The organism is Shewanella sp. 10N.286.48.B5 (assembly GCF_002874355.2).
Lineage (GTDB): Bacteria > Pseudomonadota > Gammaproteobacteria > Enterobacterales > Shewanellaceae > Shewanella.
In genome coordinates, this window is sequence record NZ_MCVG02000001.1 from 2,710,560 (window position 1) to 2,768,230 (window position 57,671).

54 protein-coding genes (2 of these 54 cut by a window edge) are annotated in these 57,671 nt (G+C 41.7%); 27 read left to right on the forward strand and 27 right to left on the reverse strand.

Annotated elements, in window-relative coordinates; translation table 11 throughout:
- Positions 1 to 364: the start of an LPS export ABC transporter permease LptG gene (lptG, locus tag BCU57_RS11635; protein ID WP_102438797.1), read on the reverse strand. 695 nt of this gene lie to the left of the window's left edge; only the first 364 of its 1,059 coding nucleotides appear in the window; the start codon lies at positions 362 to 364; its stop codon lies beyond the left edge, outside the window.
- Positions 361 to 1,473, reverse strand: coding sequence for an LPS export ABC transporter permease LptF (lptF, locus tag BCU57_RS11640; RefSeq protein WP_102438799.1), 1,113 nt, complete (start codon positions 1,471 to 1,473; stop codon positions 361 to 363). The genes lptG and lptF overlap by 4 nt, the downstream gene beginning before the upstream one ends.
- A 256-nt stretch (positions 1,474 to 1,729) precedes the next feature.
- Between lptF and pepA the strand changes: the two genes are divergently transcribed.
- The 5 genes from pepA (at position 1,730) to BCU57_RS11665 (ending at position 9,407) form a co-directional block, all read left to right on the forward strand.
- Entirely contained in the window at positions 1,730 to 3,238 is a 1,509-nt protein-coding gene (gene pepA / locus BCU57_RS11645) for a leucyl aminopeptidase (RefSeq protein ID WP_102438801.1), read from the forward strand.
- Between the two features lie 313 nt (positions 3,239 to 3,551).
- Entirely contained in the window at positions 3,552 to 4,004 is a 453-nt protein-coding gene (locus BCU57_RS11650; RefSeq protein WP_102438803.1) for a DNA polymerase III subunit chi, read from the forward strand.
- Positions 4,005 to 4,062: 58 nt separating this feature from the next.
- A complete protein-coding gene (locus BCU57_RS11655; RefSeq protein ID WP_102438805.1) occupies positions 4,063 to 6,978 on the forward strand; it encodes a valine--tRNA ligase in 2,916 nt (971 codons plus the stop codon).
- A 389-nt stretch (positions 6,979 to 7,367) separates the two neighbouring features.
- Positions 7,368 to 7,703: a PBPRA1643 family SWIM/SEC-C metal-binding motif protein gene (locus BCU57_RS11660; RefSeq protein WP_102438807.1), complete on the forward strand. Its 336-nt coding sequence runs from the start codon at positions 7,368 to 7,370 to the stop codon at positions 7,701 to 7,703.
- 177 nt (positions 7,704 to 7,880) lie between these two features.
- Entirely contained in the window at positions 7,881 to 9,407 is a 1,527-nt protein-coding gene (locus BCU57_RS11665) for an MFS transporter (protein ID WP_102438809.1), read from the forward strand.
- Positions 9,408 to 10,006: 599 nt separating this feature from the next.
- Here the strand turns inward: BCU57_RS11665 and BCU57_RS11670 are convergent.
- From BCU57_RS11670 to BCU57_RS11685, 4 genes are all read right to left on the reverse strand, one after another.
- Positions 10,007 to 10,633: an acetate uptake transporter gene (locus BCU57_RS11670; RefSeq protein WP_102438811.1), complete on the reverse strand. Its 627-nt coding sequence runs from the start codon at positions 10,631 to 10,633 to the stop codon at positions 10,007 to 10,009.
- Between the two features lie 497 nt (positions 10,634 to 11,130).
- Positions 11,131 to 13,431 (reverse strand): OmcA/MtrC family decaheme c-type cytochrome, encoded by a 2,301-nt coding sequence (locus BCU57_RS11675; RefSeq protein ID WP_102438813.1) that lies wholly within the window; start codon positions 13,429 to 13,431, stop codon positions 11,131 to 11,133.
- A 368-nt stretch (positions 13,432 to 13,799) separates the two neighbouring features.
- Positions 13,800 to 14,759 (reverse strand): LysR family transcriptional regulator, encoded by a 960-nt coding sequence (locus BCU57_RS11680; protein ID WP_102438815.1) that lies wholly within the window; start codon positions 14,757 to 14,759, stop codon positions 13,800 to 13,802.
- A 121-nt stretch (positions 14,760 to 14,880) separates the two neighbouring features.
- Positions 14,881 to 15,585: a 16S rRNA pseudouridine(516) synthase gene (locus BCU57_RS11685; RefSeq protein WP_102438817.1), complete on the reverse strand. Its 705-nt coding sequence runs from the start codon at positions 15,583 to 15,585 to the stop codon at positions 14,881 to 14,883.
- A 139-nt stretch (positions 15,586 to 15,724) separates the two neighbouring features.
- Here BCU57_RS11685 and glnD point away from each other — a divergent pair, with 139 nt between their 5' ends.
- The 7 genes from glnD to BCU57_RS11720 all read left to right on the forward strand — a co-directional run bounded on the left by glnD (position 15,725) and on the right by BCU57_RS11720 (position 22,664).
- A complete protein-coding gene (gene glnD / locus BCU57_RS11690; protein ID WP_102438819.1) occupies positions 15,725 to 18,370 on the forward strand; it encodes a [protein-PII] uridylyltransferase in 2,646 nt (881 codons plus the stop codon).
- Positions 18,371 to 18,402: 32 nt separating this feature from the next.
- Positions 18,403 to 18,894, forward strand: coding sequence for a YcxB family protein (locus BCU57_RS11695; protein ID WP_102438820.1), 492 nt, complete (start codon positions 18,403 to 18,405; stop codon positions 18,892 to 18,894).
- A gap of 41 nt (positions 18,895 to 18,935) precedes the next feature.
- The gene (locus tag BCU57_RS11700) at positions 18,936 to 19,217 is read left to right on the forward strand and encodes a hypothetical protein (RefSeq protein ID WP_102438822.1); all 282 of its coding nucleotides are present in this window, start codon (positions 18,936 to 18,938) and stop codon (positions 19,215 to 19,217) included.
- Positions 19,218 to 19,367: 150 nt separating this feature from the next.
- Entirely contained in the window at positions 19,368 to 20,243 is an 876-nt protein-coding gene (locus BCU57_RS11705; protein ID WP_102438824.1) for a MipA/OmpV family protein, read from the forward strand.
- A 2-nt stretch (positions 20,244 to 20,245) separates the two neighbouring features.
- Positions 20,246 to 20,668, forward strand: a complete 423-nt coding sequence (locus tag BCU57_RS11710) for a DUF3019 domain-containing protein (RefSeq protein WP_157936437.1) — start codon at positions 20,246 to 20,248, stop codon at positions 20,666 to 20,668.
- Positions 20,668 to 21,381, forward strand: coding sequence for a winged helix-turn-helix domain-containing protein (locus tag BCU57_RS11715; RefSeq protein ID WP_102438828.1), 714 nt, complete (start codon positions 20,668 to 20,670; stop codon positions 21,379 to 21,381). The genes BCU57_RS11710 and BCU57_RS11715 overlap by 1 nt, the downstream gene beginning before the upstream one ends.
- Positions 21,382 to 21,398: 17 nt before the next feature.
- Entirely contained in the window at positions 21,399 to 22,664 is a 1,266-nt protein-coding gene (locus tag BCU57_RS11720; RefSeq protein WP_102438830.1) for an ATP-binding protein, read from the forward strand.
- Between the two features lie 166 nt (positions 22,665 to 22,830).
- On the opposite strand, the gene BCU57_RS11725 is transcribed toward BCU57_RS11720, so the two are convergent.
- Positions 22,831 to 23,139 (reverse strand): DUF1289 domain-containing protein, encoded by a 309-nt coding sequence (locus BCU57_RS11725; protein WP_102438832.1) that lies wholly within the window; start codon positions 23,137 to 23,139, stop codon positions 22,831 to 22,833.
- A 210-nt stretch (positions 23,140 to 23,349) separates the two neighbouring features.
- Between BCU57_RS11725 and BCU57_RS11730 the strand changes: the two genes are divergently transcribed.
- Positions 23,350 to 23,937: a DUF4136 domain-containing protein gene (locus BCU57_RS11730; RefSeq protein ID WP_102438834.1), complete on the forward strand. Its 588-nt coding sequence runs from the start codon at positions 23,350 to 23,352 to the stop codon at positions 23,935 to 23,937.
- Between the two features lie 83 nt (positions 23,938 to 24,020).
- On the opposite strand, the gene BCU57_RS11735 is transcribed toward BCU57_RS11730, so the two are convergent.
- Together BCU57_RS11735 and BCU57_RS11740 are read right to left on the reverse strand one after the other, a co-directional pair.
- Entirely contained in the window at positions 24,021 to 25,166 is a 1,146-nt protein-coding gene (locus tag BCU57_RS11735) for an HlyD family secretion protein (protein ID WP_102438836.1), read from the reverse strand.
- 2 nt (positions 25,167 to 25,168) lie between these two features.
- Entirely contained in the window at positions 25,169 to 25,564 is a 396-nt protein-coding gene (locus BCU57_RS11740) for a DUF3302 domain-containing protein (RefSeq protein WP_241900959.1), read from the reverse strand.
- A 232-nt stretch (positions 25,565 to 25,796) separates the two neighbouring features.
- Here BCU57_RS11740 and purT point away from each other — a divergent pair, with 232 nt between their 5' ends.
- Positions 25,797 to 26,993: a formate-dependent phosphoribosylglycinamide formyltransferase gene (gene purT, locus BCU57_RS11745; RefSeq protein WP_102438838.1), complete on the forward strand. Its 1,197-nt coding sequence runs from the start codon at positions 25,797 to 25,799 to the stop codon at positions 26,991 to 26,993.
- A gap of 179 nt (positions 26,994 to 27,172) precedes the next feature.
- On the opposite strand, the gene BCU57_RS11750 is transcribed toward purT, so the two are convergent.
- From BCU57_RS11750 to BCU57_RS11775, 6 genes are all read right to left on the reverse strand, one after another.
- Positions 27,173 to 27,631, reverse strand: a complete 459-nt coding sequence (locus tag BCU57_RS11750) for a hypothetical protein (protein WP_102438840.1) — start codon at positions 27,629 to 27,631, stop codon at positions 27,173 to 27,175.
- A 31-nt stretch (positions 27,632 to 27,662) separates the two neighbouring features.
- Positions 27,663 to 28,613, reverse strand: a complete 951-nt coding sequence (locus BCU57_RS11755) for a D-2-hydroxyacid dehydrogenase (protein WP_102438842.1) — start codon at positions 28,611 to 28,613, stop codon at positions 27,663 to 27,665.
- Between the two features lie 14 nt (positions 28,614 to 28,627).
- Positions 28,628 to 29,242, reverse strand: a complete 615-nt coding sequence (locus BCU57_RS11760) for an outer membrane beta-barrel protein (protein ID WP_102438844.1) — start codon at positions 29,240 to 29,242, stop codon at positions 28,628 to 28,630.
- 59 nt (positions 29,243 to 29,301) lie between these two features.
- Entirely contained in the window at positions 29,302 to 30,078 is a 777-nt protein-coding gene (djlA, locus tag BCU57_RS11765) for a co-chaperone DjlA (RefSeq protein WP_076541194.1), read from the reverse strand.
- 107 nt (positions 30,079 to 30,185) lie between these two features.
- Positions 30,186 to 30,884 carry an N-acetylmuramate alpha-1-phosphate uridylyltransferase MurU gene (gene murU / locus BCU57_RS11770; protein ID WP_102438846.1) on the reverse strand — a complete coding sequence of 233 codons (699 nt, stop codon included), beginning with the start codon at positions 30,882 to 30,884 and terminating at the stop codon, positions 30,186 to 30,188.
- Between the two features lie 58 nt (positions 30,885 to 30,942).
- Complete coding sequence (locus tag BCU57_RS11775; protein WP_198589940.1) at positions 30,943 to 31,956, reverse strand: aminoglycoside phosphotransferase family protein; 1,014 nt, start codon at positions 31,954 to 31,956, stop codon at positions 30,943 to 30,945.
- A gap of 135 nt (positions 31,957 to 32,091) precedes the next feature.
- Here BCU57_RS11775 and lptD point away from each other — a divergent pair, with 135 nt between their 5' ends.
- The 7 genes from lptD to BCU57_RS11810 all read left to right on the forward strand — a co-directional run bounded on the left by lptD (position 32,092) and on the right by BCU57_RS11810 (position 41,021).
- A complete protein-coding gene (gene lptD / locus BCU57_RS11780; RefSeq protein WP_102438848.1) occupies positions 32,092 to 34,389 on the forward strand; it encodes an LPS assembly protein LptD in 2,298 nt (765 codons plus the stop codon).
- 122 nt (positions 34,390 to 34,511) lie between these two features.
- On the forward strand, positions 34,512 to 35,816 hold the full coding sequence (gene surA, locus BCU57_RS11785; protein WP_102438850.1) for a peptidylprolyl isomerase SurA: 1,305 nt from the start codon (positions 34,512 to 34,514) through the stop codon (positions 35,814 to 35,816).
- Positions 35,817 to 35,825: 9 nt separating this feature from the next.
- A complete protein-coding gene (gene pdxA / locus BCU57_RS11790; protein WP_102438852.1) occupies positions 35,826 to 36,812 on the forward strand; it encodes a 4-hydroxythreonine-4-phosphate dehydrogenase PdxA in 987 nt (328 codons plus the stop codon).
- Positions 36,813 to 36,818: 6 nt separating this feature from the next.
- Complete coding sequence (rsmA, locus tag BCU57_RS11795) at positions 36,819 to 37,625, forward strand: 16S rRNA (adenine(1518)-N(6)/adenine(1519)-N(6))-dimethyltransferase RsmA (protein ID WP_076541204.1); 807 nt, start codon at positions 36,819 to 36,821, stop codon at positions 37,623 to 37,625.
- A gap of 50 nt (positions 37,626 to 37,675) precedes the next feature.
- On the forward strand, positions 37,676 to 38,056 hold the full coding sequence (apaG, locus tag BCU57_RS11800) for a Co2+/Mg2+ efflux protein ApaG (RefSeq protein ID WP_102438854.1): 381 nt from the start codon (positions 37,676 to 37,678) through the stop codon (positions 38,054 to 38,056).
- Positions 38,057 to 38,060: 4 nt separating this feature from the next.
- Positions 38,061 to 38,879 carry a symmetrical bis(5'-nucleosyl)-tetraphosphatase gene (locus tag BCU57_RS11805; RefSeq protein ID WP_102438856.1) on the forward strand — a complete coding sequence of 273 codons (819 nt, stop codon included), beginning with the start codon at positions 38,061 to 38,063 and terminating at the stop codon, positions 38,877 to 38,879.
- Between the two features lie 120 nt (positions 38,880 to 38,999).
- Positions 39,000 to 41,021, forward strand: a complete 2,022-nt coding sequence (locus BCU57_RS11810; RefSeq protein WP_102438857.1) for a methyl-accepting chemotaxis protein — start codon at positions 39,000 to 39,002, stop codon at positions 41,019 to 41,021.
- Between the two features lie 210 nt (positions 41,022 to 41,231).
- On the opposite strand, the gene BCU57_RS11815 is transcribed toward BCU57_RS11810, so the two are convergent.
- The 7 genes from BCU57_RS11815 to rplU form a co-directional block, all read right to left on the reverse strand.
- Positions 41,232 to 41,624 (reverse strand): DUF3718 domain-containing protein, encoded by a 393-nt coding sequence (locus BCU57_RS11815; RefSeq protein ID WP_102438859.1) that lies wholly within the window; start codon positions 41,622 to 41,624, stop codon positions 41,232 to 41,234.
- A gap of 80 nt (positions 41,625 to 41,704) precedes the next feature.
- Positions 41,705 to 42,187 carry a type 3 dihydrofolate reductase gene (gene folA / locus BCU57_RS11820; protein ID WP_102438861.1) on the reverse strand — a complete coding sequence of 161 codons (483 nt, stop codon included), beginning with the start codon at positions 42,185 to 42,187 and terminating at the stop codon, positions 41,705 to 41,707.
- 32 nt (positions 42,188 to 42,219) lie between these two features.
- Positions 42,220 to 42,687: a threonine/serine exporter family protein gene (locus tag BCU57_RS11825; protein WP_102438863.1), complete on the reverse strand. Its 468-nt coding sequence runs from the start codon at positions 42,685 to 42,687 to the stop codon at positions 42,220 to 42,222.
- Positions 42,684 to 43,448, reverse strand: coding sequence for a threonine/serine ThrE exporter family protein (locus BCU57_RS11830; protein WP_102438865.1), 765 nt, complete (start codon positions 43,446 to 43,448; stop codon positions 42,684 to 42,686). The genes BCU57_RS11825 and BCU57_RS11830 overlap by 4 nt, the downstream gene beginning before the upstream one ends.
- A gap of 14 nt (positions 43,449 to 43,462) precedes the next feature.
- Positions 43,463 to 44,629: an Obg family GTPase CgtA gene (cgtA, locus tag BCU57_RS11835; RefSeq protein ID WP_076541219.1), complete on the reverse strand. Its 1,167-nt coding sequence runs from the start codon at positions 44,627 to 44,629 to the stop codon at positions 43,463 to 43,465.
- Positions 44,630 to 44,891: 262 nt separating this feature from the next.
- On the reverse strand, positions 44,892 to 45,146 hold the full coding sequence (gene rpmA, locus BCU57_RS11840; RefSeq protein WP_055024328.1) for a 50S ribosomal protein L27: 255 nt from the start codon (positions 45,144 to 45,146) through the stop codon (positions 44,892 to 44,894).
- Positions 45,147 to 45,162: 16 nt separating this feature from the next.
- Positions 45,163 to 45,474, reverse strand: coding sequence for a 50S ribosomal protein L21 (gene rplU / locus BCU57_RS11845; RefSeq protein ID WP_102438867.1), 312 nt, complete (start codon positions 45,472 to 45,474; stop codon positions 45,163 to 45,165).
- A 280-nt stretch (positions 45,475 to 45,754) separates the two neighbouring features.
- On the opposite strand from rplU, the gene ispB reads away from it, so the two are divergent.
- Positions 45,755 to 46,726, forward strand: a complete 972-nt coding sequence (gene ispB / locus BCU57_RS11850; RefSeq protein WP_102438869.1) for an octaprenyl diphosphate synthase — start codon at positions 45,755 to 45,757, stop codon at positions 46,724 to 46,726.
- A 76-nt stretch (positions 46,727 to 46,802) separates the two neighbouring features.
- Here the strand turns inward: ispB and ung are convergent, their stop codons facing one another.
- A complete protein-coding gene (gene ung, locus BCU57_RS11855; RefSeq protein ID WP_102438871.1) occupies positions 46,803 to 47,468 on the reverse strand; it encodes a uracil-DNA glycosylase in 666 nt (221 codons plus the stop codon).
- Positions 47,469 to 47,536: 68 nt separating this feature from the next.
- On the opposite strand from ung, the gene BCU57_RS11860 reads away from it, so the two are divergent.
- On the forward strand, positions 47,537 to 48,082 hold the full coding sequence (locus BCU57_RS11860) for a prepilin-type N-terminal cleavage/methylation domain-containing protein (protein ID WP_102438873.1): 546 nt from the start codon (positions 47,537 to 47,539) through the stop codon (positions 48,080 to 48,082).
- Positions 48,083 to 48,201: 119 nt separating this feature from the next.
- The gene (locus BCU57_RS11865) at positions 48,202 to 48,534 is read left to right on the forward strand and encodes a DUF3144 domain-containing protein (protein ID WP_102438875.1); all 333 of its coding nucleotides are present in this window, start codon (positions 48,202 to 48,204) and stop codon (positions 48,532 to 48,534) included.
- Positions 48,535 to 48,604: 70 nt separating this feature from the next.
- Here BCU57_RS11865 and BCU57_RS11870 read toward each other — a convergent pair whose 3' ends face one another.
- Positions 48,605 to 49,222 carry a LysE family translocator gene (locus BCU57_RS11870; RefSeq protein ID WP_102438877.1) on the reverse strand — a complete coding sequence of 206 codons (618 nt, stop codon included), beginning with the start codon at positions 49,220 to 49,222 and terminating at the stop codon, positions 48,605 to 48,607.
- Positions 49,223 to 49,418: 196 nt separating this feature from the next.
- Here BCU57_RS11870 and BCU57_RS11875 point away from each other — a divergent pair, with 196 nt between their 5' ends.
- Positions 49,419 to 49,949 (forward strand): thioredoxin family protein, encoded by a 531-nt coding sequence (locus BCU57_RS11875; protein WP_102438879.1) that lies wholly within the window; start codon positions 49,419 to 49,421, stop codon positions 49,947 to 49,949.
- An 87-nt stretch (positions 49,950 to 50,036) separates the two neighbouring features.
- Here BCU57_RS11875 and BCU57_RS11880 read toward each other — a convergent pair whose 3' ends face one another.
- Entirely contained in the window at positions 50,037 to 52,604 is a 2,568-nt protein-coding gene (locus BCU57_RS11880; protein ID WP_102438881.1) for a TonB-dependent receptor plug domain-containing protein, read from the reverse strand.
- Positions 52,605 to 53,079: 475 nt separating this feature from the next.
- Between BCU57_RS11880 and BCU57_RS11885 the strand changes: the two genes are divergently transcribed.
- Positions 53,080 to 54,678 carry an AMP-binding protein gene (locus tag BCU57_RS11885; protein WP_102438883.1) on the forward strand — a complete coding sequence of 533 codons (1,599 nt, stop codon included), beginning with the start codon at positions 53,080 to 53,082 and terminating at the stop codon, positions 54,676 to 54,678.
- A gap of 102 nt (positions 54,679 to 54,780) precedes the next feature.
- Here BCU57_RS11885 and BCU57_RS11890 read toward each other — a convergent pair whose 3' ends face one another.
- Both BCU57_RS11890 and BCU57_RS11895 read right to left on the reverse strand, forming a co-directional pair.
- On the reverse strand, positions 54,781 to 56,598 hold the full coding sequence (locus BCU57_RS11890; RefSeq protein WP_413211431.1) for an ABC transporter transmembrane domain-containing protein: 1,818 nt from the start codon (positions 56,596 to 56,598) through the stop codon (positions 54,781 to 54,783).
- Positions 56,599 to 56,761: 163 nt separating this feature from the next.
- Complete coding sequence (locus tag BCU57_RS11895; protein ID WP_102438885.1) at positions 56,762 to 57,169, reverse strand: hypothetical protein; 408 nt, start codon at positions 57,167 to 57,169, stop codon at positions 56,762 to 56,764.
- Positions 57,170 to 57,443: 274 nt separating this feature from the next.
- On the opposite strand from BCU57_RS11895, the gene BCU57_RS11900 reads away from it, so the two are divergent.
- Positions 57,444 to 57,671, forward strand: the 5' portion of a protein-coding gene (locus BCU57_RS11900; RefSeq protein WP_102438887.1) for a methyltransferase. The gene runs 924 nt beyond the window's last position; only the first 228 of its 1,152 coding nucleotides appear in the window; the start codon lies at positions 57,444 to 57,446; its stop codon lies beyond the right edge, outside the window.

Below are 57,671 nucleotides of genomic sequence, written 5' to 3' on the forward strand. Positions count from 1 at the left end.
CACCCCACTCGCCTAAGGCCATTACAATGATCATCAATGGAATGGCAGTTTTCATCGCTGAAATCGTAATTTGCAACCGAGACATACCGGACGCCTGCATTACTACTAATTCAGAGTTCGATGCCAACATTCCCATACCAATCAGCGCCCCAAGTAATACTGCAATGGGGAAAAACAACTCAATATCACGGGGGATTAAGTAAATAACATAGATAATCGCATCAAACATAGTGTAAGCACCGCGGCCAACTACACGTAGCTGATCAACCCACTTAATGATGCCCGACAAGCCAGTTAAAATAAGTAAACATAACGCCGATGTGCCAATAATCACTCGGGCAATATAGAGATCGAGTATCTTCATACTGCCACCTTCTTACGTTTAAGTAATTGCAGTAACTTAGCACCACTTGGACGCTCTTTACCCAGTAAGAGTATACCGATAATAAATGCGGAGCCATGGATCCACCACATGCCTAATACTTGTGGGATGACTTCATCCTCAAGCGCTTTACGGCCGGCAACCATTAAGCCGAAATAGCCTAAATAAAGTAAAATCGCTGGGAACATTTTGGCAAACTTACCTTGCCTTACATTCACCCGAGCCAGTGGCACTGCAATTAAGGTCATGAGTGGAATCGCTAAAGGCAGCGCTAAACGCCAATGGAATTCTGCTGCTGCTTCAGGGCCTGGCGTAGCAAGTAACTGATCAACCGGTAAAGCTGAAAGCTTACGACGACGTTCATCCACTTCTTGCTCTTTAATTTCCATCTTATAACCACCAAACTCAATCATTTGATAGTCAAGATTATTCGGGCTACCTTGATAACGGGTACCATTATCAAGTTGTAATTGCTGGCTACCAAACTTATCTTCCACTACGCGGCCATTTTCTGAAACCACAATATTAGTTAAGCCTTTTTCGTCTTCAGGATCAGGTAACTGAGCCACAAACACTTTTTGTAATTCGTTAGATTTAGTGATTTTTTCAACAAACAACACAGCTCGGCCATTAGGGCTAGCTTGAAAGCGGCCTTGGGTAATTGCTGCTAAACCGGCTTCTGACTGTGCCTGTTCTAGCACTTGATTTTGTCTTTCTTCCGCCCATGGACCTACATAAACCGATAAAATACCAGTAAACACTAAATTTGCTACCGCCAAAAGCAAGGTCACACGGGTGACATACCATTCACTAATGCCAACACCATGGAGCACGACCATTTCATTCTCGGCATACATTCGCCCATGGGCAAGTAATATCCCTAAGAAAAAACTCAGCGGCAGTACCAAAACGGTCAATTGCGGTAAATTTAGCCCTAGCAATGTGAGAACTAAAGACGCAGGAAAGTCGCCATCTGAGGCATCTCCGAGCACTCGCACAAATTGCTGGCTAATAAAAATAGTTAACAACACCAAAAGTATCGCAAATTGGGCTTTTAAAACTTCAACGATCAAGTATCTAAATACAATCACAGGTAGGATCCACAGTCTAAAACTTGTCTTTTTGCTGGTATCAGAGTAACTTCACTATTAAATGTCTGCTTTTAGCAGTTATTGATAGTTTTCTGACCAGCGCGTGAGCTTCTTTAAGTGTAATTCATTTAGCTGATATAGCAGAAAATTACCAAGGATTTATTTCCTTAAAGGTTTGTAAATATGGCCTAACAGGCCGAATTAAAACATTATCTAATAAATATAAAAATTTGTCTTTAATAATCTAGGAGTGCTCATGGAGTTTAGCGTAAAGAGCGGCAGCCCCGAGAAACAACGTTCAGCTTGTATCGTTGTCGGTGTATACGAACCACGTCGTTTGTCAGGTATCGCAGAGCAGTTGGATAAAATCAGTGAAGGTTACATCAGTAACTTGCTTCGACGCGGTGATTTAGAAGGCAAACCTGGACAGATGTTATTATTGCATCATGTTCCCAATGTGCTCAGTGAGCGTGTTTTGTTAGTCGGTTGTGGCAAAGAGCGTGAACTTGATGAGCGCCAATACAAACAAATTATCACAAAGACTATCAATACCTTAAATGAAACGGGTTCAATGGAAGCAGTTTGCTTCTTAACTGAATTACACGTTAAAGGCCGCGATACTTATTGGAAAGTACGCCAAGCAGTTGAAACCACTTATAACAGTTTATATAGCTTTGATGCTCTGAAAACCCGTAAAGGCGAAACCCGTCGTCCGTTACGTAAAATGGTATTCAATGTCCCGACTCGTCGCGAGTTAACTCTTGGTGAACGCGCTATCGACCATGGAATGGCAGTATCATCAGGTATGCACTTATGCCGTGATGTTGCCAACATGCCGCCAAACATTTGTAACCCTGCATACTTAGCCTCTCAAGCACGTCAAATTGCTGAAGTTCATGACAGCCTTACGGTTTCAACTGTGGGCGAAGAGCAAATGGCAAAACTCGGTATGCATTCATACCTTGCTGTAGGGCGTGCTAGTGCCAATGAATCTATCATGACAGTAATGGAATATAAGGGCGCAGTTGATGAGACTCAAAAGCCAATCGTCCTTGTTGGTAAAGGCCTTACCTTCGATTCTGGTGGTATTTCATTAAAGCCGGGCGAGGCCATGGATGAGATGAAATACGACATGGGCGGCGCTGCCGGTGTTATTGGCGCCATGAAAGCCTTATGTGAAATGAAGCTGCCAATTAACGTTATCGGTATTCTTGCAGGTTGTGAAAACATGGTTGCGGGTAATGCTTATCGCCCTGGTGACATCTTAACCACTATGTCAGGTCAAACTGTTGAAGTGCTTAATACTGATGCCGAAGGCCGCTTAGTATTATGTGACGTGCTGACTTATGTTGAGCGTTTTGACCCAGAATTAGTGATTGATACTGCCACATTAACTGGTGCTTGTGTCATTGCTCTGGGCAAACATGCTTCAGGTTTATTCTCATCTCATAATCCACTTGCCCATGAAATACTCAATGCCGGTGAGCAATCAGGTGATCGCGCATGGCGCATGCCGATTTGGGATGAGTATCAAGAAATGCTTGAAAGCCCGTTTGCTGATATGACTAACCTAGGTGGTCGTCCAGCAGGGTCAATCACTGCAGCTTGTTTCTTAGCGCGCTTTGCTAAAAAATATAACTGGGCACATCTTGATGTTGCCGGTACAGCTTGGAACAGTGGCGCTAATAAAGGCTCTACAGGTCGTCCAGTACCAATATTAAGCCAGTTCTTATTGAACCGCGCAGGAGTTGAGCAAGGCGAGTAATTGACTTTTGTTGCAAATAGTTTGTTGCTAATAGTTTACTGTAAATAACAGGCAGTAACCTAATAAAAGGCGAAGTAGTTACTTCGCCTTTTTTATCCCTCTTGTTCGAAGGTTTACATATTTTAAAACCGCAAAAACAGCTCCCTTTGAGTAGCAAGCAAACCGATAAGCCTGACAAATAAATGCGAACACAAGGATTGCTAAAATTTCAGCAGATTTCTATTCAATTAAGCAAAATTAACTCTCCTGCACCCTAGCCCCAATCGATGCTTTTAGTGTAAAATTCGCCTTTACTTCATCAAAATTTAAAATAATGTCAAAGACTCTGTTTTACTTAATGCCAGCAATCAATACCCAAGCCAGTGCGCTTGAAAGCGTATACCTTGCAGCATGTCAGATTGCAGAACGGCATTATCGCCAGCAGCAGCTTGTTTATATTCACTGTCAGAATAAGCAACAAGCCTATGCCATTGATGAATTATTATGGCAATTTGAGCCAACAGCATTTGTTCCCCACAATTTAAAAGGGGAAGGACCGATAACAGGTTCACCTGTCGAGATTGGTTTTGATAAATTAGGCGCCAATAAAAGTCGCCAATTACTGATAAACCTTGCAGACCAAGTGCCAGCATTTGCGGTTAACTTTCCGCATATTATCGATTTTGTTGCTAATGATGATGCGCTTAAACAGATTGCCCGTATTCGCTACCGTGAATACAAGCAATTGGGCATTGAGCTTACTACCACTGAGTTCACTGGCGTTTAAGTCAGTTGATTCGTTAACAATACCAACTATTAATTTAGATTGAGAAAACAAAAATCCCATGGAAAAAACATATAATCCGCAGTCAATTGAGCAATCTCTATACCAAAATTGGGAAGAGCAAGGCTACTTCAAACCACATGGCGATGAGTCAAAAGGTAACTATTGCATCATGATCCCGCCACCAAATGTGACGGGTAGTTTGCACATGGGTCATGCATTCCAAGACACCATCATGGATACGTTGACTCGCTACCAGCGCATGAAGGGCAAAAACACCCTTTGGCAAGTGGGTACCGATCACGCAGGCATTGCAACCCAAATGCTGGTTGAGCGTAAAGTCTTTGCAGAAGAAGGTTTAGGTCGTCACGACCTAGGCCGTGATAACTTTATCGAGCGCATCTGGGATTGGAAAAATGAATCAGGTGGCACCATCACCAAACAGCTACGTCGTTTAGGCGCTTCTGTTGATTGGGATCGTGAACGTTTCACAATGGACGAAGGTATGTCTGAAGCCGTACAAGAAGTATTTGTACGCTTATATGATGACGAGTTGATTTATCGTGGTAAACGCTTAGTCAACTGGGATCCAAAACTGCACACTGCTATTTCAGATCTCGAAGTAGAAAACAAAGAAAAGCAAGGTAGCATGTGGCATTTCCGCTACCCGTTAGCTGATGGCGCATTGACAGCCGACGGTAAAGACTACTTAGAAGTTGCCACCACACGTCCTGAAACCATGCTAGGTGATAGTGCCGTTGCGGTTCATCCAGGTGATGAGCGTTATCAATCGCTTATTGGTAAGTTCATTCTTCTGCCAATCGTTAACCGTCGTATTCCTGTTGTGGCAGATGACTATGTTGACATGGAGTTTGGTACCGGCTGTGTGAAAATCACTCCAGCTCATGACTTTAACGATTATGAAGTCGGTAAGCGTCACGCCCTACCTATGTTCAACATCTTAACCATCAATGCTGACATTCGTAGCGCTGCAGAAGTGGTAAATACTGATGGCACCGCAAACACCGAATTAGATAACAGCTTACCTGAGCGTTATGCCGGTCTTGAGCGCTTTGCTGCACGTAAAGCCATTGTTGAAGAGTTCGACACCTTAGGTTTATTAGGCAAAATTGATCCTCACGGATTAAAAGTGCCATACGGCGACCGCTCTGGCGTGGTTATTGAGCCACTACTTACCGACCAATGGTATGTGTCAGTTGCGCCTATGGCTAAAACAGCCATGGAAGCGGTTGATAACGGCGACATCAAGTTTGTGCCACAGCAATACGAGAACATGTACAACTCTTGGATGCGCGACATTCAAGATTGGTGTATCTCACGTCAGCTTTGGTGGGGACATCGTATCCCAGCTTGGTATGACGAAAGTGGCAAAGTCTATGTGGGTCGTGACGAAACTGAAGTTCGCACTAAACATAAGCTAGATGACTCGGTTGTTTTACGTCAAGATAACGATGTATTAGATACCTGGTTCAGCTCAGCGTTATGGACATTCTCAACACTTGGCTGGCCAAAAAATACTGAAGAATTGAAAGCTTTCCACCCAACTGACGTGTTGGTCACTGGTTTTGATATTATCTTCTTCTGGGTGGCGCGCATGATCATGATGACCATGCATTTCATCAAAGATGAAAACGGCAAGCCGCAAGTGCCTTTCAAAACGGTATATGTCACTGGACTTATCCGTGATGAAGCCGGTAATAAGATGTCCAAATCTAAAGGTAACGTATTAGATCCTTTAGACATGATTGACGGTATCGATCTTGAATCACTTGTTGAAAAACGTACCGGCAATATGATGCAGCCCCAAATGGCCGCTAAAATTGAAAAAAGCACTCGTAAAGAATTCAGTGAAGGTATTGAAGCACATGGCACCGATGCACTGCGCTTTACTTTAGCTTCAATGGCATCAACCGGTCGTGACATTAACTGGGACATGAAACGCCTTGATGGTTACCGCAGCTTCTGTAACAAGATCTGGAACGCATCACGTTACGTGTTGATGAACACTGAAGTGCAAACTGAAGATGCAGCAGACGATGCTATCGGCGAAGCATTAGATTGCGGCCAAATCTTGGTTGATGGCAAGCCAGGAGCAATGGAATTGTCGCTAGCTGATCGCTGGATTATCGGTCTGTTTAACGAAACCGTTAAAACCTACGATGAGCACATGGCCAATTACCGTTTCGACTTAGCGGCTAATACTATTTATGAGTTCACCTGGAACCAATTCTGTGACTGGTACCTAGAGCTCACTAAGCCGGTAATGCAAAACGGCACCGATGCACAACTGCGTGGCACACGTCATACGCTGGTTAATGTACTTGAGCAAATGCAGCGCCTAATGCACCCAATGATGCCTTACCTCACTGAAACTATCTGGCAGCGCGTTAAGCCGCTAGCAGGTGTTGAAGGTGATACCTTAATGATTGCACAATTCCCTGAGTATGACGCAACTAAGGTAGACGCGCAGGCAATGGAAGATCTTGAGTGGGTTAAGCAAGTCATTACTGCTGTGCGTAACATTCGCGCTGAACTAAACATTGCCCCATCTAAGCCACTTAACGCCCTACTTCGCGGCGTGAGTGAGCAAGATAAGGCACGTTTAGAGGCTAATCAAACTTTCTTCAAGACACTAGCTAAGCTTGAGTCTATGACAATTCTTGCTGATGGTGAAACTGCCCCAATGTCGACTACCCAACTTGTCGGTGACATGGAGCTATTAATCCCAATGGCAGGGTTGATTGATGTGGCTAAAGAAGTAGCCCGTATCGACAAGCTACTTGAAAAAGCAGCTGGCGAGTTCAAGCGCATTGAAGGCAAGTTATCTAACCAAGGCTTTGTGGCTAAAGCCCCTGCCGCCGTGATTGAAAAAGAACGTGCTAAGCAAGCTGAATATCAACGTGATATGGATAAGCTTGCAGAGCAAAAAGCAGAACTTGCTAAGCTAGAAGGCTAAGTAACAAAGCTTGGTTTATTTGCCATCTCGCTAAATAAACCCAAACTAAAAAGGCTATCAAGGTATTTGATAGCCTTTTTTAATGGCTAAAATTAACCCAAGCGATGAAAAGTATGATTGTTGAGCAGTTACAATAGATTGTAAAAACTTATCTCCATTAAGTTAATTACAACGCCACTGGCGGCTTATTCAGGCAAATAATACCTAAAAAAATGGTCAAAATGGCTTAGATACTGTATAAGCTTCGCCTCTAGATATTTTTCATCCATTTTAAGAGTCTTGAAGCTTTAGCTTATAATCACTTATCAACCTTAAGTTAGCTTCAAATGCCTTGGTTTACCACCTTGGTTCAAATACTCGACATTTAAAACGATAGGCAGGCACAACACATGTCAGATAAATTCTTTTTCAAAGGCCGTCAAACGCCAAAACCTGCCTATGGCGAAAGTGGTTACAACACCAAACGCCAAGCTAAACCTGGCACTGCAGCGCTTCCTTTACAGTTATCAGTTCAAACTGATAAGCGTAAGCTTGAAGTTGAAGCATTAGTTGCAGAGAGCAAACTAGTCGCAACTATTACTGTTAACAGTGACGTCGCTGAAGATATATTTGAACTTCTGGGTATTTTAAACAAGCCAACGGCAGTCACCGCAGAAGCCAAAATTAACCGTAATGACCCTTGTACTTGTGGTAGCGGTAAGAAATATAAAAAGTGCTGTGGCTAAGTCCTTTAAGTGACATCAGATTAATTAAAGCGAGCGATTAGCTCGCTTTTTTGTATAAAAAATCCCCCTCCGAAACGCAATTATCACATTCCTGCTCAGTAACTTTGGTAAATTTGGTTAATTTAGGTAAAGTGTCTGCCGACCTATTGTTAATAATAATAATCATAAGGGTGATTTATGAGTGAAAGTTCACACTCAGGCAACGACCTAAGAGAAGTGAAACAGCTGGGCATGTGGGCATCTATTGCCAGCTTAAGTTATATATTTTGGATTGTCGGCGGCATGGAGCTGGTGGAACGTATTGCCTACTATGGGGTAAAGGCCAGTGCCGGTTTATATGCTAAAACACCAACCTCGGAAGGCGGGCTGGGTATTAGCCTTAGTGATTACGGTGTCATTATTGCCATTTGGGCATTTATGCAAACCTTCATTCCAGTATTTACTGGCGGGATATCTGATCGCGTAGGCTACAAAGAAACCATCTTTGCCTCAACAGTAATCAAGATCATGGGTTACTTGGTGATGGCGATGTTTCCAAGCTTTTATGGCTTCTTGATTGGTGCAATATTATTGGCCGCAGGGACAGGGATCTTTAAACCCGGTATTCAAGGCACCTTAGTGCTTTCAACCGGACGGCAAAACACCTCAATGGCGTGGGGCATATTCTATCAAGTGGTCAATATTGGTGGCTTCCTTGGGCCTTTAGTGGCTGTACATATGCGTCAGTTATCATGGGATAATGTGTTTTACGCTTGTGCTGCCATCATCTCTTTTAACTTCCTATTTTTACTAGCTTATAAAGAACCAGGTAAAGAAGAGCGACTTGAGCGGGCCCGCAAAGTCAAATCAGGCGAAATTAAACAAGAAGCATTATGGCGTGATGCGCTTCATGAGCTTAAAAAGCCCGTTGTTATCTATTACATGTTGGTATTTGCTGGTTTCTGGTTCTTATTTAATGCCTTATTTGATGTATTACCTATTCATATTGCTGAATGGGTTGATACCAGCGTGATTGTTACCTCTCTATTTGGCCCTGAAGGCACCTCTAACGGCTTTTTCCAGTTTTGGTTAGGCCTTGATAATACTGGTACTAAGGTGATGCCTGAAGGCATGCTCAACCTCAATGCTGGTATGATCATGACCAGTTGTTTCTTGGTTGCTGCACTTACCGCTAAGTATCGTATTACCACTGCCATGTTAGGTGGTTGTTTACTGAGTATTTTGGCATTCGTGCTCATTGGCGCAACCAATGCTGCATGGATGATTGTACTGGCTATTGCAATGTTCTCATTCGGCGAAATGATGATTAGCCCGAAGAAAAATGAGTTTATGGGCAATATTGCCCCTGAAGGTAAAAAAGCCATGTACTTAGGCTTTGTGATGTTACCTCAAGGGATAGGCTGGACTCTGGAAGGCTACTTTGGGCCTAAACTGTATGAGATGTATGCCTCAAAAGAGATTTTCTCACTGCAGCTTCTTGCAGAGCGTGGCATGAGTCAAACAGATGTTGATGCAATCCCCCAAGGCGAAGCATTTTCAACCTTAGTGACTTATACCGGTGAGCCTGCACAGCAGCTAACAACGCTGCTGTATAACACCCACAGTATCGGCAACGCTTGGTATATTATCGCTGCGGTGGGAACAATTTCGGCAGTAGGAATTTATCTTTACGGTAAGTGGTTGTTTAAACTGCAACAGAGCTAAAGTAAATTACACTGGCTTGCCAGCACAGTAGCTAACAACGATGCTAAAAAACTATGGCGTATAACAGCCACAGTATCGGCAAAGCTGGGTACATTATCGCCGCTGTGGGACGATTTCGGCAGTAGGGATTTATCTTTACGGTAAGTGGTTGTTTAAACTGCAACAGAGCTAAAATAAATTACGCTGGCTTGCCAGCACAGTAGCTAACAACGATGCTAAAAAACTATGGCGTATAACAGCCACAGTATCGGCAAAGCTTGGTACATCATCGCCGCTGTGGGACGATTTCGGCAGTAGGGATTTATCTTTACGGTAAGTGGTTGTTTAAACTGCAACAGAGCTAAAATAAATTACGCTGGCTTGCCAGCACAGTAGCTAACAACGATGCTAAAAAACTATGGCATATATATGGCGTATAACAGCCACAGTATCGGCAAAGCTTGGTACATCATCGCCGCTGTGGGACGATTTCGGCAGTAGGGGTTTATCTTTACGGTAAGTGGTTGTTTAAACTGCAACAGAGCTAAAGTAAATTTAAACAAAAAAGCTGACAAGGCTATTCATAGCATTGTCAGCTTTTTTATGGCGCTAATTTAGTATTACGCTGCTTTTAACGACGCTGGTGCTGCAGTGGTTTCAGCTTTACTTGCTGCAAATCTGACTTTTCCAACAGGCAAAATCACCCGGCCATATTCAGCATTCAGCACTTGCGCCATGGCAAAGTAAATGGCGCTTAAGCCACATAAAATACCTTCAAAGCCAGCAATGGTGCCAATTAGCTCGCTGCCGGTAAAATCTCGCGCAGCTAATAGGAAGAATAAAATAGTTAGCAAGCCAAAGACAATTTGCTTGGCTAATGGGTAACGCATAGAGCCAATAAACATAAAGCCAGTAAACATGCCCCAAAGCGCTAGGTACCAACCCATAAAGCTTGCAGGACTTGCCGCAAAACCCATTTTAGGCATGACAAGTAGACCAACTAAGGTTAACCAAAATAGCCCATAAGAAGTAAATGCTGTAGTGCCAAAGGTATCGCCACGTTTAAAGCACATGATGCCGACAATCACTTGGCCAATGCCGCCGTAAAAAATACCCATAGCAAGGATCATTGAATCAATTGGAAAAAAACCAGCATTATGAATATTAAGCAAAATGGTGGTCATACCGAAGCCCATTAAACCAAGTGGCGCTGGGTTTGCGTATGAATTTGTCTGCGGTGTCGACATTGAGTTCCCCTACAGGAAGTAATCAATTAAGTAAGTAGTGACGATAGTGTCGTCACACTAGATTAACTTTGGTTAATCTTAGCGCCGCGCATAATAATGTAACCGCAGGAGGCAATCAAACTAGCAACCAAGGGATCTGAGGAATAAGCACACTAAACAATGCGATTAATTAGTGTTGCTTTTCAGCTTGTTAAATAAAAAAGTGGCATTAACCTCTCAAGTGAACACTTGAAGGCTTGAAGGCTCACAAATATTGCCAACTACCGATCTAACTCACAATAAATCAGCATTAAAGCCTGCTTATAAGTAAACTAAAACACGCTAGAACGTTTAAAAATTGCACTGACTCACAAAAATGAATAATAACGCCATTGGGATCAATAAAAGGGTTAATGCAAACTCTGAGGATAAAAAAAGGGAGCCCGAAGGCTCCCAGTGGTTTATTTGCTATGAGAAGCAGGGGATCTCATAGCTGATGAAACATCTATTATTGCTAACTAGTGTGCCCCTCCAGCATGCATTATATCAATACCGTAAGTCTTACCTTCAGCATGACAAGTTGCACAAGATTCAACCGGCAGATTAGCAGTTGAAGCTGGATCGCCCTCAACTATCGCACCATTACTCTTGAAGTGAGCCATTGCTGAGGCACTTGAGTGAGCGTGACAAGTACGACATGCTTCAGCGGTTGGGCTAATGAACATTGTTGCACCAGCATCTACTGCAATTGCGCGTTTACCTGAAGTAAGACCACCATCTGCTGCGAATAAACTCACATCATCTTTATGACAAGCTGCACATTCGGTAGCCACTGCTGGGTAACCTTGTGTTTCCATATCAGAATTTAAGTGTATTGCAGGGAAGCCACGGTTATCATCCCAAAGACCTGAATGGAAACGGTGAGCGACAGTGAATAAGTCACGGTTGCTATAGGTTAAGCCTTCAATTGTTTCAAATACTGGGTCGCCATTTTCGTCAACTGCATCTGTTTTATATTCAACAGCCACATGATAAGAGCCACCCCAAGTGTCGTTATGACAACCTACACATTGGTCGAAACGTTCGTTACCGTAATGCTTAGCGATACCTAATGAAGTATGACAAGTATTACATTTAGCTTCATCAGCGGTTACCCGTGCAGGGTCGCTAAAGCGAGATATCGTTGCGCCGCTACCATCAGCATTGGCGAGATTCCAGTAAGCTGGCGCCATAGTGACTGCTACATAACCAACATCATATTGCGCTTCGCCGCTTGAATCTAAACACTCAATAAGCATGCCTTCTGAATCGGCACATACTGAGAAGCGTGGCGTTACAGAAATACTCTTTCCGTCTAGATTAAACTCACCTAATTGAGTCACCATTAACTGACCAGCGGATGCAGCAACACCATTTAGATTAACCGAAGCACTACCGTAGTAAGTACCATCAGTGTCTATCCAGCCGGTTTTCATTTCATCGTATTTAGTAAAGTTAGTGAACTCGAAACCATCTTCAACGGCAACACCATCAATAGTGACATCAAATGTAATCACCATTTCATCCATGTCAACTGTTGCGCTTTCAGTGTAACTCACACTATTTAAAGCAATTTCAATTGAATCAGTGGCAATCGCTCTCGCTGCAACATTATGTGCTTGCATTGGGCTTAAGCTACCTGCGCCATGACAACCAGAACAGGCTGCATCACTTTCAGGTACGATACCTAGGTGGTTTTCACCAGTGGCTAAATCTACATCGGTATGACATGACACACATGCTTCTGCGTAAACATTATCATTCCATTGCATACCGTTATCATGACATGCGGTACATTGATTTATTTCTGATGGGAAGCCAATTTCGCCAAACATCTCTGCAGCTTCACCTTCTAGATCGTCAATATGATGACCAGCGTGTAATGTGTGAATCATTGCATTCCAATTAGCGTTAAAGCCTTTTTCTGGATCATCCTCTCCACCCGCATAAGCAGGATTATGACAGGCTACGCAATTTTCAACTTTTTGATAATTATGGTGGGCACCAATATTGGCAATTCGAATATCAGTGGCTTCATACCCATCCATTTGAGTATGACACTTAATACAAGAGGCGTTAGACACTGAATCTTTTTCAGATACCGCTAGCTCACCCGTTGCAGGAATAAAGTCAACCGGAGTAGAAAGCAATTTATCTGCAATGCCTTCACCTGTGCTGTCTACAACATCATAGCTACGCACCATAACGCGATGTAAGTTATTGGCATCACCATCTGCAAGTACAACCGGTGCATTGCCTTCATGTTCCCAAGTACCTGTGTAAGTGCCTGGGTTTGCTTCATCTTCAACTAAGGTACAAGCTTCAACTTCTGCGCCGCCGCGGGCTTCTGCCATACCTGTTGGCGTACAATACATACTTGAACCAAATTCATTGGTTAGGGTATGGCTTTCCCACAATAGTGGCGCGCCAGTATCCGTGGTATTGGCCGCTTGATTCATCACATAAAGCGCTACTTTGTCTAAGCCACTAAAGGGCACATCTTCGCCTTTAGCTGTTTTGCCTGTTACCGTAAATTTGATAGCAAAATCATCACCTCCTACTACCACGATATCTGCAGGGGCTAAGCTCAACACAAAATCAGCAGCAGATGCTACTGTATCAACAACACTTCCCGCTGGTGCTCCTGGTGTACCTGGTGTACCTGGCGCGCCGGGTTCTCCTGGGGCACCATCTTTACCATCATCTCCATCACTACAACCCGCTAGTCCAATAGCAGCGATTAACGCTGCTGCTAGAATCGACCTTTTATATGTTCTCATTATCGGATCCCCTATATAGGTATTTAAATCTGCTTTAGCAGTAACTTTAATATAAAAGATACCCCTTTAGATGTATCAAAAGAGTTTCATATATGTGACTAAAATTTAAAGATTTAGATCTTGCAATTTTACAAGTCGAAGTTGGCAATTTCGATATATGAAATTTGTATAGGTTATTGAGTTTTATACTGATAATGATTGTTATTAACGAAACAGATTTGCGCTAAAAGAATGGTGGAAACAAGCATAAAAAATGCACAGTTCAAGGTGAATGACTCGACAGCCATAGCGCTTCTCTAGCCCATTAAAATGATATTCAGCGGCAGATCCCCCAGCACAGGGAAATGGCTAAATAGCACATAAGCGATTTAGGCAGCGATTAACTTAAGCACTGAATTAATAATAATCTTTCTGCTGTCATCACAATAGCGGCGGTATGAGGAGGTTCTTTCAATAAGGTGGTATTGCGGCGCGGCGCCATGGCCAAGCAATTTTTCTCTTTCGGTTTCCGGTAAGCTTTCAACACGTAGTGCATTAAAGTGATTTAACACTGCAGCTTCTGATGTGGCTATAAAGCTGAAACTTCGCATGGTCAACAAGTGACAAAACCACTCTTCAATGGAACTAACTCGACTGATATTAAGCGGCTCAATCCCTGATTGACGGCAGTAAATTTGGAAGAAATCTAATTTATCATTAAACCCCTTGGTATCGAGCAGCAAAAAGGGATAGTTAGCTATGTCATCTAAACTTATAGCATCATAGCCCCAAATAGGATGATTCGTTCTAGCCACAATCGAAGTGGAATCACTATGACCGAGGCTTTCAGATAATAAATCGCTGGCGCTGGCTGGGCCAAGGTTAATCCCTAAATCAATGTCACCTTGGTGGATCAACTCTTCAGAATGCTCATTCCATATATGCATTCTGACTTTACCTAACTTATCCATTATGTCGTCGCTGCCAAGCGCCATTGAAAGTGAAGTCATAATGATGGGAGTTACCGCAATATTGAGCACGGTTGATGAATTAGTACAGTTACCTTCATGTACGATGCGTTCAATATTTGAGGCTGACTCGCAAAAACTACATATGGGCTGATAAAGGTGCTCTGCTAGCGCGGTAGGTCTTAACCCTTGTTGACGTCGATAAAATAACTCATCATCAAAGGTTAACCGTAACGCCGTTAAACAACGGCTTATTTTAGGAGCTGAAACGTTTAATTCTTTCGCTGCAAGGTTAGCAAAGCCTGTTTCATAAATAGTTTTAAAGACCAACAAACAGAACACGTCTAATTCGCTGATTTTCTTAAGCGCTTTGAAATCCATGCAATTACCTAGTAATAACCTTGTTAATATCAGGCTTAATCTAACATAATTGTAACAAGTAAAACTTGATCAAGCCCAACCTTATAGAATTAATTTAAGTTTTTTTAAGGTTTTATAAGATTTACTTAAGATTGATTTCAGTTTGAGTGAGCGAGCGAAACTCCCCGACTAACAATTGCTTATCCAAGTTAATATTGCCCACCGACTCACGATGTAAACCAATCACCGGATTCCTGAAGCGGCCAAACATACGCTTAATTTGATGGTACTTACCCTCTTGTAACGTCACCCGTGCTTGATACTCTGAGATGATTTCAAGTTGCGCCGGTAAAGTGGTGATATCTTCAAAACCAAAATACATCCCTTGATTAAAAGCGCTGATATATGAGTCATCAATGGGATTTTCTAACGTCACCAAATACTGTTTGTTTACTTTGGTTTCAGGCGACATCAAAGCTTGCGACCATTGGCTGTCATTGGTAATTAACAGTAAGCCAGTAGAATTTAAATCAAGCCTACCAGCAATATGCATCATTTCAATATTGACGCCAGTTAATAGCGACAAGGCCGTGGGATGAATATCATCTTTTGTCGCGCTCACCACACCCACAGGCTTGTGTAACATATAGTATTGTTTTTGCTGGTTCTGAATAAAGTCACCATCAAGCATAATAGCGGTAAACTCATTAATTTGATGGTCCATCTCTTTACAAGTCTCACCATCAACATTGACCCGCCCAGCCAGTAAAATTAGCCTTACCGCCTTTTTAGGTAGCTGTAATTTTTTAGCTAAAAACTGATCTAAACGACTTCGTTTACTTTGCATTTATAAGCTCAATTTAAGTGATTTATTCTTATTTAACTAGTTAAAAGAATTAACTTATTACTAATCAATTTAGTGGATAGTTTGAGTTGGCAAACTAAATCGCATACCCTATTTGAGAGCGAATCTAAAAGGGAGTGATATGTTTTTGCAGCCAGTCTATCCGATTTTACAGCCAAATATGAGTATTGTAGAGCTAAAACAAGCCATTACTGATTTTGATATTTGGCTAGAGCAACAGATTAGTTGTAGCCCAATTACCGAGATCCTGACATTTCGCGCTCAATTTTTTGATAAACTTCTCAGTCATATTTGGCAAAAGTTTACTTTTGATACAAAAGAAATCTCTCTCAATGCTGTCGGTGGCTACGGCAGGCAAACTCTACACCCTTTTTCTGATATCGATATTTGTATTATTCATGACCACAACTTATCCACCGATGATGCCAATAAACTCAGTGATTTTCTGACTCAATTATGGGACTTGGGTTTAGATTTAGGCCATGCAGTAAGGCGCCTAGATGATACTTTTGTCGCCTGTAAAGAAGATGTCACCATCGCCACCACTTTACTTGAAATTCGCAATATTTGTGGCCATGAAAACCATCAACACCAAGTTATCAGCAAACTCTATGGCGAAAGTATTTGGAGTAGCGCAGCCTTTTTTGAAGCCAAGTTTAATGAGCAACAAGTCAGGCATCATAAAGCCCAAGGCACCGCCTTTAATATTGAGCCCAATTTAAAAAATAGCCCTGGCGGCATGCGTGATATTCAAACGATTACTTGGATAGCTCGCAAACATTTCTCCATTGACGATCTTAAAGATCTTCGTCGTCTTAATTTTTTAACTGCTGATGAATACGCAGAACTAATGGAGTGCCAAAACTTTATTTGGCGAGTGCGATTCTCATTGCATCAAGCGTCAAACCGCTCTGAAAATAGACTTTTATTGCAACATCAAGCTGAAGTCGCTCGCCTACTGGGATTTGGTGACAGCGGTAATATCACCATTGAAAAAATGATGCGCCAATTGTTTAGAGCAATGAAGCGTATTCGTGAATTAAACCTGATGTTGATGGCTTATTTCCAACGCGAGATATCGCCACTGAAACACAATAATTGTATCGATATCAATGACAATTTTGAGATCTTAAATGGCCAAATAAATGCAAAAAATCAAGATGTGTTTATTGATAGACCGCAGATCATGTGGATGTTTTATTATATTGCCGAATACCATCAACAAGTAAAAGGCATTACCCCTGAGACCTTAAGATTGATCAGGCAAGTACGTCGTCGTTTAATGGGTGATTTACAAGACTTTCATGTCTGCCGTGAACTGTTTGTCAAACTATTCAAGCACCCACAAGGCATGGGGCTGGCAATTACCTTAATGCATCAACATGGCATCCTTACCTCATATTTACCCCAATGGCGTGAAGTGGTTGGCCAGATGCAGTTTGATTTATTTCATGCTTATACTGTGGATGAACACACTCATAAACTGCTAAAAAACTTATATGCACTAACCCATGATGACATTAGTCACGATCACAAATTGGCCGCTGATATCTATGCTCGGTTCCAAGCCAAAGAAACCATTTTATTTGCCGCACTATTTCATGATCTTGCTAAAGGACGTGGTGGTGATCACAGTGAACTCGGCGCAGTAGATGCCAAATTATTTGCCAAATTCCATGGTTTAAAAAACTCACAGCAGCAATTAATTAGCTGGTTAGTGGAACAACATCTATTAATGTCCATCACCTCCCAGCGTATGGATATTCAAGATCCTGATGTCATTACTGCTTTTGCAAAATCCGTGGGCAGCCTCACTAAACTTGATGCTTTATATTGTTTAACGGTGGCCGATATTCAAGCCACCAATGATGATCTATGGAATGATTGGAAAGCCAGTTTATTAACCGACCTCTACTTTGCCACCCGTAAAGCCCTCAGGAATGGTCTTGAAAATGTATTGCAACTGCGCAGCGTGGTTAGGGAGCACAAACAAGAAGCCCTTAATATCATCAATGCCGATTCACAATTAACAGATGAACACCAAATACAGGCTCAATCTGCTGCTATTCAAAAACTATGGAAAAACCTGCCGTTATCCTTTTTCGGTAATGCAGAATCCAGTGAAATAGCAAAATACACCCTAGGAATACTTTCGCATCAGCAACAAGCTCAAGCAGATTCTGAATCGTTAATTATTGTTGATGATAGTAATGTCAAAGGCTGTAGTGATGTTTTTGTGTATACCAAAGACAGAGCAGGCTTGTTTATTTCTCTGTTTAATACCCTATCAACCTTGAAGATATCAGTGAAGCAAGCACAGATTTCACAAACTAAAGACGGTTACGTGGTTGAAGCTTTTAAAGTACTCGACTTTGACGGTAAACCGATTTTCAGTGCTCAGCGCCGCAAACAAGTCACCAGTAAGCTACGTCAAGTGATAGACAATAATGTAATGCCGCCGAAAAAGCGCCCTTTAAGACACACCCAAAGTTTTGATAACAAACCCACCATTGAATTTATTCACTCTAAAAAAGCTAACCGCACCTTAGTGCATATTTTAGCGCTAGAAACCCATGAGTTTATGGGGCAAATAGCCAGTGCATTCAGAGCACTAGAGCTTACAATTCATTCTGCAGCCATCAGCACAGTCGGTGAGCGAGCTGATAACGTGTTTACCCTTTCCAACCAATACGGTGCACAGCTTTCAGAAGAAGAACAAACCGATTTACAGGAAAAATTAGTGAAATCGATCACTTCAACCTTATAATTATCTCAATTAATGTTGTCAATGAGCGATACATGTCTACCAGCGAAACAAAAACAACAGCTTATAGCTATAGTGTTGAATATATTTTAGATCGATCTCATTTTGAAGAAACCTTCGATGAGTCAGTTGTCATTAATACCAGTCCAAAGCGTTACTTAAAATCTGTGGCATTTTTAGTCGCTGGATTTTTAATGACCATCACCGAGTTAAGCCCCTATGTTGCTTACTTCTTTATTGGTTTAGGGGCAGTTGAAGCACTGCAAGTTAGGTTTAATCGCGCTTGGTGGTTAATGAGGCAACTAATAAGTAAGTCAGCGAATAACCCAGTAAATTTAACCATTGACGATAACGGTATTCATTCAAAGTCGACTTATATTGATCATCATTTAGCTTGGGATGATGTTTATCGCATTGCAGAAACAAGCCAAGGTTTTTTACTCACAACCCAATTAACCAAGCATTATGTTTCTAAGCGCTGCTTAGATGACACTTGCAGTGATTTTATTCGCCAAAAAATGAACTAAGCATCTGTTTACATAACGTGTTAACACTTAGAGGAACAATTATGACTAAACCATCATTAAGTTTAAGTATTGTCGTAAGCCTTGTTATCTGCAGTTTTTTCAGCACAGATGCCAATGGAATACCAGCCCCTGAGGATACCGTAAAATCATTAACGGCGGCCTGTGAAAATATGGCCGCTGAAGAACAAATTGAAGCCATCGAAAAACAGCAATTTATTACCGACTGCATCAATGCTCAGTTAATTGAAATGGGCTATCAAAGGCAAGCACCGCTAGAGATTGAACAATCAAATACTGAACCAGTTGAACAAGAATTAAATTAACGCCGTGACGCCTTTGGTTAAAAACGGCTTAATGTAAATTAATCACACCAGTATCAGTTTGTATCATTAAGGTAAAATCAGTGTAGCTAAATAATGAACAATGTTAACATTATGTTTATTGAAGTTTTATTGATTAGGTAGCAGCCTTAGATGTATCGATTATTGCTCATACTTACCATTGTTATTGCTGGTATCAAGCCAGCGCAAGCTGAAGACACCTGTCAAATTGATGGCGACTGCATTGTGGTTGGTCAATGGGATGTCAGTCTAGCTTTGGGCTGGGGCAATAAAACCAACCCAGTAAGTACCTATAAAGATATACCTATCTATGTCATACCCTCCGTCGCCTATTATGGTGAAAGCTGGTTTTTTGACAACTTCAATTTTGGCTACACCCTGGTAGAGCAAGAAAGCTTTACCATTAATATCGCATCTAGCTACAGTGACGAACGGGCTTTTTTTTATCGCTGGGACCCATCAAACATTTTTTTACCCCAAGCCAGTAGCTTTGATGAGACGGTTGAACTCCCTGCAGCGGATCTCACAGAATCTAGAGGTATATCACAACCTGAGGTTTTAAATGAGCTTGAAACCAGACACTTCACTGTATATGGTGGTGTGGAATTTTTTTGGTACGGCAAATTAGGTATATTAAGACTCACCGCAGCCCATGATTTACTTAATGTTCATAATGGACAAGAAGCCAGTGCCAGTTGGTCGTACTCTTTAGCTCTTGATAAATTCCGCTTTGATTTATCATTAGAAGCTGATTGGAAAAGTTCGCAAGTTATTGCTTATTACTATGGTATTAGATCAACTGAAAATCTATACTGGAACACGCAATATCAGCCAGGTTCTGGCTGGAATAAAGCGATTGAGCTAACGACACGTTATAGTCTTTCACAACGCTGGGATTTACTTTTAGCGGCACGTTACACCCGGTTAGCTGATGAAATTATTGACAGTCCAATTATTAATGAAAATTACTCTCGCTCCTACTTCATTGGAGCTGCATATAGGTTCTAATCTTGTTCAGTAAACAAGAATATAACCTCTATCACTTTTTCGGTATATTAATACTGATATTTAGTGCTTTCTGCGTCAAAGCTGATACGCTTGAAACGCAAGCACAGCTTTCGGCTACGCCTCATTTATGCCTCAAAGACGCTCAAAACAAACATTGCGAGATGGATATTGAGCTAAATTGGCAACTGAAAACTGACCAACTCATTTGTATTGAATCTAACTATCAAGCAATGAGTCGCTGGTGTAGTGATTCTACTGATGATCATTCATTGCAATTTTCAGTAAAAACCAATAAAGACATTCACTTTGTCTTGGTGAGTAAAAATAATAATAATAATGAATTGGCGGACGTAATCCTAAAAGTCACCACAATGTCCGAACCTAAAGTTCGCAGACGTTACCGAAATCCTTGGAGTTTATTTTAATGGCACCCCCCCCATCAACTCATAGAGTTCTGTTGGTAGAAGATGATATTCGTCTTGCCAACTTAATTGTGGACTACCTAAAATCACACGATATGCACGTTGAAGTTGAACGACGTGGCGATACCGTTTTAACACGATTGATTAGTTACAAGCCTGATATCATCCTACTTGATATTATGCTGCCTGGACTTGATGGATTAAGCCTGTGTGAAAAATTACCTGACTACTTCTCAGGCCCTATATTGTTAATGAGTGCGCTTGGCTCTCCAGAAGACCAAATCAAAGGCCTAGAATTAGGCGCTGATGATTATGTTGTCAAACCTGTCGACCCAAGCTTGTTAGTGGCACGTATAAACAACCTATTACGCCGTCAGGCACAACCGCCAAAACCAGAATCTCATTGTTTAAGCTTTGGTAAGTTAAGCATCGACCCGCATACCCAAGCGATTCGCTTAGGCAATACCGAGGTTGATTTAACTAGCCATGAGTTTGAATTATTGTGGTTACTGGCGTCACAAGCGGGGCAAGTATTAAGTAGACAATACATCTACCAATACTTACTCAATATCGATTTTGATGGTAAAGACAGAAAAATTGATGTGCGCATATCTCGCTTACGTAAAAAGCTTGGAGATAGTATCGAAACACCATTCAGAATAAAAACTGTTTGGGGACAAGGTTATTTATTCGCGCCTGAAGCGTGGAATAACTAATTAGGTCATAGAAGACTTTGAAAAGACTCTTCATCAGCCTATACCTATTACTTAGCTTAAGCTTTTTAGGTATAGGCTGGACATTAGATAGCCTCTGGCAACAGCAAGTCGATGAATACGAGAACATTGACTCGCCATTAATCGCCTTTGCATTATTATTGTCTTTGCAACCTAAAGAGCAGCGCTTAGCGCAGCTTAAAATCATTCAAAAGCAACACCCCTACCCGTTAGCTTTATTTGAAAAAGATGAAATTGCTTTAAGTGGCAATGTCGAATTCTTGGCCAATGAAATAGTCACCACCACCACAGATAGCAGCCACGAATTGCAATTTATTGCCGTGGGTGATCAAGTGTTAATGGCAGGCCCAGTAGATATCGATCCCCGCGGGTTGCTGCGTAATATTTTTACGATATTCTTTTATTTGATGCTGGCCTTTGTCGCCTTAATTTGGGTATGGCCATTATCCAAAGATCTCAAAACCCTTAAAAAAGCCACGCAAAACTTTGGTGAAGCCAAATGGGATACCCGTATTGAGCTCAATCCCGGCTCTCAAGTCGCACCGTTAGCCAACACCTTTAATGACATGGCGCGGCATATCAGTGATTTAATTGAAAACCAAAAACACCTCTCTAATGCCGTATCACACGAAATCAGAACCCCGCTAGCACGGTTAAAGTTTGCTTTAGCCTTACTACCACAATATTGTTTACCCAATAGCGATGAGCAACGACGCCAGCAATTTCTTGATGACATGCAAATTGATATCAAAGAAATGGAAACCTTACTGCAAGAGCTATTGACCTATGCCAGCTTAGAAGTGCAACAAGAGCCCACATTAGAGCGCTGCGGCTTAGTGTCCATTACAGAAGAGCTGATCACGCGTTTAACCCCATTAAGCGATAAACCGATTAAATTTAAGCATATGTATAGTGAGTTATATGTGATGGCAGAACCACTGCTGATTGAGCGTGCGATTCAAAATCTTGTTACTAACTCCCAACGCTACACCCATAATGAAATTGTTGTGTCTTTGTCTGAAGATGACCAACACCTGCTCCTAACAGTATCTAATGATGGTCCCGCGATCCCTGAAGAAGATCATGAAAGATTATTTGAGCCTTTTTATCGCAGTAAGTCACAGCACCAAGGCAATAAAGGCCATGGTTTAGGCTTAGCCATTATCAAACGCATCATGTTGCGCCACAAAGGCGATGTCACATTAACCAGTGATGATGACAACACTTGTTTCACTTTAATGTGGCCAAAAGTAAACGCGAACTAGCTGCAGAAAGCGCACATTAATCTCAATGGTTAGCTTAACGCTGAAGCTGACGATAGAAATAATGGAGATTGGCCGTTAGCGGCGCAGGCTGTAATAGACCCACCACATCAAACTCAATAATATTAATTACAGCTAAAGCCTACCTAAAACCACAAGGTTGCAATCACTAATCTAAGCTAAAATCAGCCAAATCAATGTTGTCATCATCAGTTTGTTCATCAAAGTCAAATTGTGGATTAGCCTGAGCTTGCTGCTGTTTTATCGCTATTTGATGGGCTTTAAATTTGGCATATTGTCGGCGGCGCTTTCGCTGCTGGCATAAGCGAATAATATTATGCTTTTGTGCATCAGAAAAATGCAGCCAGTTAAAACGCTCATCTCGATTTCTCAAACAGCCATTACAATATCCGCGCGCATCAGTTTGACACACACCTATGCAAGGGCTTGGGACGGAAAAAAAACTTAACTGTTCCATATTTAACTGACGTTTCTCTCCGACAAAATTGAAGTTTTATGCTTCTAACTTAGCATTAATTAACCAAAAAGCCATGTTCAGCGCTGGTTATTTGAGCGACGAATTCTGTGTAAGATTGGTTTACTGCAGGCTTTTGATTTAAGCTGATTATTAATTCGCTCAAGAAAACATCCTATAACAAACAGATTCATTGATTAACCGGAGCCACTTATGCTATTTCGTGCGTTATTTACAATGTTACTTCTACTAGGATTAAGCGCCTGCCAAAGCACCACAGGAAAGTCAGACTTTGATACCAAATATGACTTTAGTCAGTTAAAACGATTTCATTTTATTGAAGTGTCAAATCAAGGGGATCAACTTAGCGCCGAGCGGATCAGAGCCAGTATACGTGCCAATTTATTAGCCAAAAACTTTATCGAGCAAGTAGAAAATGACTTAGCCGTGAGTGGTGAAGCCACTGGTAATGACATAACTGGTGACTTTGGCGTCAGCTACGCCTTTTTAACCAAGGACAAACCAAAAAGCTCAGGGCTTTCTATTGGTCTAGGTACTGGTACTAGTGGCAGTAATGGTGGTATTGGGATTGGTACTAGCATGGGAATCCCCATCGGCAGTGACAGCGCTAAAATCCAAGTGATTCAAATTGATATTATAGATTTAAAAGATAACCGACTCATCTGGCGCGGCACTGATGAATATGACTTTGAATCTGGTGGTAATGAAAAAGTCACTGAAACGACCAAAACCATTAATACCATTCTGGCTCAGTTCCCGCCTCAGGCTGCTGTAAAATAACAATTAATCTTATTCTTTATAAGTTGCTAAAATAAAAAGTCCGCAATCGCGGACTTTTTTATAAAAGAATAATCACATTATCACTAATGCCCTTCAGCAAACAGATAATTGAGCCAACCTTGCATCCGCAATAACACTTTACGAATAATCGAAACATGAGTGAAATGCTCGGTATAAATTGCCGCTTGCCCTGCTACACCTGCAGGCAAGCTGGTGCGTAGTTCATCGTCAGCTAACTCGATTAATACTAACACCCGGCCACGCTTAAATAACTCATTTGAAGAGCGCAGCGCACCGCCAAATTGCAGCTCACCTTCTGACATTGCAGGTAATACCTTAACGACTTTACCTATATGTACTTGGCCAGGCATAGCATCAAGGATAATTTCCGCTTCATCACCTTCTTTTAAGCGCAGTAATGAATTTTGCCAAAATGCACCAGCAAAGTAGCGGTCTTCATCAGGTATAAATGTCATAGTGGGTCGCAGCGGAATAGGCACAGCCATCACCCCCGGACGCAACGCCATTTGAGTGACTATGCCATCAACTGGTGCTTTCACTTCGGTTTGTTCTAAATTAAAGATAGCGGCATCAAGTTCGGCTTTAACCACAGCTACATCAGTATTTACCCCGTCGATGTTTGACTCAAATGCCAGTCTAAAACGGATTTCTTCCGCTAACGCCGATTTAAAAGCAGCTTCTGCTGCTAAATATGATTGGCGTTTATTATCTAACTCAATTTCAGAAAATGGCGAGTTTCTACCACCTTTACGGCGACCTTCATCATAACGCTCAAAGGCAGATTTGGTTCTGTCACGATTAGCCTCTGCTTGCGCTGCGCGGGCAATCGCACTATCCCATGAGGCTTTTAATTGTGGCACGGCTTGCAGTGCATCTTCCAGTGCCGCTTCTTTTTGTTTAACGACAGCAATGAAAGGGGTTGGGTCGATTCTAAATAGCACTTCACCTTTTTTGACAGGGACATTGGGCTTAACATTGACTTCAACCACTAAGCCTTTTACTGCAGGATTGATTGGGATTGAAACGAAATATTCACGGGCAAACTTAGTATAAGGATGGTTATAGTTCATCAGTACTAATAAAGTACCAATTAATACTATTCCGCCTAACACCGCCGTTGGCACAGTCCATTTGTTGAGTGGGATTTTAAAAATTTTGAATATCGCCACACATAAAGCGGTATAGGTTAATATCAGTAACAGATCCATCGCTACGCTCCTTGTTCTGGCTGCGGTTGAGGTTTAACAGCATCGGTGACACTTGCTTGTTCCGATGGCGACTCAATAGAGATTAAACGCTCATTTAGGTCATTAACCTTATCTAACAATTCTTTCACTTCACCTTCCAACATAAGCTCTCGCTTCTTACCATCACTAAAGCCCCAGCCTCTATCTTCGCGGTATAAGGTTGCCCAAATCCATAAGAATGGCCAAATAGCGTGTAGGGTAAATAAACTGACCCAACCAGCGATATGCAAAGCATCCTGCTGTGGGTGATTACGCTTTTTAGCAATTTCATAGGGGATATCATGAATCGCGATAACACCGTAAAAAATAACTAATGCTACAAAAAACAGCAGTCCTAGAGCAAAATAATCCAAAAACATATGACACTCCTATCACAATCAAAGCAAAAGAAATAACAACCAAAATCAACAAACTTGCAACCTCAAGATAACACAAGGCAATAGCTAAAATAACCAATTAAAGTGCTTTATTCGCTATAAAAATAAGAGTTTTCACGTGATCTTTTACACACTTATCGGTTTAGCTAATCAATCAAATACGAATAAAAGGTAAACTGCCTCGGCTATTTTTTCCCCCCTACAAGGTTAAATAATGAATAACAATGTCCCTTTCACCTTTGGTACCGCTGAAACTGACGGTGCAGTTAAAGCCATGCTGCTAGGTTGTGGTGAGCTTGGTAAAGAAGTCGCTATCGAATTACAACGCTTTGGCATCGAAGTTATTGGCGTAGATCGCTACCCTAATGCTCCAGCCATGCAAATTGCACATCGTTTTCATGTGGTAAACATGTTGGACGAAAAAGCATTACGAGACGTTATTGAATTAGAACAACCGCATCTAGTGATCCCAGAAATTGAAGCTATCGCTACTCAAACCCTAGTTGAGTTAGAAAAAGGCGGCATCAATATCATTCCAACAGCTAAAGCGACTCAGTTAACCATGGATAGAGAAGGCATTCGCCGCCTAGCCGCTGAAACCTTAGGTATTCCAACATCGCCTTATTTCTTTTGCGATACATTCGCTGAGTTTACTGCCGCAATTGAGCAAATTGGTCAGCCCTGTGTGGTTAAACCTGTAATGAGTTCATCAGGTAAAGGTCAAAGCGTGATAAAAACCAATGCGCAAATTGAACAAGCTTGGCAATACGCTCAAGAAGGTGGCCGCGCGGGTGGTGGGCGAGTGATTGTGGAAGGCTTTATTGATTTTGATTATGAAATCACCTTGCTGACCATTAGTGCTGTCAATGGCATTCATTATTGTGATGCCATTGGCCACAGACAAGAAGACGGTGATTACCGTGAGTCTTGGCAGCCTCAAGCAATGTCAGCAGCTGCACTTACCAAAGCGCAGCAAATTGGTGAGCAAGTAGTAACCGCGTTAGGCGGCTATGGTTTATTCGGTGTTGAGCTGTTTATCAAAGGTGATGATGTTTACTTTTCAGAAGTATCACCAAGACCCCATGATACTGGTTTAGTCACGCTTATCAGCCAAGATTTATCTGAGTTTGCTTTGCATGTTCGGGCTATTTTAGGCCTGCCTATTACCGAAATTAAGCAACATGGCGCAAGTGCCTCTGCGGTTATTCTGGCTGAAGGAAAGTCTGAAAATATTCGCTATCAAGGCGTTGCTGAAGCATTAGTGCAAACGGATACCCAAATTAAGCTGTTTGGTAAACCTGATATTGATGGTAGACGCCGTCTGGGTGTTGCCTTAGCCCGTGATAACAATATTGATAATGCCATAACGAAAGCCATAGCATCGGCGGCAAAAGTTAAGGTTATATTTTAGCTTTACACTATGATAACTCGCCTATTACCACGTCATAATTACGCTTTGTGACCTAGGTTAATGATTGCTCGCTGTAGACATAAACGCCTAACCTCAAGCACATAAAGTACTAAGGTTAGGCTTTTTATTGGATAAATTCGATGTGGTATTAACATCACCTTGAAGGGCTTATGAAGCAGTTAGCTGCTTTTTCTTTTAGGCAGTGCTCTACCTTGCAAATGAAATAACACTAAAATTAACATCCTTAATAAGGATTTAAGTTTACCACCTTGCTCGAAACGCCCCGCTATCATCAACTTTTGCAAAACAAATATTTTACCGTAAACATTGGCAACCAGCTCATCAGAGCTTTTACCGATATATTTATCAAACTCAGGGTAATCAATAATGGCCTTGGCCAATAAGCTATTAGCAGTTAAACGATTAAAGTCATAACCTTGTATCATTGATTGCTTAAACACATCGACATCAATTCCTGCCACGATTTGATCAGCACTAAGACCCTGTTTTAGCCCTACAGCGATAAAATTGATATTGGCTTCAATTTCAAATAACAGCGCGCGTTGCTGGCCTTTATGCTTCTCAACCCGCGCATGCTCTTTTTCAAATACATCGTAAAGCGCTTTCCATAAACTCATATTGCACAAATATCCTTATTTGTTTTTCTGGCTAAGTAACCTGATTACATGGGCTGTTTTTTAAAAATTGCGCCACATTATCCACGGCAATATTTAACAGATTTTGCCTTGCCTCTGTTGTTGCCCAAGCGATGTGAGGGGTAATAATGGTATTTTTAGCCGCTAATAACGGGTTATCAGCCATTGGCGGCTCGCTTGAAAGCACATCAAGTGCAGCGCTAAGGCGGTTGTCATTTAACGCATCTGCCAATGCTACTTCATCCACTAAACCGCCTCGAGCGGTATTAACCAGTAGCGCGTTAGGCTTAAACAACTCAAGACTTTGAGCATTGATCATTTTATCAGTGGCTTGATTAAGCGGACAATGCAACGACACGATATCTGACTGGCTTAATAACTTATTGAGCGTCTGCCATTGAACACCTGCAGGTAAATCCGTTTTGGGTGTCGATGTGTTAATTAACACATTCATATTAAATGCCAGCGCTAACCTTGCCACTTGTTGACCAATATCACCATAGCCAACAACCCCCATAGTTTTGCCTTTAAGTGATACTAAAGATGAAAGCGTAAAACAAAAGTCTCTTGATTGACTCCACTGACCTTTTTTTACTGCTTTATCATGTAAATCCACCTGCTGGGTATGTTGCAGTATTAAAGCAAATACCATTTGCGCCACAGCATCAGGGCCATAAGCAGGCACATTGGTTACAACTATCTGCTGCGCGCTAGCCGCTGCGATATCAACCACATTGGTACCTGTTGCCGTCACACCTATGTATTTAAGCTGTGGACATTGGCTTATCACCTCAGCATTGATTACCGCTTTATTGGTTAAAATTATATCGGCATCTTTGCTACGGGAGATAATATCTGCCGCCATAGTGTGTTCATAAACGCTAAGCTCACCCAGCGCAGCTAACGATGACCAATCTAAATCACCCGGATTTAATGTATGGCCATCAAGTACAACAATTTTCATGTTCGGTCACCTAATTAAAATTTAACCTCTAAACCAATATTGCCCTGCCCTTGCCACATGATATCGGCAGAAATATTCCACACACATTCATTGGGGCCGCAGAAAAAGCTATTGTTTGAGTTAACGAATGTAGCGTAGCCTCTTACATCGGCAAATAAGGCCACTTGAGAGGTAATGTCATAGGCTACGCCGCCGCCAAATCCCATTGAAAAACGGGTTTCAGTTGAAAAGTCATTGCTCGGTCGCATGTGCGTGACACCGGCAGTGACGGTAACGTAAGGTTTAACGCGGCCATTGGGGAAAAATAAACTTCCACCGACATGGAAATAATCAACATCAAGATCAGTAAAGACATCCGCACTAAAAGCATTGCTTCTCAAATCAGTTTTTTGCGTGCTATACAGAAAGTAGATATTACCTGGGTCTTTGGTCGTGACTCCTGCCATAAAGCCATAATGCTCAGATTCGGTTATTTTTAGCTTATCTGTTTGCTGACTATTCAGATCGCCAATGTCAAATTCTGTACTGCCAAAACTATAACCGCCAAAAGGAGCAACAAACACCTCAGCTTGAGCAGAGGTTGCTAACAACGCCAAACTTACTAGACTCACAGTCGCTTTATATTGCATAGAAAACTCCCTTTAACATCACTTCTTAATGATGATTATTGTGTTTACCACCCCTGCGCTTATTTCATTCCTCGAGATGTTTTAACTGTTTCATAAGCAGATTGAATGTCTTGAGCTTTACTTTTTGCCAGCTCCATCATTTCTTCTGGCAAACCTTTAGCGACCAGTTTATCTGGATGATGCTCATTCATGAGTTTTCGATAAGCACGTTTGATTTCTTGGTCGCTGGAAGACTCCTGCTTACCCAATAGTGAATAAGCGTCTTCAAGCTGCATGTGGCTGCCATTAGCCGTTTGATGATGGTGAAACTCTGCCTGCCAACGATTAAGTAGCGCATCCAAATGAGCTTGGCCTAACCCTAACTCTTTGGCTATGGTTGATAAAATCTGCTTTTCTTTGCTATGTAATTCGCCATCAGACAGTGCGGTTTGAATTTGAATTTCAAGAAACATTTGTAATATTTCACGGCGACCTTGGGTCATCACTCGAAATTCGCGCAGGGTTTTGACTAAGTCGAAATTGGCATCGCGTCCATTTCTAAATGCTGTTTGCGCATCACGTCTTGCATCGCCAGTTAACTTCATTTGATCCATCAGCATAGTGGCAATACGAATATCCACATCCGTCACATGGCCAGAAGCTTTGGCAACATGGCCCATAACTGTAAAGGTTGTATTAAAAAACTCAGCTTGACGCTGATGCCCCTTACGCAGCATCTCGGCAAAACCACTGCGTTTATCGTACATATGCCCAAGCCAAAGCCCTAATAGGGCGCCGAAACCTTTACCAAACATGTAGCCGATAATAAAACCGAAAACCTTACCCCAAATACGCATTCATCTTCCTGTTGTTAATTTGTCTTACTGCTGAGCTCATCACTGTCTATGTCGACTGGTTATTTATGGCGCATGTCGTCATGTGCTTACTGCGGCTTGCTTACAATTTACGTTTCTGCCGATATGGTGCCTGTTGCCAAGTAGTTTGTTAACAAGTCTAACCGCTCAATGGTACCTACATCACACCAGTAAGTACTGGTACGACTACCGATAATCTTTTTATCAGCCATTTTGTGACGTAATAATGGCCCTAAGGCTTGCTTACCTGCGCCAATGTCAGCAAACATTTTGGGATGATAAATCCCCATGCCTGAATAGGTTAGCTTATTGGCACCCGCTTGCGCTAATTGCGCTCCAATAATCGCAAAATCACCTTCTGGGTTATGCTGAGGATTATCAATTAACCATAAAAAAGCCTCTAATGCGGGTTCAGCTTTTAATTGTGCCATTGCCTGGGTGATATCAGGCAGTTCATCGATATATATATCGCCATTGATAACCAAAAAAGCTTCGTCACCTAATAGGCTTAGGGCTTGTTTAATACCGCCAGCAGTTTCTAAGGCGTTCTCTTCAGCACTATAGTTAATAGTGAGCCCCCACTGACTGCCATTGCCTAGCGCTTGTACTAATTTATGCCCTAACCAAGCATGGTTGATGACAACTTCTTTGATACCAGCGGCGGCTAACTTTTCTAAATGGTAAACAATTAGCGGTTTACCCGCTGCTGCAACCAAAGGTTTGGGAAGTGAATCTGTAAGCGGTCGTAATCGCTCACCACGACCCGCAGCCAAAATCATGGCTTTCATATTTTAATGTCCATAAGGTTAAGCTTATCTGTGTATATTAACGGTAGCCGCACGAATATCATTGATCTGTCGCATCTGCAGTAAAATGCGTTAGCACCTTTTGTTGCAACCATTGACCAAAGTCTTGTAGCTCTGGGTATAAAGCGGCAATATCAACGATGTAACTAAGGGTAAGTGGAATATCCTTCAAATAACCGGCTTTGCCATCACGCAAATTCAGCCGTACAAAAATGCCGGCGGCTTTTATGTGGCGCTGCATTCCCATTAAATCAAACCAGCGCTGATATTGGCTAAAGCTTACACCATCATCAATTAATCCATGCTGAATACATAAATTAAAATGATCCATTTGAAGCTGATTAACCACAGCATCTGGCCATCTCACATAACAGTCTCGCAGTAATGACACCGCATCATAGGTAACAGGGCCAATCACCGCATCTTGAAAATCAATTAAGGCTAATTGTTGCTGATTTATGAGAATATTGCGGCAATGAAAATCACGGTGCATTCCGACACTAGGCTGCTCAATTGCATTGGCGGTTAACACCCCAAAAGCATTCTCGATAATGCCATGCTCATCTTCACTCAGGGTTAATTGCAAATGCTTCAATAACAGCCACTCGGTAAAAATGGCTAACTCTCGCTGCACAAAAGCGGCATCGTATTGCGGTAAATCCCCCTTAATGGTGGACTTAACCTGTGCCACTTGCGGCAATAACCCTAACGCTTGCTGATAAAAATCAATCACAGATTGGTCATTCAGGCGTGTTATGAGTTGCTCATCGCCTAAATCTGACTGCAATACAAAGCCGTTAATATCATCTTGTGCTATAACTTCAGGTACCTTTAATCCTAATTGTGCGTATGCAGCTGCTAGCTCAATAAAGGGCGCTATGGGTACCAGTTCAATAGGCGAATCAGAGACGATATACGTATTTGCTAAATGCTGAACGCGAAAATAACGACGAAAACTGGCATCACCACAAATGAGTGTTGGGGTGATATCTGTGTTGAAATGTTGACTTAACCACTTACTCAGTAAAATAAATCTTGTATCAGATAAACTCATCTCAATGGCTCTTATGTAAAAATTGCTTTATTATAGCCAACATAACATTTGGAAACAGCTAAAGATAAAATGTTAGCTGTGGCTCTTTTTTCAATTCATTTTGTCTAGACTAAGAATTCATAATCAATTATTAACATGCAGATCCGTTATTTCCTGGCATTAAGCCTGTTACCAAACCTAGTCTTGGCACAAGAGTCTCCTGAAATTGAAGAGGCTCAGCTTCAGTGTGCAGTGCAGGCCCCCGTTTCACCGTCAATAAACGACCGTGATAGCATTAGCAATATTTCAGCTGAAGATATTGTCATTATTTCCGATCGCTCTGAAGCAGCCATGGGCGATAAAGCCCATTTTTCTGGTAATGTCAGTTTCAGCCAAGGTAGTCGCCATATCAGTGCTGACGAAGCCATCTTAGATCAAAAAAATGAACAATTAGATGCTAATGGCAATCTGATTTTCAGTGATGAGCAATTTACCGTAACTGCAGATTCATTAGATGCGCAAATGCTGACCAACAGCGCCACCCTTACTGGGGCTAAGTATTGGCTTAATGGCCAACAAATTAACGGCGATGCTCAGCAATTAAAAATTACCGAACAAAACAATTTAGAGCTCAGTAACACCAATTTCACCACCTGCCCCCCTGGCGATAACTCTTGGCGCCTTGAAGCCAAAGAAATACGCATCGACAGCAGTGAAGAATGGGGTGAGATCTGGGATGCTAAATTACGCATAGCCGATGTACCGATTATGTACATCCCCTATATGACCATTCCGGTTTCAGATAAAAGAAAGTCAGGCTTCTTATTTCCCAGTTTTAGCACCAGTACCACCAATGGCGTTGAAGTCAGTGTGCCTTATTATTGGAATATCGCCCCAGAATACGACTTAACCTTTACCCCAACCTATATGTCAGCCCGTGGGTTTTACAGTAAAACAGAATTTCGATACTTAGCCAGTGAACAACAAAATGGTCAATTCAACTTTGAATTCCTTGCTAATGACGACAAGTTAGATAATAGCCCTGACCGCTACCTGTACCATTGGCGCCATCAAGGCGCAATAAATGACAATTGGCGTGTACAAGCTAACTTTACAGATGTCTCAGACAATAACTATTTCAATGATCTCAGTTCTGATGTTAATCGATCAACGGATAATCAGCTTTCACGTATTGGTGAAATTAGCTACTTTGAACGAGATTGGAACCTCGGCATGCGGGTACAAGACATTAAAGTTCTCGGCGAAGAAGAGAGCCCTTATCAGGTTATGCCTCAGCTGAACTTTAACTATCAGACTAATGATTTTTGGAATGGGTTAGATTTTAAATTCAATTCTGAGCTAACCAATTTTCAACATACAGAAAATGACTATGCCACGGCGACACGTTTTCATATGGAGCCAAGTATAAGCTGGCCGATACAGGGGCCTGCAGGTTCTGTGACCAGTGAAGTTAAATTACTGCAAACCCAATACTGGCAAGACAACAATAACAGCAATGATGAACTGGATGACACGGTTAACCGAACCATTCCTCAAGTGCGAATTCACGGTCAAATTAATTTTGAACGTCAGTTAGCCATGCTTGGCAGTAATTACAAACAAACCTTAGAGCCACAATTTCAATATTTATATGTCGGCTACGAAGACCAATCTAATATTGGGATTTATGATACTGCCCAGTTACAAGAAGATTACTTTGGCTTATTTAGAGACCGCCGCTTTTCTGGTTTAGATAGAATTGCAGACACCAATCAAATAACCTTAGGGGTTACAACGCGCCTCTTTGATGAGTCCAATGTTGAAAAATTTAAATTCAGCATAGGTCAAATTGTGTTTATTGAAGATAGTAAAATAAATAGTTACAACGACATAGAAGCGGACGCATCAACCTCTGTGCTTGCCGCTGAAATCGATGCCAATATGTATCAAGATTGGTTTATTAGTGGTGCAGTGCAATTTGATACTGAAAACGGTGAGAATAAGAAAAGTGAAGTCACCTTAGATTTTAGGCCCAGTAATGACAAATTATTACAGTTTAGCTATCGCTATGTGCCTGATTTGCTTAACACCAACACTAATGACAGAGTGAACATATCTCAAATAGGCATGCGCACCTCATGGCCAATAAGTGATGATTTATATTTTGTCGGTAACTTTTATTACGACTTAAATGAATCAAGAAATATTGAAACCTATACCGGTGTCCAATACGAATCTTGCTGCTGGGCATTGCGCTTAAGTTACCATTACCGCATTAAAACTAATTACGATGATGATTTAAATCCAAGTTTAGATACCCGAGAAGAGTTTGAAAGTGGTGTATACCTTAACTTTATCATTAAAGGCTTAGGTGGTTCTGGCCCCCTAGGTGTCGAAGACATGCTTGATGACGGATTATTTAACTATCGTAAACCACTTTACTTGAGGAATTAGCCATCATTTGTGGTAGATTGCTGAACCTACTGGAAAACAAACAGTCCTAATAAAAGATAACAACACTGTATGTGGTATATATTCCACTGCAATTAAAACTAAAAGTGCCAAGGATTTCGTGGATGAAACACTGTAAGAAAATGATTTTTGCTTTATTTACTTTGGCAATGAGCCAAGTAACCATCGCGGCGCCAGTTCCCCTCGACCGCGTATCAGTACAAATTAATGAGGGTATTATTCTTGAAAGTGAAATCACTCATATGGTGGCGTCGGTAAAAGCCAATGCGCTAAAAGCAGGCCAAGGCTTACCGTCAGATAATGCACTTCGCACTCAAGTTATTGAACGTTTAATTTTGACTCACTTGCAATTGCAAATGGCAGAACGTATTGGTCTATCTATTGGTGACCTACAGCTTGATCAAACCATTGAGAATATTGCTAAAGAGCAAAAGCTAACGGTTTCTCAAATGCAACAACAAATTGAAAGCGAAGGCATGAGCTATGCGCAATACCGTGAGCAATTACGTGAAGAAATCACCCTAGGTGAAATCCAACGTATTCAAGTTCAGCGTCGTATTCAAGTCTCACCTCAAGAGATCAGTAACTTAGTTAAAATGATCCAAGAGCAAGGTTTAAAAGATGTCGAGTTCCAAGTTGGACATATCTTAATTGAAGTGCCAAATAACCCAAGCAGTGAACAACTAGAAGCATCGAGCAAACGGGCGAATATCGTATTAGACCGCTTAAATGAAGGTGAAGATTTTCGCCGTACAGCTATCGCATCTTCATCAGGGCCTAAAGCGCTTGAAGGTGGTATCTGGGATTACATGAGCGTGAACGAAATGCCAACCTTGTTTGCTGAGGTAGTAACTGACGCTAAAACTGGTGATGTCATTGGCCCAATTAAAAGTGCCTCAGGTTTCCATATTATTAAAATCATGGACGCTCGCGGCCTGCAAACCAAAGAAATCAATGAAGTAAGATCACGACATATTCTGCTGAAACCATCACCGATCCTTTCAGAAGATCGTGCTAAAGCAATGCTAGAAAGCTTTTTAGCTCAAGTTCGTTCAGGCGAAGCTGATTTTGCAGCACTTGCCCGCCAATACTCTGAAGATCCAGGTTCTGGGGCAAAAGGTGGTGAATTAGGCTGGGCAGAACCGACTGTATATGTACCTGAGTTTGCTCAAACATTATCAAGCTTAGAAATTAATGAGTATAGTGAACCCTTTAGAACAACCCATGGATGGCACATCGTTCAACTTGAAGAAAAACGTAAAACTGATGCTACTGCTCAGTTTAATAGCAATCGTGCTCACCAGTTGATTTATCGTCGTAAGTTCAATGAAGAGCTACAAAACTGGTTAGATGAAATGCGTTCAGAAGCCTATATTGAAGTTTTTGAACCTGAGAGTACTCGAGGTTAAGCTAACTTAATGACAATACGTATTGCGATTACGCCGGGTGAACCGGCGAGTATCGGCCCAGATCTTGTTATTAAACTTGCTCAGCAGCCATGGCCTGCTGAGTTAGTTGTTTGCGCCGACCCAGAATTATTAACTAGCCGAGCAAAAATGCTTGGCTTGCCGCTGACATTAAGACCTTACCAGCCAACGTTACCTGCTAAGGCTCAGGAAGCTGGCACCTTAACCATTGCGCCATTTACTCTTGCTGCAGAAGTTGAATGCGGCAAATTAAATGAGCTTAACAGTGAATATGTGGTCGACACCTTGCGTTATGCGGGTGAGAAAAACATGACCAATGAATTTGAAGCTGTGGTAACGGGCCCTGTTCATAAAGGCATTATTAATCAAGCGGGTATACCTTTTAGCGGCCATACTGAATTTTTTGCATTACAAGCAAATTGCCAAGATGTGGTAATGATGCTGGCAGCGCCAGGTCTGCAGGTGGCGTTAATGACCACCCACATTCCACTGGCTTATGTTGCAAAAGCCATTACACGCGAGCGTTTACATCATATAATACAAATCTTGCACAGTGAGTTAGTGCAAAAGTTTGGCATTACTTCACCTAAAATATTCGTCTGCGGCCTTAATCCGCATGCTGGTGAAGATGGACACTTAGGCCGAGAAGAGATCGATATCATGATCCCTGCTCTGAATGAACTTAGAGAGCAAGGTATTGATATTGTAGGTCCATTACCTGCAGATACTTTATTCCAGCCTAAATACTTACAAGAAGCAGATGTGGTTCTTGCTATGTATCATGACCAAGGACTTCCAGTACTTAAATCTTTAGGTTTTGGAAAATCGGTTAACATTACCTTAGGTCTTCCGTATATCAGAACCTCTGTCGATCATGGCACAGCTTTAGAGCTAGCCGGAACCGGTGAAGCTGATAGTGGTAGTTTTACCTGTGCATTAAATAAAGCCATTGAATTGGCCTCAAAAGTAAGTAGTTAAATTTTAATGAGCAATAAAGTACATTTAGGCCACACGGCCAGAAAACGTTTTGGACAAAACTTTTTAACTGATGAAAGTGTGATCAGTCGGATCGTGGGCGCCATCTCGCCAGATAATGACCATGTTATGGTTGAAATTGGCCCAGGCCTTGGCGCATTAACTGAACCTGTTGCTGAATCAGTTGATTGCCTAACTGTAGTCGAATTAGATAGAGACTTAGTCGAGCGTTTAGAAAACCACCCAGTATTAAAGCATAAGCTTAATATCAATCAGGGTGATGCACTGAACTTCGACTTTAGCCAGTTGCAACAAGACGGCAAAAAGATGAAAGTATTTGGTAATTTACCGTACAACATCTCAACGCCGTTAATGTTTCACTTATTTGAGTTCGCTGAAATAATTGAAACCATGCACTTTATGCTACAAAAAGAAGTGGTTTTGCGCCTTTCTGCAAGTCCAGGCACTAAAGCTTACGGCCGCCTAACTGTGATGGCGCAGTACTACTGTAAAGTGGTACCTGTACTTGAAGTGCCGCCACAAAGCTTTACTCCGGCGCCAAAGGTCGACTCTGCAGTGGTACGTTTGTTGCCATACGATGTAAAACCATTCCCGTGTAAAGATGTCACCGTTTTACGTCATCTATGTACCACAGCCTTTAATATGCGCCGTAAAACACTACGGAATAACTTAAAGCACATGATAACAGATGATGAGTTCAGCGCGCTGAACATTGATTCGACTCTTCGACCGGAGCAAATAACTGTCGAGCAGTATGTGGCACTTGCAAATTTAGTTTGCGATAAAAATCTATAATTCTAAGGGCACTTTTCATTGAAAGTGCCCTTTCGTTTTTAGGAAGTTTAATGTCCTCTGTAGCCCCCAAAATTAAAATAAAAGTTGAGACTAACTATTTAGAAGAGCAGTCATCAGCAGCAGAATCAAAATATTTATTCAGTTATACCATTACCATCATTAATCTGAGCGACATTGCAGTGACACTCAAAGATCGCCACTGGATTATTACTGACTCAAACGGTGAAAAAAGTGAAGTGCAAGGCCCTGGCGTGGTCGGAGAAACACCGACTATCGAACCTAATACAGCTTACCAATACTCAAGTGGCACAGTATTAGAAACACCCGTTGGCTTTATGGAAGGCTCATACGGCATGAGCAGCGCCCAAGGTGAAGCTTTTAAAGCTGCAATCCCAACATTTAGATTAGCCGTCCCAGGGATTCTACAATAATCCTATGGCACATTATTTTGTTGGCGATATACAAGGCTGTTTTGAAGAATTACAACTGATCCTCGCTAAAGTGGACTTTAACCCTTCAAAGGATGAAGTATGGGCTGTCGGCGATTTAGTCGCCAGAGGTAATGGCTCCTTACAAACTTTACGCTATTTAAAATCATTAGAGGCCAGTGCCAAAATAACTTTGGGTAATCACGACCTGCATCTATTAGCCCTTAACGGCAACATTAAAAGACCCAACCCCAAAGATAAGCTTGCTGAATTGCTAAGCGCTGATGATTTACCCGACTTAATTACTTGGATAAGAAAGCAACCCTTGGTGCAGACACTGCCCTCCCACAATATCATCATGAGCCATGCAGGCATTCCACCGCAGTGGGACTTAGCGACCTTACTCACAGAAGCTAATGCGGTGAGCCAAGCATTACAGCAAGATGATTATATCGATTCACTAATTGCAAAAATGTACACCGATGATGCAGAGCGCTGGGACAGTACAGCCATAGGCTTGCCAAGACTGCGATATTGCATCAATACCCTAACGCGAATGCGCTATTTGTTTGCTGATGGCAGTTTAGACTTTAAATGTAAATCCCCCATTCAAGACAAACCACCACAACTCACGCCTTGGTTCGAATTCAACTCCCCGTTAAAACAAAGCCACACTTTGGTATTTGGTCATTGGGCGGCGTTAATGGGCGTGGTTAACCAACCTAATATGCAAGCACTGGATACAGGATGTTGCTGGGGAGAGCATTTAACCCTATGGCATTTAGAAACCAACGAAAAAATACAACAGCACAAAATAAAATCATAAATAAATAATTAAACTTTCCAGTAACAAAGCCGATACAGTTATTGGATCTCCAATGATCATACAGCCCTGAGTGATCAAAGAGATAAATTCGGGATAAAATAATAACAGCCGGAGTATGCTATGAAAATTAATGTTGCCACCAGAGTGATTGGCGGTTTTACCGTTGTGACTCTCCTTTTGATAGTTTTAGGTGGCGTGTCTTTGCTCACCAACAATAGCATCAAGGACAGTACTAGCACCTTACAACAAGTTAGTTTGCCTGCCCTTACTGCTACCGGTGAATTAACGCAAAACTTAAGCGCCCAGCAAATTCACATTCTATTCGGTTACTACACTGATCAATCAGCTCAAATTCCAGCAGTCAAAAAAAATATAAACACTGAATCAGTGGAATTTAACAAAAAACTCAATAACTTGACTGGGTTAATTTCTGGTAGACAAGAGTTTTCCAGTAACCTTTCTCAGCTTAAAAACAGCTACCATAATTTTGAAAAAAATAGCGCTTTAATGCTAATAGAGCATGAAAATGCATTATTAAAACATGAACAACTATTACAACTTCGAGATAATTTAGAAGACAGCGCAGATGATGCATCATCGATTTTATTAGACCTGATAGATCTAGAGTTGAGTGAAGATACCACTAAACAAAGTATTGCAGCTGCAGCGGGAGTCGTTGATAGTAATTTCATCAATATTATTACCACCATTTATGATTTAGTTGCCGCTAAAGAAAACGCTAAATATGAAGTAATAGTGAATGAGCTAGAGTACATGCTCAACGATACCCGCACAAAGATTGAGCATATCAACTTACAAGGCCGCGGTATTATTAGCGATAGCACTCTTAATGATTTAAACGTAGAAAGTGATGCTGTATTTGCCCTAGTGACAGGTAATAACTCCATAGTTACCTTGAAAGGCCAGCAACTAAAGCATGATCAAACCGCTGCCGAAATGTTAGCTGCAACCGATAAAGACCGTTTAGACGTTAATGCTAGAATGAACGAGCTAGCTAATAAAATTGAAAACTTCACAGCTAAAATAAGTGACGATGCAATTAAAAATATCGATTCGGCTACTATCCAAACAATGCTGGTAGTTATTCTGGCCATTGTGGTGGCAATTATCGTCAGTTACGCCGTAGTGAAACCATTAACTCGCTCATTAGAAAAAGTAAACCAGGCGCTAAATATTCTTGCCTCTGGAGATTTAACTCATAAATTAGATGATTCAGGCCATGACGAGTTCGCGCTACTAGCTAAAAACTGTAACAGCTTAGTGGATAGTTTAAGTGACTTAATCGTCGGCATTTTAGACCGCTCGAATCAGTTGGCTGCTGCAGCAGAAGAAACGTCAGCAATTACCACCCAAACTACATCTGGTATTCAAGAGCAAAAAAATCAAGTGGATCAAGTGGCCACCGCAACTACTGAGCTAAGCTCTAGCGCCCAACAAGTTTCAATGAGCGCCGATCAAGCCCTTGAACAAATTAAGCAAGCCGATCAAGAAACTCAGCATATGCGCACACTTGCTGAAGAGAATAAAGTCACTATTCTTGCCTTAGCAGAAGAAGTCGCTAAAGCGGGCGTGGTGATCAATAAGGTCCATACTGATAGCGCATCAATCGGCTCTATTCTTGATGTAATTCGTGGTATTGCAGAGCAAACTAACTTACTGGCATTAAACGCTGCGATTGAAGCTGCCCGCGCGGGTGAGCAAGGCCGTGGTTTTGCTGTTGTCGCCGATGAAGTGCGCAGTCTTGCTTCTAGAACCCAAGAATCGACTAGCGAAATTCAGCAAATGATTGAAGTGTTACAACAAGGTGCACAACAAGCAGTGACGGTCATGGAATTAGGCCGCACACAAGCAACCAGCTGTGTCGATAAAACAGAACAAGCTAACTTGGCCTTAGAAACCATTAGTCAGTCAGTACATAAAGCTTACGACTCTGGTAATCACATTGCCCAAGCCGCTCAAGAGCAAAACTTGGTCAGTCAGCAAGTCTCTGAAATGCTAGAGCACATTGCTGCTATTTCAGAAGAAACCGCCATAGGCGCAGATCAAACAGCACAATCAAGTCAGCAAGTAGCAATGCTGTCTGAAGAGCTACAAAGCTCTGTGAAGGAATTTAAAGTTTAACGACTCACAAGAAAAGGCTCTTTAGAGCCTTTTTTATTGCCTTTAAAGCCTAATCGCGCCATGACTTAGCAATGATTTGCGGCAATAAAAACCATAAGCAACAAAAAACCGCCCTAAGGCGGTTTTGGCAGTCAAAGCTATCAACTTTATTTATGCATAAGATTATATTTGATAATTCACAATTGCTATCACCAAATTAATCAATGCGCTTTACTCACCACTATTAATGCGATCTTGAACTGCAGCAGTAATAGCACTACCACTATGGCCATTGCTATTAGCCCAATCAAGAATGCTTTTCCCGTCGGCTTCTGGTGAACTTAAATCACCAGCAGGAAGACGTTTAGCGATGTACTCACCCACTTCAAATGAATTTGCATTATAAGCGGTTCTTAATAAGCTTGCGCCATCACAAGAAACACCGGTATAGATATTACGTAATTTAACACGACTTTCTTTGAGTTTTTTACGTAGTCGATTTTTATCATTCGATTTAACGTAATCACAAATACTTGCCACAAGTTGATCGGTATCAGCGACTGCTGGGGTTGAAACTGAAGATGCTGCAATTAGGACGGCGACGGCCACAGGCATTAAACGCATCCGATACTCCTTTGTAGGTATTATTATTTTCAGCTTACCATCAAGGGTAAACCTCTATTCAGGGTAAAACAGCTTGTAATTTAACATTTTCTCACAAAGGTGTTAAAGCTATATTGCAATTGTGCTGCATTAACCTGATTAACCTTATCTTGTAACGTCCAGCTATCATCATCCCACTCGGGGAAAAAAGTATCGCCATCAACAGTTAGCTCAATGAAGGTTAGATATAATATATCGGCCAGCGGTAAAATTTCTTTATAGAGCTGCCCACCACCAATGACAACTAATTCATCACAATCTGTAACAAGTTGTTTAGCTTGCTCAAATGAACTCACACATGAAACGCCTTCAATGTGATAATCTGCTTGGCGGCTGATGACAATATTATGTCTACCTGGAAGCGGTCTACCAATAGATTCAAAGGTTTTACGCCCCATCACCACAGGCTTACCTAAGGTCATCGCCTTAAAATGCTTTAAATCTTCAGGTAAGTGCCAAGGCATTTTATTATCTTTACCAATGACACGATTATTGGCCATGGCGGCTATCATTGCGATGCGCATATAAAAATCCTTATTTGATGCTAAAACGGGGGTTAAATAATAGGTCTGGTTCGATAATACACTAATGAGGGCATTGCTAAGCCGACTGATAATGCCCCAAGAATGAATACGGTTTTCAGGCCATTAAGAATGACTATCGAAGTTAAATCACTGCTGACTTGCTCTTGGACACTCAGTTGTACCAAAGCTATCAAGGTATTGTATGCATAGGTACCCGGTACCATGGGTATGATAGCTGCAACAGCATACATTAGCGGCGGCGCGAGGTGACGCTTAGCAAAGCGTATCGTAATAATACCAACGATGGCTGCAGCTGCAAATGTCGCCCACTCTATGGGCATATCAAAATGCATAAGTAGGCTTCTTGAACTATGCCCTATGGCGCCAGCTACCGCACAAAAAGGTAAGTATCGCTTCGGGACATTAAACAACATCGCAAAGCCTAGCGCTGGTATTGCTGAAAAAAGTCCATCATGCAGCAATTCTAAAATAAGATTCATATAAACAAAATCCCACCCAATGCCATTGAAAGTGTAATCCCAATGACAGTAGCCAGTGTTAAGAGTGTCGCGTGGCCCCAGCGAGATATACCCACATTCATATGGCCTTTAACCATATCTGATATCGCATTAATTAACGGAAAACCGGGCACTAACATCAGCACACTGGCAGCCATTGGGGTTTTAGGGGTTGAGGTTAAATCAGTGATGAAGCCGATTTGGGCAATGATTGTGGTGATAAAAGCGGTAATGGCAAAGATAATGAGTGCATTAAAGTGCTTTTTGACTAATGATAATCGCACTGACATACCAATAGCTGAAGCACAGAATGTAATAAGACACGCGGTAATATCACCACCAAACAAGTGACAAAAACTCGCACAAGATAGCCCAATCATCGGGATCAAATATTTTGCCGGATAACTCTTAGGCTCAATGATCTCTAAGCGGCGTTTAACTTGTTTGGCATTGCACACTCCGCGCTCTGCCAAGAGGCAAATGCGTTGTACTTCACACACCACCTTCATATTGATGCCATGCTCTCGAATGCGTCGGGTTGTAGTTATACAGCGGCCATGGACTAAACTGGTCAGTACAAGGGAGTTGGAGGAAATTGAAAGTTCAACGCTGGCAAGACCCAGCGCTTTACCTAAGCGCTGACTGATCTCTTCAACAAGATCAGACTCAGCGCCATAGGCTAGAAGTAATTGTGCACTTCGTACAACAAGACGAGTGATATCATTTTGAGTTTCTGCGTACACTTGTCTCTCGACTATTAACGTTGGTAAATGATTTCCACATCGTAGTCATCGTCATCGAAGTCATCATCAAAGTCGTCGTCGTAATTTTCATTTACCGATTCAACGCTAGCTTCATGGTAGTTATCCCATTTAAACTCAACTTCATCATCTGGGCTAGTGCCTTCATCTTCAGGAGGAAGTGAATTGATGAAATCTAATAGTTTTAAGCTAATGTCTTTAGTGTTCGTTCGGTTGAATGCTGACATAGTGTAAATGTCACCCTTCCAATCCATTTCCTTAACAATGCGATCCATTCTTTCTGCAAGTTCATCTTCATGCAATAAATCGATTTTGTTAAAGACTAACCAACGTGGCTTAGCTGCAAGCTTTGGTGAATACTTTTCAAGTTCAGCCACAATTGAACGCGCAGATTCAACCGGATCACTGCCATCAATAGGATCGATATCGATGATGTGTAATAACACACGACAACGTTCCAAATGCTTCAAGAAACGAATACCAAGACCAGCACCATCTGAGGCACCTTCAATCAAGCCAGGAATATCGGCGATAACGAAGTTTTGCCCAGGTCGTGGACTTACCACACCAAGGTTTGGTACTAGTGTCGTAAACGGATAATCAGCAACTTTTGGTGTTGCACGAGATACCGCACGAATAAAGGTTGATTTACCTGCATTTGGTAAGCCCAATAGGCCGACATCAGCAAGTAACAATAATTCCAGTTTTAAGAAACGTACTTCACCAGGCGTACCTAATGTTTTCTGTCTCGGCGCACGGTTGGTACTGCTTTTAAAGCGCGTATTACCTAAACCGTGGAAACCACCTTTAGCCACAAGTAACTTTTGGCCATGGGTAGTCAAATCACCTAATAATTCTTCAGTATCGAAATCAACAGCACGCGTACCCACAGGTACTTTAAGCATTAAATCTTCACCGCCATGACCGGTACAATCACGGCCACGTCCATTTTTACCACGCTCAGCAATATGCGAGCTGACAAAACGGAAATCAATAAGCGTGTTCATGTTTTCATCTGCGACTAAAAATACACTACCACCATCACCGCCGTCACCACCATCAGGGCCGCCGTCTGGCACATATTTTTCACGTCTGAAGCTAACGCAGCCACTGCCACCGTCACCCGCTTCAACTCTGATTTTAGCCTCATCAATAAACTTCATACATACTCCTGACACCACTTAATGTGTCAATTATAACCTCAAAAGATTGAGATGTGCAGGGAAGCGTAGAAGATACAATCACCATAAATCGCTTACTGCAAAATAAATAATCAACGATGCAAAACATCGCAAATACCGCACGTAAATTTAATCCACTAATTTTTAATAAACTAAAGTCTAGCTAACTAAATCAACAATGAAGTAAAAAAACACAAAAGCCCCGCCAGAAGGCGGGGCTTTCAAAGACTGATTAGAGTCTAGATTAAGCTTCGATGCTAATAAACTTACGGTTATTAGGACCTTTTACTTGAAACTTAACTTTACCGTCTGTTAATGCAAACAAAGTATGGTCACGACCAATACCTACGTTTACACCAGCGTGGAATTTAGTACCACGTTGACGAACGATGATGTTACCAGCTACAACTGATTCACCACCAAAACGCTTAACACCAAGACGTTTACTTTCCGAATCGCGGCCGTTACGAGTAGAACCGCCAGCTTTTTTATGTGCCATGAGTTAGACTCCTAAATTATGCGCTGATCGCTGTGATTTTAACTTCAGTGAACCATTGACGATGGCCCATTTTCTTTTCGTGATGCTTACGACGATTGAACTTTTGAATAGTTACTTTCTCACCGCGACCGTGGCTAACCACTTCAGCAACAACTTTACCAGTTGCAACTAGAGGTGTACCAACGTGAACGTTCTCACCATCAGCAACCAATAATACTTGATCAAACTCTACAGTTTCACCAGTAGCAACTTCAATTTTTTCTAAACGAACTGTATGACCTTCAGCAACACGATGTTGCTTTCCGCCACTTTGAAAAACAGCGTACATAGCTATTTCACTCCAAATGGACTAACACTCCGGTTCATTGTTATGTTGATACCGGGTGCTAAAAACTTTTAATGACAATGGGCGCGGATTCTACGGCAAGATTTGCATTCTGGCAAGCGTTAAATTTGAATCAATAAAAAAAGCTCGGCTTAACTCCCACTATCTAAGAACAAAAGCTGCCTAAAGCATGAAAATTCGGTAAAATTTGTTAATATACAATTTGAACCTTATATAGTGGGCAATATAATTTTGTCCGGTAGCCTAATAACTAGAGACCATTATGGATTTAAACGCCATTCGTCAACTAGCTGATAACGACATGCAAGCCGTAAATCAGTTAATTTACAAACAACTTGAGTCTGATGTTGCATTAATAAACCAACTCGGTTTTTACATTATCAATGGCGGTGGTAAACGACTACGTCCATTACTTTCAGTTTTAGCCGCTCGTGCTATCGACTATAAAGGTGAAGAACACCTAAAGTTAGCTGCCATTATAGAGTTTATTCATACGGCATCACTACTACATGATGATGTTGTTGATGAATCAACCTTACGACGTGGCCGTAAAACCGCTAATGCCCTTTTTGGCAATAGCGCTAGCGTGCTTGTTGGTGACTTCTTATACACTCGCTCATTCCAGATGATGACTGAGTTAGATAGCATGAAAGTACTGCGCGTACTGGCTGACACCACTAACATTCTTGCCGAAGGCGAGGTTTTACAATTAATGAATTGTAATGACCCTGAAACCACCGAAGAGAATTATATGCGAGTGATTTACTGCAAAACAGCTAAATTATTCGAAGCCGCGACCTTACTCACAGGTGTTATTGCAGATGTGAGCAAAGAGCAACAACACGCATTAGGTGAATACGGTAAATTTTTAGGTACCGCATTCCAACTAACCGATGACTTGCTTGATTACACTGCAGATGCTGATGAGCTAGGTAAAAATATTGGTGACGACTTAGCCGAAGGGAAACCTACCTTACCGCTAATCTATGCCATGGCACACGGTAATGATGAAGCTAAAGCGCTGATCAAAGACGCAATTGAAAATGGAGATGGCACCAAAGCTATCGACGAAATCGTCGCAGCCTTAAAAGATTCAGGTGCATTAGAGTACACCAAGCAAAAAGCCGATGAAGAAGCGGATAAAGCCATTGCGGCATTAGCGCCAATTGCTGATAGCGAATACAAAACCGCGCTTATCTCATTAGCTAAGATTTCAGTTCAGCGTAATAACTAAAAACCACTAAACTAAGCTGTTACTGAATATTAAAATGCACTTGATTGCTATCAAGTGCATTTTTTATTGCTAAGACCTACACTTGCCAATCAATTGGCGCACTATTTTTTGCCACTAATAATTGATTAATAATTGAAAAATGTTTGCAGCCAAAGAACCCACGATAAGCCGATAACGGCGACGGGTGCGGCCCTGAAAGAATATGATGCTGAGGTGAGGTTATCCAGCGGCCTTTTTTTATCGCGTGAGCGCCCCACAGCACAAATATAATAGGTTCAATTTGTTGATTAAGGCATTGCATTACTTGGTCAGTAAAATGCTCCCAGCCCGCTTTTGAGTGCGAATGAGCCTTACTTTCTTCAACGGTTAATACCGTATTAAGCAATAACACCCCTTGTTTAGCCCAAGCCGTTAGGTTGCCATGTTCGGGAATGATAAAACCACTGATATCTTGCTTAAGCTCTTTGTAGATATTTACCAAAGAAGGCGGCGTTTTCACTCCAGCTTGTACCGAAAAACATAAACCGTGAGCTTGCCCTGCCCCATGATAAGGATCTTGCCCTAATACAACCACTTTTACCTGCTTCAATGGCGTTAGATCAAAAGCTGCAAAGGTCTCATTTTCTGGAGGGTATATCACCTTGCCTTGCTGGCGCTCTGTCGCTAAAAAATTCATTAATTCAAGATAATAGCCTTGCTGTTGTTGCTCATTAAACAGCTGCTGCCAATTCGCATATTTCATCTCATACCTACCTATAACCCCTAAACCAATCTACAATTATTTAACAACACATTACTAAAGATGCCTAAATGCAAATTGAAAAGCTCAAAATAACTCAAACTGGGTTTACGCTTATTGAACTGGTTGTCGTCATTATTATACTGGCTATTTTAGCCGTCATCGCTTTGCCTAAGTTTATCAACCTTCAACAAGATGCGCATGTGGCAAATGTAAAAGCCACTGGCGGCAGCTTCGCAACCGGTATCAGCCTCGCGCATATAAAATGGGCTGCGTTAGGCCATTCAGGCCCTGCTGATAATCTGCCAATATTTGAAAATGCCGGTACTGATGGCCAATTAGATATTAATGAGTGGGGATATCCAGCACAAAACTGGCCTCCGTTTGAGCCATCACCAAGGCTAAACAACGTCGCTGATTGTATATCGGTATGGGAAACCGTACTACAAGATGCCCCCAGTGTTTCCACCACTGCCGATGAAAACGTATCAGATTACCAAGCCACCTATATAAATCCTGATCAATGTCGCTATTTTTATAACTCTCTAACGACTTTATCTATTTACTATGACTCTCGAAATGGTCAAGTGATCACTGACTCTGACCCAGACAGTTAAAATGACGTTATTGCTTAATAATTGGATCGAACCCGCAAACTTAATGGTTTTTTACCTGAATTTAAGTTTTAAAGTGGGTAAACTAATTGCAATTAAACCAGTACTAAAAAGTGGAAAATATGTCAGAAGAAAAAACTGAAACAACAATGTACCAAATTGCTGATCAATTTATCGCGCTAGCAAACCAACTTAGCCAGCAAGAAAACGATATTGGCAAAGTCGGTACTGCCCTTCGCTTTGCTGCAGCACGTTACAATGCATTTGAAGCTGCAATTAAGTCTTCAAATTTAGAAGCTGAAAAAGATAATGCCTTAGAGTGGTTTTCTGAGGAGTTCAAAGGAATGTTAAGTGAAAACTTAAATGACCATATAAAGAACCCACCAGGAAGCCAGCAGGCATCAGAAGAGGCCGTTGTAGAGAAAGACGATTCAGTACAAGTATTTAAGAACTAACAACTGCTTTAACCAAAAAAAGCCATCGCAAGATGGCTTTTTTGTTCTCTCTATCTGTAATAAATACTATTTAAAATAGATTTATCAACACCCGAACTGCCAGCAAGATAAGTACCACACCCGATAACTTATCAATCAATGCCGCTTTGTTTCGTAACCGATTTAAGATCGGCCCATGGGATAACACCACGGCAATAAGGGTGTACCAAAGCCCATCAACAACCAAGGGCGTTAGCACAATAACGGTTTGACCTGCCATGGTTTCAGCTGCAAGCACAAACTGACTAAATAATGCTAAAAAGAATAATAAAATCTTTGGGTTAAATAATGATATCGCTAAACCGTCTCTTGCAGCCTCAAGTAAAGATGCTGGCACTCCTGCTTGTAGCTTTTGCTCCATACCACCTTTAGAGTTTAGTGCTTGAAACCCCATCCAGGCCAAATAAAGCGCCCCCAGAATCGCAATACCGTTAAACACAATTGGCGACTTTTCTAGCACCACTGCAAGCCCTAATAAGGTCACCAAAGCATAAACACCAATACCTATTGAATGTGCCCAGGCACAAACAACACCATGTAATCGCCCACCAGATAAAGTATGTTTTAACACCATAGCTAAACTAGGACCTGGAGACATGGCTCCTAAACAACAGATAGCCAATAGACCTAACCACGTACTAAACGCCATTTTATTTCCCAAATCATTAATGAGTGAATATTCTTACAATTAAATACAGATGATTATATTCATTTAATTATCTGCAGTTTAATAAAGGCGTAACGTTACCATGAATGACCACTGACAACATGGGTTTAACCTCAAATTAAGTAAAACTTGATATAGTCGCCTATATCTTCTGCATAATTAACTGAGAACACATCCTATGGCCTTATTGCTGCCAATATTACTTGGATTACTACTAACCGGTATCGGTTTACTGATTATCCTAAAACTAAAAGGGAATAATATTCCTACTGCGATCATCGTGTTACTTAGTTTTATGACCTTATGTTTTGGCGGGGTGTATGCTTTTTTACAAAAAGATGAAGATTACAATGCTTATAAACGCTTGCAGTGGCAAACGCTTAACCCAAGCCAAATAGCGCCTTTAGTTGAGCAAGGCTATACTGTATTTGTGGATGTATACGCGGACTGGTGCTTGCCTTGTCGAACCAACCAAGCCAATGTCACCCATAGAGAAAAAGTCGTTAATGTACTTACTGCAGATAATATCATTTTAATGCAAGGCAATTGGACTGAACCTAATGCACTTATCGAAACCTATGTAACCAATGAAGGCGGCATGGGTACGCCATTCAATAAAGTTTACGGCCCTAAGTACCCACAAGGGGTTAAGCTGCCAACAGTGCTCACCATTGAATCATTGTTTGATACTTTAGATGCGGTTAACTGATTCGATTAGTGTTTAGCAAGTTCAACTCAATAAATTTATCGCAAAAAAAAGACTGCAGATGCAGTCTTTCTTGTTCAAGTTAAACGCTTAAAAGCTGTAAGTTAACTTACCGTAGTAGAAGCCACCGTTATAATCGAATGGACCACTTTCATAGTAAACTGCACCTAGAGCACCTAAAGTACCGTCTTTAAGCTTTTGAGCTTCTTGGTCGAAGATATTATTCGCACCCACTGAAATAGTTAATGCATCAACTACCGTATAACTCACTTCAAGGTCAACAGTGAAAGCAGAATCTGCCGTTTCAGAACCCCAATCAGACGTATCATCAGCATGGGTTGCATAGTATTCACCAAAGTAATTACCACGTAACGATACGTTTAAATCGTCCCAGGTTTGATTCCACGTTAAGGTCGCACGATGAGCAGGAATACCATCTTCTAAACGACGCACTTTACCTTCGTCAGTAGTATCTGGATCAAACTTATCAACGTTTGTATCCGTCCAGCCATAGGCAAGACTGAACATTGAGTCACCAGACATCAGCTCTGTTTCATACGAACCCACAATATCAATACCTTGAGTTGTAGTATCAAAGTCATTGGTATAATAAGTAACCGCCGAAATTAACTCAGGAAACTCTACTCCCGCCGCTCTTAACGCATCATAATCATCCGCTTGTACTTCAATTTGACTTGACTGCGCCAGACGACCTGTCACTTCAATATTGTAGTAATCAACCGTTAAGAAAAAGTCTTCATACTCAAATACCGTACCTAACGCATAGCTGATGGATTCTTCCGGTTCTAAAACTTCACCACCATAAAATGCCGCTAATGGATCCGTTGGTGGAGCAATAAATGTCTGGATCAAATCACCGTTTACAATCGAGGTTTGAGTGTTAACCACATTCTCTTGACCGACTGTTGGTGCTCTAAACCCAGTGCTGTGTGAGCCACGAATTGACAAGTAATCATTCACTGAGTATTGGGTTGAAATCTTATAATTTAAGGTATCGCCGAAAGTAGAAAAGTCCTCATAACGCAGCGCTAAACCCAATAACCAATCATCAGTTAAATACGCTTCAACATCGGCATAAATACCAATATTGGTTCGAGAGTTTTTACCCGCAGCTTCAGGACCAAAACCTTTAAAGCCATGGGAACCAATATTGAAACCTTGATCTGCGTATGGGCCAGCTAACCAAGAAGCTTCTTCACCTTGAGTAATTTCAAATGACTCTTCACGCCACTCAAAACCCGTTGCAAAGCTAATATCTTCAATTGAGCCAATGGTGAAATAACGCGAGAAGTCGAGGTTGACTGTGGTTTCAACTTGCTCGTAAGCACCGGTATCAAAATCAGTTTGAGTATCTTCAGGGTTAGCCGCTAAACCTAAAGAAGGGTTAAGCGAGTTCCTTAAGCTAAAACTTGCTTTGTTGGCACCGGTACCTGCACTGGCATCATAAGCCCACTCACCAAATTCGCCTTCAAAACCTAAGAAGAAAGACATATCTTCAATGGTCCCAGCAAATTGAGGGGTATAACCACCTGGGCGCACTTGGTTCATTGAGAAACAGTTAGGATCTGCAACCATTGCTGCATATTCAGGGGTATCAAGTACATTAGGTACATTTGCAGGCACAACATCACATGTTGATGGATCGCCATTTACTGCCCCCACTAGCAAGGTTTCGCCGCCATCAAGGGAGTAAACATTGCCACGGTTATGGGGGTTACGGTAATAGAAGCCACCCACAGCATCTCTTGACGATACGTTACCAAATGCATAAAGGCTGTGCTTGTCATTAAAGTCAAAGCCAAGATTCGCAAATACAGTGTAATCATCTTTAATTTCTGGGTTACCCCATATTTGGGCAGGATCATTAACGAATGTGTTTCCTCCCGCAATTAAACCCGCAGCATCAGGGCGCTGTACACTGCGACTGGTTGCATCAGCAGTTTTGTATTGCGCACTAATATTAACGAAGCCAGCATCTGTTAACGGCAATCCGATGTTGCCATCCACGGTTGTCGTTGCACCATCGCCTTCATAATATTCACCGTGAGAAACAGAGACAGAGCCACCTTCAGCGCTATCTTTTAATTGGAAGTTCATTACACCTGCAATGGCATCAGAACCATATTGCGCCGCGGCACCATCACGCAGCACTTCAACTTGCTTTAACGCAATACTTGGAATCACCGAAATGTCAGGCCCTTGAGCACCATCATTTATGCCACCTCCTTGGAATGCAATGACAGAAGCACGATGACGTCGCTTACCATTAACAAGGATTAAAGTACTGTCTGAAGGCAATCCACGTAAATTGACTGGGCGTACAAGGGTTGCAGCATCACTAATCGGCTGAGCGCGCGAGTTAAATGATGGTACTGAGGTGACCAACATATCAATCATGTCGGTAGAGCCATTCTTCCTTAAATCATCAGCGCTAATGATATCGATAGGTACAGGGGACTCACCCACTGAACGAGGTGCAGCGCGGCTACCTACAACAGCAATTTTTTCTACATTGTCTGCAACTTCTTCCGCAGCTGCGACTTGAGTAGACATGACTGAACCAGTCAATGCTACTGTAATTGCGAGGCTTAATGAGCTAAAGCCAAACTTGGTTGTTTTCTTTAGATTGGTCATCATGTGGTCTCTTTATTTATTATATTTTTGCTTGTGACTCATTTTTATTCATAAACATATGATTAAAAATCGTCTCTCCCAAAATGAAATACATCATCTCAGTTACATTTCTATAACAAATGCAAGCTAATTGCGAACAATTTCGATTACCTCTCAAAACAATCTACGCATTTCGAGGTAATAACAGAGTAAAAGACTAAAACACTAACTAAATGAATAGCAAGGCAGTTGATAACGCTGACTTTATACTTACAAACCAATTAACCATGAGGCTCAAGAACACCTTTCCAGTTCAAAAAACCATCAAAACTGAACGAATAGATAATGCTAACCATCAGCCATTATAGAGCAAAAACTCCATACTTTTTAATACTATAATTTTACAAAGCTATAGAATGTTGTTGACCTGTTAACTAAAACCACTCTAATCTAAACGCCTGTTTGAAATGCAGCAAAAAAAACAACAAAGGGGATAAGCATGGGGTATGACGCAGATAAAGAACTCAATCTACAGCAATATGATTCATTGGTAGATTTGATCGAACAAACTTGCCAACGTTATGGGGATAATGTGGCTTATGCTTGTTTGGGGAAACAAACCACCTTTAAAGAACTCGAACTTGCTTCACGTCAGTTTGCCGCCTACATGCAAAACCATAGTCAGCTAAAACCTGGGGATCGCATCGCGATTCAGTTGCCAAATATCACTCAATTTGTGATTGCCGCATACGGTGCAATTCGTGCGGGGCTAATCATAGTCAACACTAACCCGCTGTATACTGAACGTGAGCTAATCCATCAGTTTAATGATTCCGGCGCAAAAGCCTTGGTGGTGTTATCTGACTTATTACCCACATTAAATAATGTAGTTGCGAAAACTGATATTGAATTAGTCATCAGCACCCATGCACTGGATTTAATTAATCCTCAGCCTCAAGCCGACACCCCTTTTGCAAAAGTCGAATTTAACCACATGCTCGCCTTAGGTGAACAATCAAGCTTTAGTCCTTACAAACCTCAGCAAGAAGATCTAGCCGCGCTGCAATACACTGGCGGCACCACGGGCTTATCAAAAGGTGCCATGCTAAGTCATCGCAATATGTTGGCTAACTCAGGCCAAGTAAAATCGCGTATTGCCAGCACTATGACTGAAGGCAAGGACATTTTTGTCGCGCCGTTACCGATTTATCATATCTATGCCTTTATGGTGAATTTAGTCCTGTATTTTGAATCTGGCAGCTGCTCAGTGCTAATCCCTAACCCACGCGATATTGCAGGCTTAATAAAGACTATGGCCAGTTATCCGTTTACTGGCTTTGCAGGGCTTAATACTTTATTTGTTGGCCTATGCCACCAACCAGAATTTCAAGCATTGGATTTTAGTAAATTAACCATTACGCTCTCTGGCGGCACAGCACTGACAAGTGCTGCGGCAAATATTTGGCAAAAAACTACTGGCAGTATGATATCTGAGGGTTATGGCTTATCAGAAACTGCCCCGGTAGTGAGCTTAAATGCGCCGGGTTACCAAAAGTTAGGCACTATTGGTAAACCTGTATTGGCCACCGAGGTTAAAATATTAGATATAAACGATGAAGAAGTGCCATTAGGTGAAGCTGGCGAACTTGCAGTTAAAGGCCCACAAGTGATGCAAGGCTATTGGCAAAAGCCTGAAGAAACCGCCAAAGTCATGACCCGTAACGGTTATTTTAAAACCGGCGATATTGCAGTCGCTACTGAAGATGGTTTTCACAAAATAGTCGATCGCAAAAAAGACATGATTATCGTTTCAGGTTTTAATGTTTATCCCAATGAAGTGGAAGATATTTTATCCCAAAACGAATTAGTGCTTGAGTGCGCGGTAGTCGGTGTCGAAGATGAAAAATCCGGTGAAGCAGTTAAAGCAGTGATCGTTTTAAAAGATCCCTCAATTGATGAAGCGCAAACCAAACAGCAAATTTCAGATTATTGCCGCAGCCAATTAACAGCCTATAAAATTCCACGCATTATTGAATTTACCGAGCAACTGCCGAAAAGCACTGTGGGTAAAATCTTACGCCGCGAGTTAAGAAAGTAGCAGTCCACGGTATATGATTTAAAAGAAATATCATTCGTAACAACATCAAAAATGCCTTCACAATTGAAGGCATTTTTTTATCGCTGGCTAAACTGAAAATAGTCAGCGCTGAGCAGATTCTTGCCCTATGTCAATGTCAGCGAGTAATTGCAAGCTGGCAAACGCGTTATAAATTTCACTTGTATGCATTAGCTCTTGGTGTGTGCCCACAGCAACGACTTGGCCTTTTTCTAACACCACAATTCTGTCGGCATTAATCACTGTGGCTAATCGATGGGCAATGATCAAGGTGGTTCTGCCCTGCATCAGATTATCTAAACCTTGCTTTACATACACTTCACTCACCGCATCTAGGGCACTGGTGGCTTCATCTAATAATAGAATAGGTCTGTCTGCCAATATGGCTCTGGCAATGGCAATGCGCTGTTTTTGACCACCTGAGAGCTTAACGCCTCTCTCACCTAAATAGGTATGATAGCCGTCAGGTAACTCATTAATAAATTCATCAGCTTTAGCTGTTTTACAAGCGTTAATAACCTCATCTTCGCTGGCATCAACCCGGCCATAGCGAACATTTTCAAGTACGTTAGTGGCGAAAATAACTGAGTCTTGTGGCACTAATGCATACTGCTCGCGTAATTGGTTTAAGCTCAACTGCGAGATATCAAATCCATCTAACTTAACAGCGCCTGAGCGAGGTTGATAAAAACGTAGCAGCAATTCAAATAAGGTACTTTTACCGGCGCCGCTTTCTCCTACCAACGCAACTCTTTCACCCGCCTTAATCTGTAAATCAATGCCTTTAATGACATCATCGGCAACACTAGGGTAAGCAAAACGTAACTGCTCTAGACTCAGTTGGCCTTTAACCTCATCAGGTAGCATCTGAGGCGTTGTAACTTGTGGTAAATCAATAGGAGTGTTCACTAACTCAACTAATCGCTCTGCAGCGCCTGAGGCGCGCTGAATTTCACTGAACACTTCACTAATGGTGGCCACTGCACCTGCTGCCATTACCGCATAAAACATAAAGGCGGATAATTCACCAGCGGTAATATTTTGCGCCATCACATCTTGCGCCCCAACCCACAGCACCAAGGCAATAGCGGCAATACTTAAAAACATTACTGAAGATATTAAAATAGAGCGATAGAGAATACGGCTTTTAGCCGCGGTCATCACAGCTTCAACTTGCTCATTGAACACGTAGCGATCTTTACTTTCATGGCCGTAGGCTTGCACGGTATGAATTTCATGGAGGGTTTCATCGATATACGCCCCCAGATCGCCCACTTTATCTTGGCTGGTACGTGAATACTGACGCACTTTTTTACCAAGAAAAATAACCGGAACAAACACCATAGGCACAGCCAGTAACACTAAGCCCGTTAACTTAATACTGGTCAGCGCCATCATCACTATAGCGCCGAGCACGGTAACACTTGAGCGAAACGCCATCGACAAACTACTGCCCACCACACTTTGCAATAACGTGCTGTCAGCGGTAAAGCGTGAAATCACTTCACCAGTGCGCTGCTCGGCAAAAAATGCCGGCGATAATGACAATAAATGGTTATATACTTTCAAGCGAATATCAGCGATAACCCGCTCACCTAGCCAAGTCATTAAGTAAAAGCGACAAAAGACCGCCGTGCCACTTACTGCGGTTATCACTAATATAAACAAGACGATTTCATTGAGCCGGCCAGCGTTATCAGCCACAAAGCCTTCATCGACCATCATCTTCACTCCTTGGCCTAATGATAACCAAGCAAATGAGCCGATAAATAAAAAGATAATTGCCGCTACCACTCTCATTCGATAAGGCTTAAGAAATGTCATAATCCACGGCAATACTGGAAATGCTTGTTTAGACGATGGCTTTTGTTCAAGTGGCTGTGAAGGCGAGTCAGTAGTCAAAATAGATACCAATAAAAACTAAGTAGCCAAATAGTACCAATAAACAATCAAGCAGATGAAGATAAATATAGCATTGACAATACTGAACCAATTATTGAACTCAGCATTGTTGCAAAATGGTGCAGGGTTTTATTATTGCTTGCAGTAAAACAAAAACAGTAGATTAGCTCAAGCTGTTACTGTCGATGGTTTTCAGTGAGCGTAAAAATATCCCTAAGCCGCCAACACTCAGCACTAAGATAACAATTAATTCGAACGCGCTCATATGGGTAAAGCGAAAATTAATTGAGCTAATCACGCCGAAGATAAGCGCAACCAGTGAGCCAAAGGTTAGGATCCAGCCAAAAATATTTTTGGCATTGTAAAACATCAAACCTACTCCAAACATAAATGGGATCATGATCATGCCACTGGTCAGGTTCATACCGCCCATTCTGTATAGACTATGCCCCATACCAAATGAACTGGTGATTTTAATGGCATTCAGTAGCATATAAAAACCACCGCACATCATAATCAAACCAATAAAAAATGACCCAATTCCACCTGACGTTCCACCTGCACCTTTCATACAATTCCTTTGTAAATGTTAATGTTATTAGCGCGTTGAGCTTAATCTATTGCCTATGTAATCTAGCATCAGTCACCTTGGCGCTGCAAACCTTATCAGCCTATGTCGAACAAATACGCCACAGGGCAATTTGGGTGTAAGGCGTCATCATTTTAGATATGGCGATTAAACGGGGCGATTAACTGCAGATAAGCCCTGAGTTCCTCTCGCACAATAAACGCTTATCTGCGATAATTATCGGCTATTTTGATGATGTTGATGACAGGTAATTATAATGACGGCAAACCAATTCTCATGTGAAGGAATTGAGTTAACACTTTTTCGCTATCCAAAGCAGCAAGAGTCCAACCTGCAAGCTTGGGATGCCGCCGATGAACACCTGATAAAACATATTATTGAGTCAAGCCAGATTCAGTCAAACACGAGCCCAGTTAATACCGCCATCATTAATGATAATTTTGGGGCGCTGCAATGCGGCCTTGTTGCGATTGAGCCAAGCTGG

Coding starts and splice junctions, on each gene's coding strand:
- pepA (WP_102438801.1), top strand. CDS start 1,730: ATGGAGTTTAGCGTAAAGAGCGGCAGCCCCGAGAAACAACGTTCAGCT.
- BCU57_RS11650 (WP_102438803.1), top strand. CDS start 3,552: ATGTCAAAGACTCTGTTTTACTTAATGCCAGCAATCAATACCCAAGCC.
- BCU57_RS11655 (WP_102438805.1), top strand. CDS start 4,063: ATGGAAAAAACATATAATCCGCAGTCAATTGAGCAATCTCTATACCAA.
- BCU57_RS11660 (WP_102438807.1), top strand. CDS start 7,368: ATGTCAGATAAATTCTTTTTCAAAGGCCGTCAAACGCCAAAACCTGCC.
- BCU57_RS11665 (WP_102438809.1), top strand. CDS start 7,881: ATGAGTGAAAGTTCACACTCAGGCAACGACCTAAGAGAAGTGAAACAG.
- BCU57_RS11670 (WP_102438811.1), bottom strand. CDS start 10,633: ATGTCGACACCGCAGACAAATTCATACGCAAACCCAGCGCCACTTGGT.
- BCU57_RS11675 (WP_102438813.1), bottom strand. CDS start 13,431: ATGAGAACATATAAAAGGTCGATTCTAGCAGCAGCGTTAATCGCTGCT.
- BCU57_RS11680 (WP_102438815.1), bottom strand. CDS start 14,759: ATGGATTTCAAAGCGCTTAAGAAAATCAGCGAATTAGACGTGTTCTGT.
- BCU57_RS11685 (WP_102438817.1), bottom strand. CDS start 15,585: ATGCAAAGTAAACGAAGTCGTTTAGATCAGTTTTTAGCTAAAAAATTA.
- glnD (WP_102438819.1), top strand. CDS start 15,725: ATGTTTTTGCAGCCAGTCTATCCGATTTTACAGCCAAATATGAGTATT.
- BCU57_RS11695 (WP_102438820.1), top strand. CDS start 18,403: ATGTCTACCAGCGAAACAAAAACAACAGCTTATAGCTATAGTGTTGAA.
- BCU57_RS11700 (WP_102438822.1), top strand. CDS start 18,936: ATGACTAAACCATCATTAAGTTTAAGTATTGTCGTAAGCCTTGTTATC.
- BCU57_RS11705 (WP_102438824.1), top strand. CDS start 19,368: ATGTATCGATTATTGCTCATACTTACCATTGTTATTGCTGGTATCAAG.
- BCU57_RS11715 (WP_102438828.1), top strand. CDS start 20,668: ATGGCACCCCCCCCATCAACTCATAGAGTTCTGTTGGTAGAAGATGAT.
- BCU57_RS11725 (WP_102438832.1), bottom strand. CDS start 23,139: ATGGAACAGTTAAGTTTTTTTTCCGTCCCAAGCCCTTGCATAGGTGTG.
- BCU57_RS11730 (WP_102438834.1), top strand. CDS start 23,350: ATGCTATTTCGTGCGTTATTTACAATGTTACTTCTACTAGGATTAAGC.
- BCU57_RS11735 (WP_102438836.1), bottom strand. CDS start 25,166: ATGGATCTGTTACTGATATTAACCTATACCGCTTTATGTGTGGCGATA.
- BCU57_RS11740 (WP_241900959.1), bottom strand. CDS start 25,564: ATGTTTTTGGATTATTTTGCTCTAGGACTGCTGTTTTTTGTAGCATTA.
- purT (WP_102438838.1), top strand. CDS start 25,797: ATGAATAACAATGTCCCTTTCACCTTTGGTACCGCTGAAACTGACGGT.
- BCU57_RS11750 (WP_102438840.1), bottom strand. CDS start 27,631: ATGAGTTTATGGAAAGCGCTTTACGATGTATTTGAAAAAGAGCATGCG.
- BCU57_RS11755 (WP_102438842.1), bottom strand. CDS start 28,613: ATGAAAATTGTTGTACTTGATGGCCATACATTAAATCCGGGTGATTTA.
- BCU57_RS11760 (WP_102438844.1), bottom strand. CDS start 29,242: ATGCAATATAAAGCGACTGTGAGTCTAGTAAGTTTGGCGTTGTTAGCA.
- djlA (WP_076541194.1), bottom strand. CDS start 30,078: ATGCGTATTTGGGGTAAGGTTTTCGGTTTTATTATCGGCTACATGTTT.
- murU (WP_102438846.1), bottom strand. CDS start 30,884: ATGAAAGCCATGATTTTGGCTGCGGGTCGTGGTGAGCGATTACGACCG.
- BCU57_RS11775 (WP_198589940.1), bottom strand. CDS start 31,956: ATGAGTTTATCTGATACAAGATTTATTTTACTGAGTAAGTGGTTAAGT.
- lptD (WP_102438848.1), top strand. CDS start 32,092: ATGCAGATCCGTTATTTCCTGGCATTAAGCCTGTTACCAAACCTAGTC.
- surA (WP_102438850.1), top strand. CDS start 34,512: ATGAAACACTGTAAGAAAATGATTTTTGCTTTATTTACTTTGGCAATG.
- pdxA (WP_102438852.1), top strand. CDS start 35,826: ATGACAATACGTATTGCGATTACGCCGGGTGAACCGGCGAGTATCGGC.
- rsmA (WP_076541204.1), top strand. CDS start 36,819: ATGAGCAATAAAGTACATTTAGGCCACACGGCCAGAAAACGTTTTGGA.
- apaG (WP_102438854.1), top strand. CDS start 37,676: ATGTCCTCTGTAGCCCCCAAAATTAAAATAAAAGTTGAGACTAACTAT.
- BCU57_RS11805 (WP_102438856.1), top strand. CDS start 38,061: ATGGCACATTATTTTGTTGGCGATATACAAGGCTGTTTTGAAGAATTA.
- BCU57_RS11810 (WP_102438857.1), top strand. CDS start 39,000: ATGAAAATTAATGTTGCCACCAGAGTGATTGGCGGTTTTACCGTTGTG.
- BCU57_RS11815 (WP_102438859.1), bottom strand. CDS start 41,624: ATGCGTTTAATGCCTGTGGCCGTCGCCGTCCTAATTGCAGCATCTTCA.
- folA (WP_102438861.1), bottom strand. CDS start 42,187: ATGCGCATCGCAATGATAGCCGCCATGGCCAATAATCGTGTCATTGGT.
- BCU57_RS11825 (WP_102438863.1), bottom strand. CDS start 42,687: ATGAATCTTATTTTAGAATTGCTGCATGATGGACTTTTTTCAGCAATA.
- cgtA (WP_076541219.1), bottom strand. CDS start 44,629: ATGAAGTTTATTGATGAGGCTAAAATCAGAGTTGAAGCGGGTGACGGT.
- rpmA (WP_055024328.1), bottom strand. CDS start 45,146: ATGGCACATAAAAAAGCTGGCGGTTCTACTCGTAACGGCCGCGATTCG.
- rplU (WP_102438867.1), bottom strand. CDS start 45,474: ATGTACGCTGTTTTTCAAAGTGGCGGAAAGCAACATCGTGTTGCTGAA.
- ispB (WP_102438869.1), top strand. CDS start 45,755: ATGGATTTAAACGCCATTCGTCAACTAGCTGATAACGACATGCAAGCC.
- ung (WP_102438871.1), bottom strand. CDS start 47,468: ATGAAATATGCGAATTGGCAGCAGCTGTTTAATGAGCAACAACAGCAA.
- BCU57_RS11860 (WP_102438873.1), top strand. CDS start 47,537: ATGCAAATTGAAAAGCTCAAAATAACTCAAACTGGGTTTACGCTTATT.
- BCU57_RS11865 (WP_102438875.1), top strand. CDS start 48,202: ATGTCAGAAGAAAAAACTGAAACAACAATGTACCAAATTGCTGATCAA.
- BCU57_RS11870 (WP_102438877.1), bottom strand. CDS start 49,222: ATGGCGTTTAGTACGTGGTTAGGTCTATTGGCTATCTGTTGTTTAGGA.
- BCU57_RS11875 (WP_102438879.1), top strand. CDS start 49,419: ATGGCCTTATTGCTGCCAATATTACTTGGATTACTACTAACCGGTATC.
- BCU57_RS11880 (WP_102438881.1), bottom strand. CDS start 52,604: ATGATGACCAATCTAAAGAAAACAACCAAGTTTGGCTTTAGCTCATTA.
- BCU57_RS11885 (WP_102438883.1), top strand. CDS start 53,080: ATGGGGTATGACGCAGATAAAGAACTCAATCTACAGCAATATGATTCA.
- BCU57_RS11895 (WP_102438885.1), bottom strand. CDS start 57,169: ATGAAAGGTGCAGGTGGAACGTCAGGTGGAATTGGGTCATTTTTTATT.